The 57,671-nt window shown below is 71.3% G+C and carries 12 protein-coding genes (2 of these 12 only partly in view); 8 read left to right on the top strand and 4 right to left on the bottom strand.

What is annotated here, in order from left to right:
• Positions 1–276, top strand: partial view of a hypothetical protein gene (locus tag J8403_RS03055; protein ID WP_246586296.1) — the 3' portion only. It extends 27 nt beyond the left edge of the window; only the last 276 of its 303 coding nucleotides appear in the window; its start codon lies off the left edge, out of view; it ends in the stop codon at positions 274–276.
• 70 nt (positions 277–346) lie between these two features.
• Here the strand turns inward: J8403_RS03055 and J8403_RS03050 are convergent, their stop codons facing one another.
• From J8403_RS03050 to J8403_RS03035, 4 genes are all read right to left on the bottom strand, one after another.
• Entirely contained in the window at positions 347–988 is a 642-nt protein-coding gene (locus J8403_RS03050; protein ID WP_211121726.1) for a hypothetical protein, read from the bottom strand.
• Positions 989–5,617: a phage tail protein gene (locus tag J8403_RS03045; RefSeq protein WP_211121725.1), complete on the bottom strand. Its 4,629-nt coding sequence runs from the start codon at positions 5,615–5,617 to the stop codon at positions 989–991.
• 146 nt (positions 5,618–5,763) lie between these two features.
• Positions 5,764–6,435 carry a TetR/AcrR family transcriptional regulator gene (locus J8403_RS03040; RefSeq protein ID WP_211121724.1) on the bottom strand — a complete coding sequence of 224 codons (672 nt, stop codon included), beginning with the start codon at positions 6,433–6,435 and terminating at the stop codon, positions 5,764–5,766.
• A gap of 80 nt (positions 6,436–6,515) precedes the next feature.
• Positions 6,516–7,730 (bottom strand): cytochrome P450, encoded by a 1,215-nt coding sequence (locus J8403_RS03035; protein ID WP_211121723.1) that lies wholly within the window; start codon positions 7,728–7,730, stop codon positions 6,516–6,518.
• Between the two features lie 472 nt (positions 7,731–8,202).
• On the opposite strand from J8403_RS03035, the gene J8403_RS03030 reads away from it, so the two are divergent.
• From J8403_RS03030 to J8403_RS03000, 7 genes are all read left to right on the top strand, one after another.
• Complete coding sequence (locus J8403_RS03030) at positions 8,203–9,297, top strand: cytochrome P450 (protein WP_246585660.1); 1,095 nt, start codon at positions 8,203–8,205, stop codon at positions 9,295–9,297.
• Positions 9,298–9,376: 79 nt separating this feature from the next.
• Complete coding sequence (locus J8403_RS03025; RefSeq protein WP_093467512.1) at positions 9,377–9,583, top strand: ferredoxin; 207 nt, start codon at positions 9,377–9,379, stop codon at positions 9,581–9,583.
• A gap of 256 nt (positions 9,584–9,839) precedes the next feature.
• A complete protein-coding gene (locus tag J8403_RS03020) occupies positions 9,840–21,674 on the top strand; it encodes a type I polyketide synthase (protein ID WP_211121721.1) in 11,835 nt (3,944 codons plus the stop codon).
• 91 nt (positions 21,675–21,765) lie between these two features.
• On the top strand, positions 21,766–32,145 hold the full coding sequence (locus J8403_RS03015) for a type I polyketide synthase (RefSeq protein ID WP_425519879.1): 10,380 nt from the start codon (positions 21,766–21,768) through the stop codon (positions 32,143–32,145).
• A gap of 82 nt (positions 32,146–32,227) precedes the next feature.
• Positions 32,228–42,358: a type I polyketide synthase gene (locus tag J8403_RS03010; protein WP_211121719.1), complete on the top strand. Its 10,131-nt coding sequence runs from the start codon at positions 32,228–32,230 to the stop codon at positions 42,356–42,358.
• Positions 42,359–42,383: 25 nt separating this feature from the next.
• Positions 42,384–56,624: a type I polyketide synthase gene (locus tag J8403_RS03005; RefSeq protein WP_211121718.1), complete on the top strand. Its 14,241-nt coding sequence runs from the start codon at positions 42,384–42,386 to the stop codon at positions 56,622–56,624.
• 76 nt (positions 56,625–56,700) lie between these two features.
• Positions 56,701–57,671: the 5' portion of a type I polyketide synthase gene (locus tag J8403_RS03000; protein ID WP_211121717.1), read on the top strand. Its footprint extends 23,869 nt past the window's final position; 971 of the gene's 24,840 nt are visible here — the first part of the coding sequence; its start codon is at positions 56,701–56,703; its stop codon lies beyond the right edge, outside the window.

Genomic DNA, 57,671 nt, shown 5'->3' with positions numbered 1-57,671 from the left:
CTGCACAGGCTCCTGGCCCCGGTCCCGCCGGCCCGCACCCAGGAGACGGCGACGGCCACCCGCCAGGCGCCGGCGCCGGCTCCGGTGCCGGTGCCGGTGAGCAACGCGACGATGGCCCACAGCATGCACGCGCTGGCCAAGATGTCACCGCCCGCTGCCCAGGACCAGCTCGGCAACGCGGCCACAACCAAAGCGGCCGCGCAGGCGGCGGCCCCGGGTGTACGGCTGTTCTTCGTACCCGTGAAGTCGCCTTGGGAGGACGCCCCGACTCGGTGAGACCGTAATCGGCTCCACGGCGCTTCGCGCCGTGCGCCGCACACCTGCTGGACCCCCGCTCGACGGCGCCTCACTCGTACGACGTGACCTCGTTCCGGAGCCTGTCGATCCGTTCGAGAATCGCGCGAGCGCCGTCCAGATGCTCCTCCTGTACGGCGCCGATGCCCCAGCCGTCTTGCTCGTCGTACTGCCGCTCCAGCTCGCGCAGGTCCTCGGCCTGGAAGTCCCGAAGGATCGCCAGCAGCGAGTCACCCCGCCGCGTCACCTCATCGCGGTGGGTGGCCGTCCCTGGGACACTTAGGACAGTTGTCCGCCGCTCCTGGAGCTCGGAGAGCCGGTAGCAGAGCACGGGCAGCTCCTCCATCGGCGCCTCGTCGTCCACGGGCAGATGGAGGAGGGGCAGCAGATCGGGATCGAGGGCGAAGAGGCGGCGCTCGACCGGGTCCAGTGAGGTCGGCTCGGGGTGCGGTCCTCCTCGCTCCAAGGGGAAGGCCAGGCTCCACGGTTGGTTGGTGGTCATCAGCCCCAAATGCCAGGGGCCGTCCTCGGCGAGGGCGAAAAACTCCCGGGGCAGGTCGACGGCGTAGCACTCGCGCAGGACCTGGCGGGCGCTCAGGCCGGTCTCGAACAGGGCACGCGCCAGCCGGACCATCGAGGCGTAGTCATCGCGCGACGCCTCGGCCCGCAGCTGTGGGAGCGTATCGTCGTCCACTTACCCCGTCCCCTTCGCTTGGCTTTTCCGCTCGGCCTTCTCCGCCCGGATCTCCTGCGTCAGCTTGTTCAGTTTTCTCCAGGTGCGCTTGAGGTCGGACGCCGTCAGCGCGCCGATGATCTCATGCGCGACGCTTTCCACCAGACCCATGGCGTCGTGGGTACGCTGTGCGTCAGGAATGCTGCCCCCCGCCTGAAGAAGCCTTTTTCGCGCGTCCTTGAGCAGGGTCTTTACCGCGTCTACGTGCTCTTGGATGCCTGGATCCTCCATGGTCAGTTCCGGCGCGTCGGTCAGCAATCTGATGACGGCCTCGACGTGCCGGAAGACTCGGGAGACCGTCGTCTGCTCGGGTCGGCCCAGCCCGGGGACCATTCCTCCGGTGAGTTCCAGGGTGATGGTGTAGGCGTTCGCCATGGACTGGGCCTGCTTGATGACCGGGTTCGCCGGGTGCTGACTGTCCTCGATGCTCTTCTCGGACACCTCGAACCCGCGGTCGGTGCCCAGCCGCGGATCCGAGGGGATCGCCGCGCTCGGCGCATACACCATCGAGAAGGCGCCGCCGAGAAGCCGCCGCGCCCAGTTCCTGAATCGGCGGCCCTCACCGCCGCCGACCCCATAGGGTCGGCGGTCTCTGGCTGTGGCCTGCTGGAGCCGCTGGAAGATGTCGTACACGCGCTTCTCGTCACGTGCGTCCCAGAGCTTGATGAGCGTGTTCGGCTCGGCGGGGTACAGCGCCTGTGGTACGTGCAGGCCGAAGGCGGCCCGGATCGCCCGGTCGATCTCGTTGGCCAGTTGGGTCAACTGGACCGTACGGGGACTGGCGTTCGAGCCCCAGTCGAAACCCTCGAAGTGATAGCCGCCAGTGATCATCGTCGCATCGCCCGCGATGTCCCGGAGGATCGCGTCGTACTCGGCGAGCAAACCCTTCCCCCCGAGGGTCCGCAGACCGCCGTCGGCGTCCTGGCTCAAGCCGTAGACCTGCCGGTTCACCTGCGCGAGGAGACTCTTCGCCCGATTGACGTGGGAGACGAAGATATGTCCACGGACGAGCCCGTAGGGAATGGCCTTGGTCGCCCTGTCCCGCAGGCCTTCGTCCTCGGCGGTCCGCGCGGCCTTCTGCTGGTCGGGGGAAGCGGCGAGTGCCACGTAGGCCTTGCGTACCTTGCTGAAGGCGACCTTCTTGCCGGTCTCGGTGTCGACCCAGGTAGGGGTCCACAGGAAGCCGAATGCGAGCATGCGCAACTCGTTCGGGGCCGCGATGCTGTGGACCGCTTTCCGGACCGGCTCGGCGCCGCGCTTGGGGGTGGCCGCTGGGTCGAGGGGTTCAGCGGCGTTGACGCCGATGATGACGGCCGTCCTCGCTGCGGCCACCTGCTGCTCCGTCGATCCCGCCCACGCGTCGGTGAGATACCGGGCGGCGATCTGCGGGTTGCCGGCCACCTCGCTCGGGATCGCGGCCATGGTGATGACGAAGCCCGCCGGGTGCGGTTCCTTCATGGGGTGAGGGATGGGGAGCAGCCGGTCGACCGGGTTGCCCACGGGGATGATTTCGATGGCCGCTGCTGAGGTCGCCCCGGCGATCTTGTAGCGGAAGCCGAGATTCTCCGGCTGGGTCTCCGCCTCCGGATTGATGGCGACCTCGATGCGGTAGTTCTCCTTGGTCACCTTCTTGAGCCGGATCCTGGTGAGGCGGTGCCGCCGCTTGATGGCCGGCAGCCCGCGCCGCACGGACTTGACCGTCGCCGACTCCTCGTTGAGCAGGCGCGTCGCGTCACGGATGGCGGCGTCGAGGGCGCGCTTCTTGGCCGCCTCGGTCCGCTTGTCCGGCCGCCTCTTCTTCGGGTCGCCCCTGCGCTTGGGCCGCCGCCGGTCGGGACGGCGCCGCTGGTCCGGGCGCTTCCGCCGGCGCGGGCTGCCCGGCCGCTTCCGGTCCGGCCGTGGCTTGGGTTTCGGCTTGGGCTTCTTCTTGTCGAACCTCGGCTTGATCTTGGCCCACACCTTCTTCACCAGGCCCACGATCTTGTCGACCACCCAGTCCACGGCCCGGCCCACCGGCTTGGACATCGCCTGGACGATCCCCTTGACGCGGGAGGCGATCCCGCCCACGCCCAGGATCGCGGCGAGCACGCCCAGCAGGACCGGGATCGAGCGGGCCAAAGACTGTTCGATCAGGCCCGGGACGCCGCCGCTGCCGCCTCGCGCGATCGCGATGACCGCGTCGAGCACGGCGTTCACGAACTCGAAGATCTGGCGGGCCTGGGTGACGACGAACCGCACGATGTCGATGATCAGCTTCACCGCCCGCACGAACGCGGACGCGGGGTTGAGCAGCGAGATCACCCACATGATCCCGGCGACGACGATCGTCGGCGTGACATAGGCGATGACCTTGTCCAGGAGGTCCTTCTTCAGGTCGCCCACGCGCGTCTTGAGGTCGTCCCACATCCCGGCGACGCCCCGCTTGCGGACCTCCGCGACCAGCGGCACCGCGGTCTCCGCAGCCGCGACCGCCGGCTCCATCTTCGGGACCTTGCGGACGATCCGGGAGCGGATGTTCTGCCAGGTCAGCCCGAGCAGGGAGGCGAGCATCTTCAGGACGCCCTGGGTGTCGAACTTCGCCGGCAATTCGATGCCCGCCTCGGCCGTCCTGCCGAGCAGCCAGGACAGGATGCCCTGCTGCAAATGGCGGCCGATGTTCCGCAGGAACTGCCGCAGACCGGCGCCGACGGCCGAGACCAGGTTGCGCAGGAAGCCGATCGGGTCTTTCAGGATCAGCATGACCGCCGACGCGGCCTTGGCGAGGACCGACAGCAGCAGCCGCTTCAGCTCCAGGATGGTGTTGATCACGGACTTCACCGCGTCCACGGCCTTGGCCACCAGGCCCTTGTTCTTCTCCTTCTCCGCGGCGATCTCGTCGTCGACGGACTTGAGCGCGTCGGTGTACTTGGTGGCCAGCGTGTCGACGAGCTGGGTGCCCTTGTCGTCCACGGACTGGGTGAGTTCATCGAACTTGTCGGTGAACTCGGCGGCCGCCTGCTGCCCGATGGACCGCAGGTCGGCCGGGAGTTTGCGGACCGCGGCCTGCAACTCGGCCCGGCCCCGCGCGATACGGTGCTTGGCCCGGTTCAGCTCCGTGCCGACGGTGTCGGCCACATCCGAGATCACCTGCCGCATCCGGCGGACGTAGTTGTCGCGGGCCTCCTCGAAGATCTTGTCGGCTTCGGCGGGCAGTCCGGCGAACTTGTCCCGCACCCAGCGCAGTTTGCCCGTCACACCCGAGTACCGGCGGTCCTTGTACTCGTCCATCTTCCGCTGGTGCTCGGCGGTGAACGCGTCCCGCGCCGCCTTCTCACCCCTGCCGAACTGGTCGTCGACCAGCTTGTCGAGGCCGTCGAGGATCGCCTCGACGTCCTTCTTCATCGTGTCGAAGACCCCTTGCAGCAGCGTCGTGACCTGGGCCCGCTTCTCCTCGTCCCGGCCCTTCGCACCGCCCTTGCCCCGGTCGACCTGCTGCCCGGTCCGCGCCCGCTGGGCGCCCATCGCGCCCATGGCGGCCGCGCCGAGCCGCTTCGCCTGCGCGGTGGCCGCGGTCAGCTCCTTCTTCTCGTGCCCGCGCATCCGGCCGGGGGCCGCCTCGGAGTGGCGCTCGGCGGCCTTCTTCTCGCTCAGCGCGTTCTTGAACGTGGGTTCGTTGGACTTCTGCAGCTGTGCCTCGGTGACCTGCGCCCCCGCCATCCGCCGCTTGAGTTGGGCGGGGCCCGCGGACAGGTCGGTGGCCGACGGCGGCAGTTCGTCCGGTACGGCGTTGGCCGGATTCGGCGTGCCCGGGGCCCCCGGGGGCCGGTCCGAGGTCAGGGGTACGACCTTCTTGGGGACGGCCGCCGAGGAGTCCGGCGGGGCGGCGGTCGTCGTGGCGATCTGCTCGGCCGAGTCCGCCTTGCCCTCGCCGACCTTGCCGTGCACCTCGGCCCGCACCTCGTCGGCCTTGCCGGAGTCGGCGAACTTGTCCGCCTCGTCGAGGTTCTTCGGCGCCTTCTCGGCGATCGCCTTCTCGACCGCCCTGATGAAGGCGTCCTTGTCGAAGTCCTTCGGCTTGGCCTCGTTCATCTTCTCGGCGTTGGCCGTCTTGCCCTGCGCCTCTTCGTCGTCCTTGGGCGGCCGGGCGGCATCCTGCGCGGCCCCGGCCTCCGTCCTCGGGGGTGGGTGCGAGCTCGCGACCGAGCGCTTCTTGCGGCCCACGTCCTTCTTCAGCGTCGCGAACTTCGGATCCGCGGCCGGGCCGGGCCGTGCTGCCGTCTCCGCTGCGGCGCCCGAGGCCGCGGGGGTTGCCTCCACCGCCTCCGCCGGGGCCGGTTCTGCCGTGGGCGGCTGCCGGGGGCCGGGCTCGGTACGGCCGGCCGCCGCGACCGCACCATTGCCGACCGTGTCCTGTCCGGCGGGCGGCAACCGGGCGGAGGAGTGCGGCAGCGCCGCCGGTCCGCGTCCGCCGGACAAGGCGGCCGTCACCGCCGCGTTGGACGGAGGGAACTGGGGCCGTACGGAGCCGTGTGCTTCCGGCCGTTCCTGGGTGGGGACGGGCACCGTCTTCGACACCCGGGGCCGCTGCGCGAGAGCCTTCGGCGGTGGCATCGGACGGAACCTCCCACGCGTGTCGGTGCCGAGAGGAACGTGGCGTCCCGCTGACACTCCCGCACGAAGGGTGGCAGCACGGGCGTGACGAGGCCGTCACCCCCGTGTTCTCACGGCGTCTCCCCGCGCGTGGGGAAGCCCCGCGGTCACCGGGGGCCGAGCAGGCCGGTGGTGAGTCCGCACAGCGCCTTGATCAGATCCTGGCCGAGCACCCGCCAGGATTCCTCCGCCGTGGCGGGGTCGATGCGGCCGTTCGCCAGGTCGTACTCCAGCTCGGCGAAGGCGTGCACGGAGAGCTGGCGCACCATGGTGCCGTGCCGGGCGCGCAGTTCGGGGCGGATGCCGTCCCGGCGGATGGCACCTATCTCGTCCAGCAGGCGCAGCGACGGCGTGTCCAGATGGTCCTGAAGGACGTAGTCGCGCAGCGCGGGCTCGACCAGGGCCTGCGCGAGGAAGCGGGCACACCATGTGGGAGTGCCCGCTTCGATGTGGTTCTCGACGTTCGGCAGGATCAGACAGCCGTAGTGCTCCTCCAGGGACACGGTCTCCCGCTCGCGCAGCGCCTCCACCATCACGATGCGGTGTTTCTCGACGAGTCGGGTGTGGTGCGACAGGATCGTCTCGATGAGCCGGTCCCGGCTCTCGAAGTGGTACTGCACCGCTGAGTTGTTGCGCTGGCCGGCCGCCTCGCTGATCTGCCGGACCGATACGTTCGCGAACCCGCGCTCGGCGTAGAGCCGTTCGGCGGTGCGCATCAGTTTGTCCCGCGCGAGCGCGGAGCGCGGAGAGGGCGGGGCGGCCGGTCCCGGAGGAGTCATCCCGCCAGGCTAACGGCACCGGTCGGGCAGGCCCCGGCCGTACGCACGGCGCCGCTCGCCCACCGCGCCGCCGTGGACCGTCACCAGGTGACCCACAGGTCCTCGAAGCCGCCCGCCGAGATCCCCTCGCGCACACGGAGGTCGTGCGGGGCGTCCCGCAGCCGCAGTGCGGGCAGCTGCCTGACGAAGGTGGCCAGACACACCTGGAGCTCCACCCGGGCCAGCGTCTGACCGACGCAGAAATGCGGTCCTGCCCCGAAGGCGACGTGCTGGGCGCTGTTCTCCCGGCGCGGATCGAAGCGGTCGGGGTCGGGGAACTTGCGCTCGTCCCGGTTGGCCGCGTGCAGATTGACGAACAGGGTGCTCCCGGCGCCCACCGGCACCCCACTGACCTCCGTGTCCTCGGTGATGAACCGGGGGATGCCCACCCCACCGAGGGCGTCCAGCCGCAGGGCCTCCTCCACCACGCCCGGTACCAGCCCGGGATCGGCGAGCAGGGTTTCGTAGCGCTCCCGCTCCGACAGCAGCATCGCCGTCATCTTGAGGATCATGTTGGAGGTGGTCTCGTGCCCCGCGAGCAGGAGACCGACCACGGTGGCGATGAGTTCGTCGTGGCTGAGCCGGCCGTCCTGGCTGTCGGTGATCTGGGTCAGCTCACTGAGCAGGTCATCGCCCGGCCGCGCCCGCTTGCGCTCGACGAGATCGGACGCGTAGGCACGGAACTCCGCCTGCGCCTCGTCCACTTCGGCCTGGGTGTAGCGCGTCAACGTCAGCAGCGTCTCCGACCAGCGCGCGAACGTGTCCTGGTCCTCGCTCGGCGCGCCCAGCAGCGCGCAGATGACCCGCACGGGAAGGGGGAGTGCCACCGCGGCGCGGAGATCCGCGGGTGACCCCTCGGCCACCATGGCGGCCACCAGCTCATCCGCCATCTCCTGGATGCGCGGGCGCCACGCTTCCATCTTCTTCACCGTGAACGCGCGGCTGAGCAGCCGTCGCCACCTCCGGTGTCCCGGGCCCTCCTTGATGTCCGCGTCACCCTGGGAGGGGCGGCTGAACGTCCCCCCGTCCTCGGTGGTCGACATGCGGGCAGCGCCCTCGCGATCCAGGTTGCGGCTGAACCGAGGGTCGGTCAGCAGGCCACGGACCTCCTCGTACCCGGTCAGCAGGCCGACCACGTCCCCACTGGGCATCCGTACGTGTGCCACTGGGCAGGTGGCCCGCGTCTCGGCCCACTCCCGCGGGGGCTCCAGCGCGTTCGGCTGCTCGAAGGGGTAGTCGGGGATGGCTTCCGTCATGGGGGGACTCCTCCGGTGTCGGGGACCTTTGATCACCGTAAGGCGGTCGTCTTATTAAGACAATCGCCTTAGGAGGGATGGCCGACATTCGACCCGGGCCGGTTGTGGTTGGACCGAGCACACCCGGGGAAGGGGGGTAGAGGGCGGTCGGGCCGCACGCTCAGACGGGGCGGCCGACGCGGTGAGTTCACCGACCCGCACGGGGTCAACAACTTTCGCCTTTGTCTAAGGAAATTTGCAGACGTTGTCTGCGGGAGCCTTTCGGTGCGCTGTCGGGTCGACGACGAAGCTAGCATCGACATCGAGCCAGCCGGTGTAGCCGCCGACGACCTCGATGCATGGATGTGAAATCGATGGAGGAGTCTTGGTCGACGCCCCGCACCCCACTGTGTCAATGCCCACCCAGCGGAGCTGCCCCTTCGATCCTCCGGACGGCTACACCCCCCTGCGCGAGCAGGAGCGGATAACGCGCATGAGTTACCCTGATGGGTCGCCCGGGTGGCTCATCACGCGGCACGCCGAAGCGAAGGAACTCCTCACTCATAAGAGCTTCAGCGCGCGCCAGGAAGGGATAATCTCTCCGGTTCCCACGGAACTGCAGTACGACGGCCGCGCGGCCGACCCCGGCGCCTTCGCGAAGACGGACGACCCGATCCACAGCCAGTACCGCAAGCTGGTCACCGGCTTTTTCACGGTCCGTCGTACGCGTCAGCTCGCCCCCATGATCGAGCGAATCGTGCACGAACAACTCGACGATCTGGAAAAGGCCGGGCCGGGCGCCGATCTTGTCGAGGTATTCACCGAATCGGTTCCCTCCCGGGTGATGTGCGAGATGATCGGCGTCCCCGAATCGGAGCGCAAGACCCTCCAGCGGCACGTGGAGACGCTCGGACGCCTCTCCTGCACCGTCCCCGAGGCGCTCGCCGCCGTGTCCGGGATGAGCGGATTCCTGTCCCGCTTCGTACCGGCCAGGATGGACGACCCCCGGGACGACCTCCTCGGTGATCTGATCCGCGGCGGGCAGCTCAACGAGCAGGAGCTCATGGGCATGGCCGCCACGCTGATCACCGGGGCCTTCGACACCACGGGCAACATGCTGGCCATGGGCGTCTTCACCCTGCTCGAGCACCCCGATCAGCTGGCCAGGCTCCGCGAGGACCCGGAGCTCATGGCGGGTGCCGTCGAGGAGCTCCTGCGCTTCCTGACCATCTCCCACCTCGGGGCCAGCCGGTGGGCGCTCGAGGACGTCGAGTTCGCCGGCCAGGCCATCAAGAAGGGCGAAGTGGTCACCGTCGCCCTCCCGGCCGTCAACCGCGACCCCGAGCGCTACAACAACCCTGACCAGCTCGACATCGGCCGCACGGACCACGGGCACCTGGCACTCGGCCACGGCGTGCACCAGTGCCTCGGCCAGCACCTCGCCCGCACCATCCTGCGCGTCGGCTACGAGGCCCTGTTCGACAGGTTCCCCACGCTGCGGCTGACGGTGCCGGGCGATGAGGTCCCGATGCGTGATGACTTCGTGCACTACGGCCCCAGGTCGCTTCCCGTCACCTGGGACGACTGAACGAGCCCGGAATCCTGAGCCGGCCACTCCGCGAGTGGCCGGCTCATCATCCCGAACGACAAGGTAGGACTGAGACCCGATGAGGATCACCGCCGACCGTGAGGTGTGCTGTGCGGCTGGCCAGTGCGCGCTGATCGCGCCTGACCTGTTCGACCAGAGCGACGAGGACGGCTCCGTCGTTCTGCTCGAAGCACAGCCCGACGCCGGACGGCTGGACACCCTGCGCGAGGTCGTATCCCGTTGCCCCACCGGTGCGATCCGCATCGAAGAAGACCCTGGCGCGTGAAAAAGACGGGTCGAACCGGAGCGCGAACAGCGGCGGAGAACGCACGGTGGCACGCGATACACGGCCGGTGAAACATTGGTGAAATCAAATCCCGCGAACATGCCCGGGAGCGTTAACCGAGCCTGCGCGGGTTTCTAGGGTTTCCCTTACGGGTGCGGGGCTAGTGTGGCCGGTGTCCGTCTGGCAAGGCGTGTTTTGAAAAATCTCAGGGCCGTTGCGCTCTCCAGCGAACGACGCGTTAAGTGTGGAGTTTCCGATGCCTGCTGCATCCAACCAGAACAAAGCTGTTGAAGCGCTGCGCAAGTCGTTCAAGGAAATCGAGCGGCTCAAGCGTCAGAACCGCCAGCTGATCAGTTCGGCAACTGAGCCCCTTGCCATCATCGGTATGGCCTGCCGATTTCCGGGTGGAGTGAATTCCCCCGAGGCACTGTGGCGTCTGGTCGCCGATGGAGCGGATGCGATCTCGCCCTTCCCCACAAACCGCGGCTGGGACGTGGAGGGGATCTACGACCCGGACCCGGAGCGTCCGGGTACCAGTTACGTTCGCGAAGGCGGCTTCCTCCACGACGCGGACCAATTCGACTCCGCGTTTTTCGGAATCTCACCCCGCGAGGCCCTCGCCATGGACCCCCAGCAGCGGCTGCTGCTGGAGACCTCGTGGGAGGTGTTCGAACGGGCGGGCATCGACCCCGCGTCACTGCGTGGCAGCCAGACGGGTGTCTTCACCGGTGCCATGCATACCACTTACGCGTCCGAGGCCGCGCAGATACCGGACGAGATCGAGCCGTACCTCCACAACGGCGCCACCACCAGCATCGCCTCGGGCCGTGTGTCCTACACCTTCGGTTTCGAAGGCCCCGCGCTGACCGTGGACACCGCCTGCTCATCGGCGCTGGTCGCCCTGCACCTGGCGGCCCAGGCGCTGCGTCAGGGCGAGTGCTCCATGGCGCTGGTCGGCGGTGCGACCGTCATGGTGAGCCCCAAGGGCTTCGTCACCTTCAGCCGCCAGCGCGGACTGGCCCCCGACGGCCGGTGCAAGGCGTTCGCCGACGGAGCCGACGGCACCACATGGTCCGAGGGCATCGGTGTGCTGCTGGTGGAGCGGCTGTCCGACGCGCGGCGCAACGGGCACCGGATACTCGCCGTGGTACGCGGCTCCGCCGTGAACCAGGACGGTGCGAGCAACGGTCTGACGGCCCCCAACGGCCCGTCACAGCGCCGCGTGATCCGGCAGGCCCTGGAGAACTGCGAGCTGAACCCCAGTCAGATCGACGTGGTCGAGGCGCACGGTACGGGGACGACGCTGGGCGACCCGATCGAGGCGCAGGCGCTGCTGGCGACATATGGCCAGGACCGGCCCGAGGGCCGGCCGCTGTGGCTCGGCTCGCTGAAGTCGAACCTCGGTCATACGCAGGCCGCCGCCGGTGTGGCCGGCGTCATCAAGATGGTGATGGCGATGCGGCATGGCGTCCTGCCGAAGACGCTGCATGTCGACGCCCCGTCGAGCCATGTGGACTGGTCCGAGGGCCAGGTCGAGCTGCTGACCGAGGCGAGGCCGTGGCCGGAGACCGGGGAGCCGCGCAGGGTGGGCGTGTCCTCGTTCGGCGTGAGCGGGACCAACGCGCATGTGATCCTGGAGCAGGCCCCGGAGGCCGAGGCCGAGGCGGAGGTTGCCGAGGAGCCCGCCGACGGTGGTGTCGCGGGTCCGGTGGCATGGGTGGTGTCGGGCAAGACCGACACCGCGCTGCGGGTGCAGGCCGGGCGGCTGCGGGAGTTCGTGGCGGAGCGCCCGGAGCTGGGCGCCGCCGATGTGGCGCTCTCGCTGGCGACGACCAGGTTCGCCTTCGAGCAGCGCGCCGTGGTGACCGGGACCAGCCGTGAGGAGCTCCTCGAGCGCCTGGACGCGGTGGCCGAGGGCGCGAAGCTCCCGGGTGTGGTCTGGGGAAAGGACGCCGAAACACCCGGTCGTTCGGTGTTCGTGTTCCCGGGGCAGGGTGCGCAGTGGGCGGGTATGGCGGTGGGGCTGCTCGAGTCCTCGCCGGTGTTCGCGGAGGCGATCGGTGAGTGTGAGGCGGCGCTGTCGGCTCATGTGGACTGGTCGCTGAGCGAGGTGCTGCGTGGGGTTGAGGGTGCTCCCGGTTTCGACCGGGTGGATGTCGTTCAGCCGGTGCTCTTCGCGGTGATGGTGTCGCTGGCGAAGTTGTGGCGTTCGGTGGGTGTGGAGCCGGATGCCGTGATGGGGCACAGCCAGGGTGAGATCGCGGCGGCCTGTGTGGCCGGTGCGCTCTCGCTGGAGGACGCCGCGAAGGTGGTGACCTTGCGGTCGCAGGCCATCGCGGCGGGCCTTGCGGGCCGTGGTGGCATGGTGTCGGTCGGGTTGCCGGTCGACGAGGTGAAGGAGCGTCTCGCCCGGTGGGGTGGCGCGATCTCGGTGGCGGCGGTGAACGGCCCGGGGTCGGTGGTGGTGTCCGGTGATCCGGGTGCGCTGGATGAGATGGTCGCGGAGCTGGAGGGTGAGGAGGTCCGTGTTCGCCGGGTTCCGGTGGACTACGCCTCGCACTCGGCCCATGTGGAGTCGATCCGCGAGGAGTTGCTGAAGGTCCTGGCGGATATCGCGCCGCGTTCCTCCGAGGTGCCGTTCTACTCGACGGTCTCCGGTGAGCTGGTGGACACCGCCGGTCTGGACGCGGAGTACTGGTACCGGAACCTGCGGCAGACCGTCGAGCTGGAGTCCACGACGCGCACCCTGCTCGATGAGGGCCACACCGTGTTCATCGAGGTGAGCCCGCATCCGGTGCTGACCCTGCCGGTGCAGCAGACGGTGGAGGCCGCCGAGGCGCGGGCCGTGGTCCTGGGGACTCTGCGGCGTGATGAGGGCGGAGCCGAGCGGTTCCTGACCTCCGCCGCCGAGCTGCATGTCAGCGGAGCGAGCGTCGACTGGCGGAAGGTGTTCGAAGGACACGGCGCCCGCCGCGTGGAGCTGCCGACCTACGCCTTCCAGCACGAGCGCTTCTGGCTCGACGCTCCCGCGGGCGTGGGCGATGTGGGTTCGGTGGGGTTGGGTTCGCTGGGGCATCCGTTGCTGGGTGCGGTGATGTCGCTGGCGAGTGGCGGCGGGGTGCTGCTGAGCGGGCGGCTGTCCTTGGCCACGCACGGGTGGCTGGCGGATCACGCCGTCCATGGGGTGATGCTGCTCCCGGGGACGGCCTTCGTCGAGCTGGTGGTATCGGCGGGCGATCAGGTCGGGGCCGGTCGCGTTGAGGAACTGGTCCTGGAGGCGCCGCTGATCGTGCCCGAGAAGGGTGGCGTACACCTTCAGGTCGAGGTGGGGGAGGCGGACGCTTCCGGTTTCCGTGAGGTGAGTGTGTTCTCGCGGGAGGAAGCGGAGGGCGAGGGCGCCGCATGGGTGCGGCATGCCCATGGTGTGGTCGGTTCGGCCGCGCCCGTCTCCGGCACGCCGTTCGACTTCGGTGTGTGGCCTCCGGCGGGGGCCGAGCCGGTCGATGTGTCGGGCGAGTATGCGCGGGCCGCGGAGAACGGGCTGGAGTACGGGCCGGTCTTCCAGGGGCTGAAGCACGCGTGGCGGCGTGACGGGGAGGTGTTCGCGGAGGTCGAGCTCCCCGAGGCGGAGCGGGACCGGGCGGGTCAGTTCGGTCTGCACCCGGCGCTGTTCGACGCGGCGTTGCACGCGATGGGTGTGAGCGAGAGTCTGACGGGTGATTCGGGCAGTCGGCTGCCGTTCTCATGGCGCGGGTTCGCCCTGGAGGCGGTGGGTGCGACCTCGCTGCGGGTACGGCTGGCGTCGGCGGGTGCCGGGTCGGATGCGGTGTCGGTGCTGGTGGGCGATGAGTCCGGGCGGGTGGTGGCGTCGGTCGAGTCGCTGGTGTTGCGTCCGGTCGACGCGGATCAGCTGAAGGCCGCGAGCGGTGCGGCGCGGGAGGCGCTGTTCCGGGTCGAGTGGGTGGACGCGCCCGGGGCCGTCGTGTCGGGGGGTGAGGCCACACCGCGGGCAGAGGTCATGCGGGTGGTCTCCGATGGTGCGGATGTGGTGGGTGAGGCGTACGGGCATGTGCTCGAGGTCCTGGAGCGGGCGCAGGGGTGGTTGGCGGATGAGGACCGTGCGGGTGAGCGGTTGGTGGTGGTGACCCGGGGCGCCGTCGATACGGGCGATGGTGTGACGGACATGGCGGGGGCCGCGGTGTGGGGTCTTGTGCGGTCCGCGCAGGCGGAGAACCCCGGGCGTCTGGTGCTGGTGGACACCGATGACCTGGACGGCGTCGATGGTCTTCTGCCTGGGGTGCTGGCCCTGGGTGAGGAGCAGGTGGTGGTGCGGTCGGGTGCGGTGCGGGTGCCGCGTCTGGGCCGGGTGCAGGCGGTGGCTGTTCCGGAGTCGGGTGGGTTCGGTTCGGGTGCGGTGCTGGTGACGGGTGGCACGGGTGTGCTGGGCGGCCTGGTGGCGCGGCATCTGGTGGCCCGGCACGGTGTCGGGAAGCTGGTGTTGCTGTCCCGTCGTGGTGCGGAGGCCGAGGGCGCGGCCGAATTGCGGGCCGAACTGGAGGCCGCCGGTGCCGAGGTGGTCATCGCGGCGTGTGATGCCGCGGACCGTGCGGCTCTGGCCGGGGTGTTGTCGGGGTTGCCGGAGGGCTTTGGTCTGAGTGGTGTGGTGCATGCGGCGGGTGTGCTCGATGACGGGCTGCTGACGTCGCTGACCCGTGAGCGGGTTGAGCCGGTGTTGCGGGCGAAGGTGGACGCGGCGTGGAATCTGCATGAGCTGACGGCGGGGATGGACCTGTCGGCGTTCGTGCTGTTCTCCTCGGCCACCGGTGTGCTGGGTGGTGCGGGGCAGAGCAACTACGCGGCGGCGAATGTGTTCCTGGACGGTCTGGCGTCCTGGCGCCGGGCCCAGGGACTGCCGGGCGTGTCGATGGCCTGGGGCCTGTGGGCCGAGGCCAGCGGCATGACCGGACACCTTGGCGAGGACGACATCCAGCGGATATCCCGTTCGGGCGTGGTGCCACTGGCCACGGACGACGGCCTTGAGCTCTTCGACGCCGCTCTGGTGTCGGACGCGGTGGTCCCCGTGCTCTTCCGGCTGGACATCCCGGCGCTGCGTGCGCAGGGCGCCGAACTCCCCGCCCTCTTCCGCAACGTCGTACCCGGCATGACCGTCCGGCGTGCCGCGGGCGCCGGAGACACGGACGTGGACGACGTCGCCGCCCGACTGCGGCGGCGGCTGGTCGGCATGTCCGAGGCGGATCAGGAGCAGTTCCTGCTCCAAGAGCTGATCCGGGTCCAGGTGGCCGCCGCCCTGGGACATGCCACGTCGGACACCGTCGAGGTGGGACGGCCCTTCAAGGAACTGGGCTTCGACTCCCTCACCGCCGTGGAATTGCGGAACCGTCTGAGCGCGGAAACAGGTCTGCGCCTCCCGGCGACGCTCGTCTTCGACTACCCGAACCCGACGGTCCTTGCGGGCCATCTGCGCTCGGAGATCCTCGGGTCCCAGGGCACGGCCACCGCGGCGGCGGGCGGACCGTCCGACGTCCGGTCCGGTACCGACGACGACCCGATCGCGATCGTGGCCATGAGCTGCCGCTTCCCCGGCGGTGTGCAGACACCCGAGGAGCTGTGGCAGCTGGTGATGGCGGGCACCGATGCCACGTCGTCACTCCCGTCCAACCGTGGCTGGGACCTCGAGTCGACGTACGACCCGGACCCCTCGCGCGAGGGCACGTACTACGCCCGTAACGGTGGCTTCCTCTACGACGCCGACCAGTTCGACCCGGAGTTCTTCGGGATCTCGCCGCGTGAGGCGCTGTCCATGGACCCGCAGCAGCGGCTGCTGCTGGAGACCTCGTGGGAGGCGTTCGAGCGGGCCGGTATCGCCCCCGAGACGGCGCGGGGGAGCCGGACCGGCGTCTTCGTCGGCGTTGTGTACAACGACTACGGCACCCGTCTGCAAGGGCACTCTCCCGAAGGCATCGAGGGCTACCTCGGCATCGGCAGCGCGGGCAGCGTGGCCTCCGGCCGTGTCTCCTACACCCTGGGTCTCGAGGGCCCTGCCGTGACGGTGGACACCGCGTGCTCCTCCTCGCTGGTCGCGCTGCACCTGGCGGTCCAGGCGCTGCGCCAGGGCGAGTGCGACATGGCGCTGGCCGGTGGTGCGACCGTGATGTCCACACAGCTCGGGCTGGTGGACTTCAGCCGTCAGCGCGCGCTGTCCGTGGACGGCAAGTGCAAGGCGTTCAGCGATGGCGCCGACGGTTTCGGATTCGCCGAGGGCGTCGGGCTGCTGCTGGTGGAGCGGCTGTCGGACGCCCGGCGCAACGGGCACGAGGTGCTGGCCCTCGTCCGGGGTACGGCGACCAACCAGGACGGTGCGTCCAACGGCCTGACCGCCCCGAACGGCCCGTCTCAGCAGCGGGTGATCCGCGCCGCGCTGGCGAACGCCCGGCTGTCGGCCACCGAGGTGGACGCGGTCGAGGCACATGGCACCGGCACCAAGCTGGGCGATCCCATCGAGGCCCAGGCCGTGCTGGCCACCTACGGCCAGGACCGGCCTGCCGACCAGCCGCTGTGGCTCGGCTCGGTGAAGTCGAACATCGGCCATGCGCAGGCGGCCGCCGGTGTGGCCGGTGTCATCAAGATGGTGATGGCAATGCGGCACGGCGCACTGCCCAAGTCGCTGCACATCGATGAGCCGTCGCCGCATGTGGACTGGTCCGCCGGCGGCGTGAGCCTGCTGACGGACGCCATGCCCTGGCCGGAGACGGGACGGCCGCGGCGCGCGGGAGTCTCCTCCTTCGGGATGAGCGGCACCAACGCCCACGCCGTGCTGGAACAGGCTCCGTCGGACGACGCCCCCAGCACCGCCGCCGAGGACGAGGCCCCGGCCGCGGAACTGCCCGAGGTCACACCGTGGGTGATCTCCGGACGGTCGGACAGCGCGGTCGAGGCCCAGGCGGAGCGGCTGCTGACCCAGGTGCGTGAGCGCCGGGAGGTCTCGCCCGCCGATATCGGGCTGTCGTTGGCGACCACGCGCAGTGTGTTCGAACACCGCGCGGTGGTGCTGGCGGGCGACGGCGACGGCCTTCTGAGCGGCCTGGGGGCGCTGGCCGAGGGGAACGCGGCACCCGGTGTGGTACGGGGGACAGCCGGCGCCCGCGACCAAGCGGTGCTCGTCTTCCCTGGTCAGGGATCGCAGTGGGTGGGGATGGCGGCAGGGCTGCTGGAGACTTCCCCGGTGTTCGCGGAGCGGATCGGCGAGTGTGCGGCGGCGTTGGCGCCGTATGTGGACTGGCCGCTCGCGGACGTGCTGCGGGGTGGGGAAGGCAGCGCGGAGGCGCTGGAGCGGGTGGATGTGGTGCAGCCGGTGCTGTGGGCGGTGATGGTGTCGCTGGCGGAGCTGTGGCGCTCCTACGGTGTCGAGCCCGCCGCCGTGATCGGCCATTCGCAGGGTGAGATCGCGGCGGCGTGTGTGGCGGGTGCGCTGTCGCTGGAGGACGCCGCGAAGGTGGTGGCCCTGCGCAGCCAGGCGCTGCGTGCGCTGTCCGGGCGCGGGGGCATGGTGTCGGTGTCGCTGCCCGTGGATTCGGTGCGGGAGCGCCTCGAGGCGTGGGGTGAGCGGCTGTCGGTGGCGGCGGTGAACGGGCCCTCGGCGGTCGTGGTCTCCGGCGACGCCGACGCGCTGGACGAGCTGATGGGCGTATGCGAGGGCGACGGGATCCGGGCGCGCCGCGTCCCCGTGGACTACGCGTCCCACTGCGCTCATGTCGAAGCCATCGAGGACGAGCTTCGGCAGCTCCTCGCGGGAATCGCCCCGCGCTCGTCGTCGGTGCCGTTCTATTCGACGGTGACCGGCGGGGTGCTGGACACCACGGAGATGGACGCCGGCTACTGGTACCGCAACCTGCGGCAGACCGTGCGCTTCGACGAGACCGTCCGTGTTCTGCTGACCGACGGCTTCCAGGTGTTCATCGAGGCCAGCGCCCACCCAGTCCTGACGATGGGGGTGGAGCAGACCGCGGAGGACCACGGCGCCCGGGTGACGGCTGTCGGTTCGCTGCGCCGTGACGAAGGCGGCCTGCAGCGGTTCATGACCTCCCTGGCCGAGGCGTATGTCGGCGGAGCATCTGTCGACTGGGCGGGTCTCTTCGCCGGAACGGCGGCCAGGCGCGTCGATCTGCCGACGTATGCCTTCCAGCGTGCGCGCTACTGGCTGGATCCCGAGGCGGACGGCGCCGGTGATGTGTCGTCGGCGGGACTGGACGCGGCGGGGCATCCGCTGCTGGGTGCCGCTGTGCCGCTGCCCGACTCCGACGGTTTCCTGCTGACCGGCCGGCTGTCGCTGCGTACGCATCCCTGGCTGGCCGACCACGCGGTGCTGGGCCGGGTCATCCTGCCGGGTACGGCGTTTGTCGAGTTGGCGTCGCGGGCCGGTGACGCGGTGGGTTGCGACCGGTTGGAGGAGCTGACGCTGGAGGCGCCTTTGGTGCTGCCCGAGGAGGGGGCGGTCCAGGTGCAGCTGGTGGTGAGTGGCCCCGGGCAGGGCGCGGAGCGCGAGCTCAGTGTGTACTCCCGTCGTGGCGACGGTCCGGACGCGCCGTGGACGTGCCATGCGAAGGGCGTGCTGGCCGTGGCCTCCGCCGCCGACGGGGCGGCGGGTCCGGTGGACCTGAGCGCATGGCCGCCGGCGGGAGCGGAGGCGGTCGAGACCGCGGGCTTCTATGAGGAGGTGGCGGCCACCGGACTGGCGTATGGACCGGTGTTCCGGGGGCTGCGTGCCGTCTGGCGCAAGGGCGATGAGGTCTTCGCGGAGGTGGCGCTGCCGGAGGAGTCGCGGGCGGAGGCGGCCCGGTTCGGGCTGCATCCCGCGCTGCTCGACACGGCGCTGCACGCCTGGCTGGTGTCCGCTGCCGCCGAGGGCGAGGGGAGCTCGGGCGGGATCCGGCTGCCGTTCGTGTGGAGCGGTGTGTCGCTGTACGCCACCGGCGCCACCTCGCTGCGGGTACGGCTGGCCCGCACGGGCGCCGATGGGATGTCGGTGCTGGTCGCGGACGCCGCCGGTACGCCGGTGGCATCGGCGGAGGCGCTGGTCACCCGGCCGGTGTCGGAAGCGCAGCTGGCGTCGTCCGCCGAGGACACCGAGTCGCTGTACCGGGTGGAGTGGGTCGCGGCGCCCACCACCGCCCCGGTCCCCGAGACCGACCGGTGTGCCGTGGCCGGGCCCGATGTCTTCGGCCTGGCCCGGGGGTTGAAGGCGGCCGACGGGTCGGTGGAGGAGCATGCCGACCTGGCCGCTCTCGCGGCCCATGTGGGGTCGGGCGCCCCGCTGCCGAACCTGGTGTTCGTGACCGTCTCCTCCGCCCCCGGTGAGGACGTCGTTCCGGCGACGCGGGCGGTGGCCCACCAGACCCTGGACATGGTGCGGGCATGGCTGACGGAGGACCGGTTCGCCGATGCGCGGCTGGTGCTCGTGACCCGCGGCGCGATGGCGACCGAGGACGGCGTGGACCCGCGTGACCTGGCGGCGGCTCCGGTGTGGGGGCTGGTGCGGTCGGCGCAGGCCGAGAACCCGGACCGGTTCGTCCTGCTGGATGTGGACGGCGGCGAGCAGTCGCTGGCCCTGGTGCACCAGGCGGTGTCCACCGGGGAACCGCAGCTGGCGGTGCGCGGCGCGGAGATGCTGGTCCCACGTCTGGCCTCCGGTGCCGCGGCGGGTGTGCTGACGCCGCCGGCCGGTACGGAGGCGTGGCGGCTGGAGGCGTCCGGCGCGGGCACGCTGGAGGGGCTGGCGCTGGCCACGGCCGCGGACGCCACCGCGGAACTCGGCGAGCACGAGGTGCGGGTCGCGGTGCGCGCCACGGGCCTGAACTTCCGCGATGTCCTGATCTCCCTGGGCATGTACCCGGGCGAGGCGCTGATGGGCGGCGAGGGGGCCGGTGTGGTCGTGGCCACTGGTCCCGGTGTGACCTCCCTGGCCGTCGGCGACCGGGTGATGGGGCTGTGGGAGGGCGGTTTCGGGCCGCTGGCCGTCGTGGATCACCGCACGCTGGTGCGGATTCCGGACGGGTGGTCCTTCACCGAGGCCGCCTCCGTCCCGGTGGTGTTCGTGACGGCTCTGTACGCGTTGCGGGAGCTGGCGGGTCTCCGGCGTGGTGAGTCGCTGCTGGTCCATGCCGCCGCCGGTGGTGTCGGGATCGCGGCGGTGCAGCTGGCGCGGGCCTGGGACTGCGAGGTGTTCGCGACCGCCAGCGAGGCCAAGTGGGATGTCCTGCGCGGTCTCGGCCTGGACGAGGCGCATATCTCCTCGTCGCGGACGCTGGAGTTCGAGGAGCGGTTCAAGGCCACCTCGGGCGGTCGCGGTGTGGATGTGGTCCTGGACTCCCTGGCCGGTGAGTTCGTGGACGCCTCGCTGCGGCTGCTGGGCGAGGGCGGGCGGTTCATCGAGATGGGCAAGACGGATGTGCGGTCGGCCGATGAGGTGGCCGCGGCGCATCCGGGCGTGCTGTACCGGGCGTTCGACCTGGCGGAGGCGGGCCCCGAGCGCATCGGGGACATGCTCGCCGAGATCGTGGCCCTGTTCGAGCGAGGTGAACTGCGGCCGCTGCCCACCCGGGTGTGGGATGTGCGCAGGTCCCCCGAGGCGTTCCGGTTCATGAGCCAGGCCCGCCATGTGGGCAAGCTGGTGCTGAGTGTTCCGGCCGCGCTGGACCCGGAGGGCACGGTGCTGATCACCGGTGCCGGAGGTGTCCTGGGCGGGCTGGTCGCACGGCATCTGGTGGCCGAGCACGGGATACGCCGGCTGCTGCTGGTCAGCCGCCGTGGCCGCGCCGCCGAGAGCATGGCGGCGCTCGAGACGGAGCTGACCGCCCTGGGGGCCTCGGTCGACGTGGCCGCCTGCGACGTCGCCGACCGCGACGCGCTGGCCGAGCTGCTGGCGGGGCTGCCCGACGACGGGCACGGCCTGACCGGTGTGGTCCATGCCGCGGGCCTCCTGGACGACGGCACGGTGACCTCACTGACACCGGAGCGGCTGGACGCGGTGCTGCGCGCCAAGGTCGACGGGGCGTGGCATCTGCATGAGCTGACGCGCCGCTTCGATGTGGCCATGTTCGCCCTGTTCTCCTCGGCCGCCGGTGTCCTGGGGTCCGCGGGCCAGGCGAACTACGCCGCCGCCAACACGTTCCTGGACGGACTGGCGCAGCGGCGCCGGGCGATGGGTCTGCCGGGAGTGTCGCTGGCCTGGGGCATGTGGGCCGAGCGCAGCGGGATGACCGGACATCTCGCCGAGGCGGATCTGTCGCGGATGACGCGCGGCGGACTGGTGCCGTTCTCCTCCGAGGAGGGGCTGGGGCTGTTCGACACGGCCGGGCGGCTGGCCGAGGGCCTCGTGGTGCCCGCGCGGCTCGACCTCGGCCACCTGGCGGCCACCGCCGACACCACCCCCGTGCCCCCCTTGCTGGGCGGACTCGTACGACGGCCCGCCGTGTCCCGGCGGGCCTCGGCCCAGGACGACTCCGGTGCGCGGGAGGCGCCGCTGGCGCGGCGTCTTGCCGGGCTCGGCCAGGGGGAGCGGCAGCGGACGCTGCTGCGGCTGGTCCAGGAACACGCCGCCACCGTCCTCGGGCACGGGTCGGCGTCGGCGGTGGACACCGATCGTGGCTTCCTGGAGCTGGGCTTCGACTCGCTCACCGCGGTCGAGCTGCGCAACCGGCTGAACGCGGCCACCGGGCTGCGGCTGCCCGCGACGCTCATCTTCGACTACCCGACCCCCGCGGCGCTGGCCGCACAGCTGAACGCGGAGATCGCCCCCCTGGCGGCGGACGAACCATCGGACGTGGCCGCCGAACTCGACCGGCTGGAAGCGGCGTTGCTCGGCACGGGCGCGGCGGCCGACGACGACACCCGGGCGATGGTCGCCAGCCGGTTGAAGCGTCTTCTGTCCCACTGGGACGGCGGCCGTGGCGGCCCGGCGCCGGATGGTCCGGCCACCGAATCCGGCGATGCCCAGGACGTCGCCGAACACCTGGAGACGGCGGAGGCCGACGAGCTCTTCGCCTTCATCGACCAGGAGTTCGGGACGTCGTGATCCGACCAGCGGCCGCCACCACGGCGCATCCACGAACCCACACCACCTGCCCGCCGACCACCCCGCTCCCGAAGCGCGACCCCGAGAGGTTCTGATGTCGGAACAAGAAAAGCTGCTCGGCTACCTCCGGCGGGTGACGGCTGATCTGCACCAGGCGCGGCAGCGTCTGCAGGATGTGGAGTCGGCGGCCCGTGAGCCGATCGCGATCGTCGGGATGAGCTGCCGCTTCCCCGGCGGGGTGGGTTCTCCCGAGGAGTTCTGGCAGCTGCTGAGCGGCGCCGAGGACGCCATCACGCCGTTCCCCGAGGACCGTGGCTGGGACCTCGACTCGCTCTATGACGCGGACCCTGACCGGTCGGGAACCTCCTATACGCGCGAGGGGGGATTCCTGTACGACATCGGCGACTTCGACGCCGACTTCTTCGGGATCTCGCCACGCGAGGCGATGGCGATGGATCCGCAGCAGCGGTTGCTGCTGGAGACGTCGTGGGAGGCCATCGAGCGGGCGGGGATCGACCCGGTCTCGCTGCGGGGCAGCCGGTCCGGGGTCTTCTTCGGGGCGGTGGCCCCCGACTATGGGCCGCGGGTGCACGAGGCGCCGGACGGTGTCGAGGGTCATCTGGTGACCGGCAGCGCGATCAGCGTGGTGTCCGGGCGGGTGGCCTACACGCTCGGGCTGGAGGGCCCCGCGGTGACGGTGGACACCGCGTGCTCGTCGTCGCTGGTGGCCCTGCATCTGGCGGTGCAGGCGCTGCGTCAGGGGGAGTGCTCCTTCGCCCTGGCCGGCGGTGTGAGCGTGATGGCCACGCCGGGTACGTTCGTCGGTTTCAGCCGGCAGCGCGGGCTCGCACTGGACGGCCGGTGCAAGCCCTTCTCGGCGGCGGCCGATGGTTTCGGGGCGGCCGAGGGTGCCGGGATGCTGTTCCTGGAGCGGCTCTCCGACGCCCGGCGAAACGGGCATCCGGTGCTGGCGGTTGTCCGGGGGACGGCGACGAACCAGGATGGCGCGAGCAGTGCGCTGTCCGCCCCCAACGGCCCGTCGCAGCAGCGGGTGATCCGCCAGGCGCTGGCCAACGCCGGGCTCACGGCCGGGCAGGTCGACGCCGTGGAGGCCCACGGGACCGGTACGAAGCTGGGCGATCCGATCGAGGCGCAGGCGCTGCTGGCCACCTATGGCCGTGAGCGCACCACGGGTGATCCGCTGCTGCTGGGGTCGGTCAAGTCCAACATCGGCCATACACAGGCGGCCGCCGGCGTGGCCGGTGTGATGAAGATGGTGCTGGCGATGCGGCATGGTGTGCTGCCGCGCACCCTGCACATCGACGAGCCGTCGCCGCATGTGGACTGGTCGACGGGCACGGTCGAGCTTCTCACCGAGGCCGCCGCATGGCCCGAGGGCGAGGAGCCGCGCCGGGCCGGGGTGTCCTCCTTCGGCATCAGCGGGACCAACGCCCACGCCATCATCGAGCAGGCACCGGCACCGTCCGCCACACCCGAGGTGACGAGTGACGACGCCGCCGAGGCGGCTTCCGGCTCCGAGGAGGCGGCAGAGCCCCGGACGACGGCGCTGCCGCTCATCCCCTGGCTGTTGTCGAGCAAGTCCGAGGCGGCGCTGCGCGCCCAGGCCAGGCGGCTGCTGGACCATGTGGAACAGCACCCGGAGATGGCGGCCGGGGACATCGGGCTGTCGCTTGCCACGACCCGGACCGCCTTTGACCATCGTGCGGTGGTGCTGGCCCAGGATCGTACGCAGGCCGTCCGGGCCCTGACCGACCATCTCGCGGGTGGCGGCGCCCCGGGGCTGGTCGAAGGCGTCGCCAGGCGCAGTGCCGGAGTCGTGTTCGTCTTTCCCGGTCAGGGGTCGCAGTGGGTGGGGATGGCGGCGGGGCTGCTGGACGCCTCGCCGGTGTTCGCCCGGCGGATCGAGGAGTGTGCCGCGGCGCTGGCGCCGTTCGTGGACTGGTCGCTGGTGGAGGTGTTGCGCGGCGGTGAGGGCGCCGCGGAGGCGCTGGAGCGGGTGGATGTGGTGCAGCCGGTGCTGTGGGCGGTGATGGTGTCGCTGGCGGAGCTGTGGCGCTCCTACGGTGTCGAGCCCGCCGCCGTGATCGGCCATTCGCAGGGTGAGATCGCGGCGGCGTGTGTGGCGGGTGCGCTGTCGCTGGAGGACGCCGCGAAGGTGGTGGCCCTGCGCAGCCAGGCACTGCCCGTGCTGTCCGGGCGCGGGGGCATGGTGTCGGTGTCGCTGCCCGTGGACGCGGTGCGGGAGCGCCTCGGGGCATGGGGTGAGCGGCTGTCGGTGGCGGCGGTGAACGGGCCCTCGGCGGTCGTGGTCTCCGGCGATGCCGACGCGCTGGAGGAGCTGCTGACGGCGTGTGAGGCGGAGGAGGTCCGGGCGCGCCGTATCCCCGTGGACTACGCCTCGCACTCCGCCCACGTCGAAAGCCTTGAAGAGGAGATCCGGCGCACTCTGGCCGGCATCGCTCCGCGGTCCTCCTCGGTGCCCTTCTACTCGACGGTGACCGGCGGGGTGCTGGACACCACGGAGATGGACGCCGGCTACTGGTACCGCAATCTGCGCGGGACCGTGCGTTTCGACGAGACCGTACGGGTGCTCCTGGACGAAGGCTTCCAGACGTTCGTGGAGGCCAGCGCGCATCCGGTGCTGACCGTGGGCATCGAGCAGACGGCCGAGGACCACGGCACCCCCGTGGCCGCCGTCGGCTCGCTGCGCCGTGACGAAGGCGGTCTGGAACGGTTCCTGACCTCCCTGGCCGCGGCCCACGTCGGCGGTATCGCCGTGGACTGGCGGACGGTGTTCGCCGGGACCGGGGCCCGCCCCGTCGAGCTGCCCACCTACGCCTTCCAGCGCCAGCGGTACTGGCTGGACGCCACCTCGGCCGCCGAGGTGGCCGCCGCCGGTGGCGGCTCGAGCGCGGACGCGGTGGATGTGCGCTTCTGGGAGGCGGTGGAGCGTGAGGATTTGGAGGCGCTGGTCCGCACCCTGGAGGTGGAGGACGAGGAGCAGCAGTCGTCGTTGACGGCGTTGCTTCCGGCGCTGTCGTCCTGGCGCCGTCAGCGGCGTGAGCAGAACAAGGTGGACGGCTGGCGTTACCAGGCGGTCTGGAAGCCCCTGGCATCCGCGTCCGAGACCACGCTCTCGGGCACCTGGCTGGTGGCCGTTCCGGAAGCCTGTGGTGACGACGCGTTGGTCGCCGCAGTGCTGGACGGGCTGGCCGGGCGCGGTGCGCATGTGGTGCGGATGGCCGCCGGGGCGGCGGATGACCGTGAGGTGATGGCGGAGCGGCTGCGCGGGGCCCTCGATGGCGTCGAGCCGTCGGCCGTGGCGGGGGTGTTCTCGCTGCTGGGGCTGGACGAGTCGGGGCATGCGACGTTCGGTGTGGTCCCGGCCGGGCTGGCGGCGACGGTGGCGCTCGTTCAGGCGCTGGGCGACGCGGATGTGGTGGCTCCGCTGTGGTGCGGCACCCGGGGTGCGGTGTCGGTGGGCCGCTCCGACCGGCTGGTGAGCCCGGCGCAGTCCATGCTGTGGGGCCTGGGCCGGACCCTGGAGGCGGAGTACCCCCAGCGCTGGGGCGGCGTCGTCGACCTGCCCGAGACCATCGACACCCGCGCGGTGGCCCGGCTGGCCGGAGTGCTGGCGGGCACGGAGGGCGAGGACCAGGTCGCGGTGCGCGGCTCCGGTGTCTTCGCCAAGCGGCTGGCGCGGGCATCCGCGCCTGATGCCACGACCGCCGATGGCTGGCGGCCGAGTGGTTCGGTGCTGGTGACCGGTGGTACGGGTGCGCTGGGCGGTCACGTCGCCCGCTGGCTGGCGCGTACGGGCGCCGAGCACCTCGTCCTGACGAGCCGCAGTGGTATGGAGGCCGAGGGCGCCGCCGAGTTGAAGGCGGAGCTGGAAGGGCTCGGGCCCCGGGTGACGGTGGCGGCGTGTGACGCCGCGGACCGTGCGGCGCTGGCCGGGGTGCTGGACGCGATTCCGTCGGAGTTCCCGCTGACCGCCGTGGTGCATACGGCCGGTGTGCTGGACGACGGTGTCGTGGACGCCCTGACGGTGGAGCGGGCGGCCGGGGTGCTGCGTCCGAAGGTGGACGCCACGCGGAATCTCCATGAGCTGACCGCCGGGATGGAGCTGTCGGCGTTCGTGCTGTTCTCCTCGGCGGCGGCCACGTTGGGCAACCCGGGTCAGGGGAGCTACGCCGCGGGCAACGCCTACCTCGACGCGCTGGCGGCCCAGCGGCGTGCGGACGGGCTTCCGGCCACCTCCATCGCCTGGGGTGCCTGGGCCGGAGGCGGCCTCGTCACGGACGAGGTCGGCGAGCGGATGAGCCGCTCGGGGATCCAGGCCATGGACCCCGAGCTGGCGATTTCGGCGCTGCAGCAGGCACTGGACCACGACGAGACGTTCCTCGCGGTCGCGGACATCGACTGGGCACGCTTCGAAGCGGACTCCGCCGACACTCCCCTCTTCCGCCAGCTGCGGAACGTGCCGAGCGCGGCCACGGGGAAGCAGCTCACGGCGGGCAGTTCCGCCCCCGGGCGGGCGGAACTCCACGACCGGCTGGAAGCCATGCCCCGGGAGAAGCGCGAAGGAGCGCTGCGGGACCTGGTGCGTGCCCAGGCCGCCGACGTCCTCGCGCACGACAGCGCGGACGCGGTCGCGTCGGACCGTGCCTTCCGTGACCTCGGCTTCGACTCGCTGACCGCCGTCGAACTGCGCAACCGGATCGGCGCGGCGACCGGGCTGCGGCTGCCGGTCAGCCTGGTCTTCGACTACCCCACGCCCGCGGTGCTCGCACGGTTCCTGCACGGCGAGATGTTCGGCACCGAGGAAGGCGGCGCCGCCGAGACGACGCCGACCCGATCGGACTCGTTCGACGAGCCCATCGCGATCGTGGCGATGAGCTGCCGGTTCCCGGGCGGGGTGCGGACCCCCGAGCAGCTGTGGGACGTGGTGAACGCCGGAGTCGACACCATCTCCGGGTTCCCCGACGACCGAGGCTGGGACCTCGAGGGGCTGTACGACCCCGACCCCGACAAGCCGGGCAAGACCTACGCCCTCACCGGCGGATTCCTCGACAACATCACCGACTTCGACCCGGACTTCTTCGGGATCAACCCGCGCGAGGCCCTGGCCATGGACCCGCAGCAGCGGCTGCTGCTGGAGACGTCCTGGGAGGCGTTCGAGCGCGCCGGCATCGACCCGGCGGCGTTGCGCGGCAGCCAGGCGGGCGTCTTCATCGGCTCGAACTACCAGGACTACAGCGGCCGGGCCATCAGCGCGCCGGACGGTGTGCAGGGCTACCTCGGACTCGGCAGCGCGTCGAGCGTCGCCTCCGGACGCCTCTCCTACACCTTCGGTTTCGAGGGCCCGGCCGTGACGGTGGACACCGCGTGCTCCTCGTCGCTGGTCGCCCTGCACCTGGCCGCGCAGTCGCTGCGCCAGGGCGAGTGCGACATGGCGCTGGCCGGCGGTGTGACGATCATGGCCACCCCGGGCACGTTCGTCGAGTTCAGCTCCCAGCGGGTGCTGTCGCCGGACGGGCGGTGCAAGGCGTTCTCCGCCGAGGCCGATGGCACGGGCTGGTCCGAGGGCGTGGGCCTGCTGCTGGTGGAGCGGCTGTCGGACGCCCGGCGCAACGGCCACCAGGTGCTGGCCGTCGTCCGGGGTTCGGCGATCAACCAGGACGGCGCGTCCAACGGACTGACGGCGCCCAACGGCCCGTCGCAGCAGCGGGTGATCGGCAAGGCGCTGGAGAGCGCGGGCCTGACGGCCGCCGACGTGGACGCGGTGGAAGCCCATGGCACGGGCACCTCGCTGGGTGACCCGATCGAGGCGCAGGCGCTGCTGGCCACCTACGGCCAGGGGCGGCCGGAGGACGAGCCGCTGTGGCTGGGCTCCATCAAGTCGAACATCGGGCACACCCAGGCGGCGGCCGGTGTGGCCGGGGTCATCAAGATGGTGATGGCCATGCGGGAGGGCGTGCTGCCGAAGACGCTCCACGCGGACGAGCCCTCGCCGCACGTCGACTGGACCAGCGGCGCCGTGTCCCTCCTGACCGAGGCGACCCCGTGGCCGGAGACGGACCGCCCGCGCCGGGCGGCCGTGTCGTCCTTCGGGATCAGCGGCACCAACGCGCACACCATCATCGAGGCGGCCGACCCCGCGGAGGCACCGTCACAGGAGACCGGTGGCGAGGCCGCCGGTGCGCCGGCCGGCATCACGGTCGTTCCCTGGCTGCTCTCCGGCGGAAGCCCCGACGCGTTGTGCGCCCAGGCCGCGCGGCTGCGCGAGTTCGAGGGTGTGGCCACCGCGCACGCCGACGACCTCGCCGACATCGGCTATTCGCTGGCGACGACCCGTTCCGCCCTGCCCTACCGCGCGGTGGTGGTCGCCGAGGAGCCGGCCCAGTTCCGGTCCGGACTCGACGCGCTGGCGGAGGGCAGGAACGCGGCCACGCTGATCCAGGGCGTGGCGCGGGCCGAGCACAAGACGGCGTTCCTGTTCTCGGGCCAGGGTGCGCAGCGCCTGGGCATGGGGCGGGAGTTGTACGAGGCCTTCCCGGTGTTCGCCCAGGCGCTGGACGAGGTGTGCGCGCATCTCGATGTGCTGCTCGACCGTCCCCTCACCGAGGTGATGTTCGCGGCCGAGGGCAGCGCGGATGCCGACCTGCTGAACCAGACGGCGTTCACCCAGCCCGCGCTGTTCGCCATCGAGGTGGCGCTCTTCCGGCTGTTGGAGCACTGGGGCATCACCCCGGATGTGCTGATCGGCCACTCCATCGGCGAGATCGCCGCCGCACATGTGGCGGGGGTGTTCTCGCTGGAGGACGCGTGCGCGCTGGTGGCCGCCCGCGGCCGGCTGATGCAGTCCATGCCCGAGGGCGGCGCGATGGTGGCCGTCCAGGCGCCCGAGGAGGAGATCGCCGCGTCGCTGGCCGGTCGTGAGGCCGAGGTGAGCATCGCCGCCGTCAACGGCCCGACCGCCGTGGTCATCGCGGGCGATGAGGCCGCGGTGCTGGAGATCGCCGGACAGTGGGAGCGAGCGGGCCGTAAGACGCGCCGCCTGCGGGTCAGCCACGCCTTCCACTCCCCGCGGATGGACGGGGTGCTCGGCGACTTCCGCAAGGTCGTCGAGGGCCTGTCGTTCGCTCCTCCGGCCCTCTCCCTGGTCTCCAACGTCACCGGCACGGCGGCGGACACCGATGAGGTGTGCTCGCCGGAGTACTGGGTGCGCCATGTGCGGGAGGCGGTGCGGTTCGCGGACGGCGTACGGACCCTGGAGAAGCTGGGCGTCACCTCGTTCGTGGAGGTGGGCCCGGACGGTGTGCTCACCGCGATGGCCCAGGACTGCCTGACGGCCGAGGAGTCCGACGGCGGGCTCGCTCCCTCCCTCGTGTCCGTGCTGCGCAAGGACCGGCCCGAGATCCAGTCGCTGACCATGGCACTGGCCGAACTCCACGTCCACGGCACCACGGTGCGGTGGGACGCGGTGTTCGCCGGGCGTGGCGCCCGGCGGGTGGAGCTGCCCACCTACGCCTTCCAGCGGCAGCGCTACTGGCTCGAGACGGCGCCGGCCACCGGCGGGGACGTGACCTCGGCCGGGCTGGACTCGCCCGACCACCCGCTCCTCGGCGCCGCCGTCGCCCTGGCCGACACCGACACCTACCTGTTCACCGGCCGTCTGTCCGTCGCCACCCAGCCGTGGCTGGCCGACCACGTCTTCGCGGAGACCGTGCTCTTCCCGGGCACGGCCTTCGTGGAAGTGGCCCTGCGCGCGGCGGAGCAGGTGGGTTACGAGCGGCTGGACGAGCTGACCATCGAGACACCGCTGATCCTGCCCGCACGGGGCGCGGCCCAGATCCAGCTCACCGTGGGCGAGCCGGACGAGTCCGGAGCCCGTTCGCTCAACCTGTACTCCCGGTCCGAGGACGCCCAGCCGGACGACCCCTGGACACGCCATACGACCGGCCTGCTCACCAGGGACCCGTCCACCACGGCGGCGGAGTCCGTGGCCGCCGACTTCGCCGTATGGCCGCCCGCGGAGGCGAAGCCGATCGACGTGGACGGTCTCTACGACCGCTTCATCGACGTGGGCTTCGCCTACGGACCGGCCTTCCAGGGGCTGCGAGCCGCCTGGCGCCGCGGTGACGAGATCTTCGCCGAGATCGACCTGCCCGAGACCCAGGAGGCCGAGGCCGCGCGGTACGGCCTGCACCCGGCACTGCTCGACGCCTCGCTGCACACCGTCGCGTTCAACCCCACCGGCACCGACGGCAGCACCCTGCCGTTCTCGTGGAACGGGGTGACCCTCCACGCCGGTGGCGCGTCCGCGCTGCGCGTACGGCTCGCGAGCGCCGGCGGGGACACCGTCTCCCTGCACGCCACCGACACCTCCGGCGCACTCGTCGTCGCGGTCGACTCCCTCGTCCTGCGGCCCGTGGCCCCGGAGCAGGTGAACGCCGCCCGGCCGTACGAGTCGCTGTACCAGGTCGAGTGGACGCCCGTGGACACCTCCCGCGCCCCGGAGCCGAACGGCGTGGCGGCCGGGCGCTGGGCCCTCGTCGGACCCGACCTGGCCGAGGTGGCCGGTGTCCTCGGAACGGCCGATGGCACCGTGGACACCTACCCGGACCTCGCGGCCCTGGCCCGGGCCGTCGATGCGGGCGCCACCGCGCCCGACGTCGTCCTGGCCCCCACCGTGTCCGGCACCCACCGGACGCAGGACCTGGCGGAGGCGGTCCGGGAAACCGGCCACCGCGCCCTCGACCTGCTCAAGAACTGGCTGGCCGACGACCGCTTCGGAGCCTCCCGGCTGGTGTTCCTCACCCGGGGAGCCATCGCCGCCGGCGAGGACACCGATGTGGCCGACCCCGCCGCCGCGGCCGTCTGGGGCCTGGTGCGCTCGGCCCAGTCCGAGAACCCCGACCGGTTCGTCCTGGCCGACCTGGACGACCAGGACGGCTCACGCCGGATCCTCCCGGCGGCGCTCACCACCGATGAGCCGCAGATCGTGGTCCGCGGCGGCACGGTCCTGGCCGGCAGGCTGGCCCGGGTCCCGGCGCCCGGCGACGACGCCGAGCGGGACACGGCCACGACCGGCATCACCTGGGACCCGCAGGGCACCGTCCTGGTCACCGGAGCGGCCTCCGGCCTCGGCGGGCTGGTCGCCCGGCACCTCGTCGGCGAGCACGGTGTGCGCAACCTCGTGCTGGCCAGCCGCCGCGGCCTCGCCGCGGACGGCGCGGCCGAACTGCGCACGGAGCTGGCGGACCTCGGCGCCCACGCCACGGTCGCCGCCTGCGACACCGCCGACCGCGACGCCCTCGCCGGACTCCTGGCCTCCCTGCCGGACGAGCACCCGCTCACCGCCGTGGTGCACACCGCCGGCGTACTGGACGACGGCGTCGTCGAGGCGCTCACTCCCGAGCGCGTCGACCGCGTGCTGCGGCCCAAGGTCGACGCGGTGCTCAACCTGCATGAGCTGACCGCCGGCCTCGACCTGTCCGCGTTCGTGCTCTTCTCCTCGCTCTCCGGGACGCTCGGCGGCCCCGGCCAGGCCAACTACGCCGCCGCCAACGCCTTCCTGGACGCCTTCGCGTACCGGCGCCGGGCCGAGGGCCTGCCCGCCCAGTCACTCGCCTGGGGTCTGTGGGAGGAGCGCAGCGGCATGACCGGCCAGCTGGACGAGGCCAACAGGCGGCGCATCGCCCGGGACGGCGTGGTCCCGATGGCCTCCGAGGAGGCACTGGCCCTGTTCGACACCTCGTGCGGCATCGACGCGGCCACCCTCGTCCCGGCGCGGCTCGACGCCTCGGCGTGGCGAGCCCAGGACGGGCCGGTCCCGGCCCTGCTGCGGGGCATCATCCGGACCACGGCCCGCCGCGGCCCCGCGAAGACGTCCACGGGCGGTTCCGGCGCCGGCTCCGCCGAACTGCGCCGCCGTATCGGCTCGCTGGACCCGGCCGGGCGGCAGCAGGCGCTCCTCGAGCTGGTGACCGAGCACGCGGCCATGGCGCTGGGCCACGACAACCCCCGCATGATCGCCCCGGACCGCGGATTCCTCGACCTCGGCTTCGACTCGCTGACCGCGGTCGGACTCCGCAACCAGCTGGGCACGGTGACCGGCCTTCGGCTGCCCGCCACGCTGCTCTTCGACTACACGACCTCCCGGGCGCTGGCCGGATACCTGGCCGAAGAGCTCGTCGACGCGGGGACGGACGGATCGGTGGTGCTGCCGGTCCTGTCGGAGCTGGAGAAGCTGGAGAGCTCCTTCGCCGAGGTGGTGGCGGACGAGGCCGCCAGGGAACGCCTCACCGCACGCCTGCAGCAGGTCCTGGCGAAGCTGGGCGCGCAGCAGACACAGACAACCAACGGTGGGGTCGCTGCCGCCGACAGGTTCGAGTCGGCGACCGACGACGAGATCTTTGACTTCCTCGACGAGGAGCTCTCGTGACGTGGACGTCCCCGTCCCCAGAAGTCGCCGGCCGAAGGCTTTCCACCCCTGTCCGGGGTTCTCAGAGGAGTGACAAGAAGCGGTGAGTGAGACCAAACTGCGCGACTACCTCAAGCGCGCCACGGCCAGCCTGCACGAGACCCGTGAAGAGCTGAGGGAGCTCAAGGACAGGGACCGGGAACCCATCGCGATCGTCGGCATGGGGTGCAGGTATCCCGGTGGGGTCGAGACGCCGGAAGACCTGTGGGAACTGGTCGCCTCGGGCACCGACGCCGTCTCCGCCTTCCCCGTGGACCGGGGATGGGACGAGGACCTGTACGACCCGGACCCGGAGAAGCCCGGCAAGAGCTACACGCGTGAGGGCGGGTTCCTGCACGACGCGAACGGCTTCGACGCCTCGTTCTTCGGCATGAGTCCGCGCGAGGCGCTGGCGACCGATCCGCAGCAGCGGCTGCTGCTGGAGACCTCGTGGGAGGCGCTGGAGCGGGCGGGCATCGCTCCGGCGTCCATGCGCGGCAGCCGTACCGGCGTCTTTGTCGGCGTGATGTACAACGACTACGGCTCCCGCATCCACGCGATACCGGAGGGTCTCGAAGGCCACCTGGGCAACGGCAGCGCCGGAAGCATCGCGTCCGGCCGCATCTCCTACACCTTCGGCTTCGAGGGCCCCGCGGTGACCGTGGACACCGCGTGCTCCTCGTCGCTGGTGGCGCTGCACCTGGCCATGCAGGCGCTCCGCAAGGGCGACTGCTCGCTGGCGCTGGCCGGCGGCGTGGCCATGATGGCCACTCCAGAGGTGTTCATCGAGTTCAGCCGGTTGCGCGGACTCGCCGTGGACGGACGCTGCAAGTCGTTCTCCAACACGGCCGACGGCACCTCATGGGCCGAGGGCGCCGGTGTGCTGCTGCTGGAGCGGCTGTCCGACGCCGAGCGCAACGGGCACCAGGTGCTGGCCGTGGTACGGGGCGCCGCCGTCAACCAGGACGGCGCGAGCAGCCGGTTGACCGCGCCGAACGGTCCCTCGCAGCAGCGGGTGATCCGCGACGCACTGCGGAACGCGGGCCTGTCGGCGGCCGAGGTGGACGCGGTGGAGGCACACGGCACGGGTACGACGCTGGGCGACCCGATCGAGGCGCAGGCGCTGCTGGCCACCTACGGCAAGGAGCGTCCCGGGGCGGACCGGCCGTTGTGGCTGGGTTCGTTGAAGTCGAACATGGGGCACACGCAGGCGGCCGCCGGTGTGGGTGGCGTCATCAAAATGGTGATGGCCATGCGGCACGGTGTGCTGCCGAAGACCCTGCATGTCGAAGAGCCGTCGGAGCATGTGGACTGGTCGGCGGGGGCGGTGTCGCTGCTGACCGAGCCGACCCCGTGGCCGGCGACGGGGGAGCCGCGCAGGGTCGGTGTGTCCTCGTTCGGAGTGAGCGGGACGAACGCGCATGTGATCCTGGAGCAGGCCCCGGAGGCCGAGGCGGCCGAGACCGCCGTCACCGAGGGCGTTGACGGCCCGGTGGCCTGGGTGGTCTCCGGGCGCGGTGCGGAGGGATTGCGGGCGCAGGCCGGGCGGCTGCGGGACTTCGTGGCGGAGCGCCCGGAGTACGGTGCGGCCGACGTCGCGCTGTCGTTGGTGAAGACCCGGTCGGTGCTGGAGCACCGAGCGGTGGTGGTGGGCGGCGACCGGCAGGAATTGCTGGCGGGCCTCGGCGCGGTGGCGGAGAAGTCCGCACATCCGGGCGTGGTGGTGGGCGAAAGCGCGACCCCCGGCCGCTCCGTCTTCGTCTTTCCCGGCCAGGGGGCCCAGTGGGTGGGCATGGCGGTCGGGCTGATCGAGTCCTCGCCGGTGTTCGCGGAGGCGATGGCCGAGTGTGAGGCCGCGTTGGCGCCTCATGTGGACTGGTCGCTGACCGAGGTGCTGCGCGGCGCCGACGGTGCCCCCGGCTATGACCGGGAGGACGTCGTTCAGCCGGTGCTGTTCGCGGTCATGGTGTCGCTGGCGAGGCTGTGGCGTTCGGTGGGTGTGCTGCCGGACGCGGTGATGGGGCACAGCCAGGGCGAGATCGCCGCGGCCTGCGTGGCGGGTGCGCTCTCGCTGGAGGACGCGGCCAAGGTGGTGGCACTGCGGTCGCGGGTGATCGCGGCGCGTCTGGCCGGCCGTGGTGGACTGGTGTCGATCGGACTGCCGATCGACCAGGTGCGGGAGCGGATCGCCGCATGGAACGGCGCGGTGTCCGTGGCCGCGGTCAACGGGCCGGGTTCGGTGGTGGTGGCGGGCGATGCGAAGGCGCTGGACGAGCTGTTCGCGGCGTTCGACGGCGAGGAGGTCCGGCTCCGCCGGGTCGCCATCGACTACGCGTCGCACTCCGTCCTGGTGGAGGAGGTCCGTGAGGAGCTGCTGAAGGTCCTGGCGGACATCTCGCCGCGCTCCTCGGAGGTGCCGTTCTACTCCACGGTGACCGGTGAGCCCATGGACACGGCCGGTCTGGACGCGGAGTACTGGTACCGGAACCTGCGGCAGACCGTCGAGCTGGAGACCACCACCCGCAGGCTGATCGCCGACGGGCATTCGGCGTTCGTCGAGGTGAGCCCCCATCCCGTGCTGCGGCTGCCGGTGCAGCAGACCGTCGAGGCCGCTGAGGCGGAGGCCGTGGTCCTCGGCACGCTGCGGCGTGACGACGGCGGACTCCAGCGCTTCCTGACCTCTGCCGCCGAGCTGTTCACCCATGGCGTCCAGGTGGATTGGGCCGCCGCGCTGGAGGAGCGCGGTGGCCGGCGGGTCGAACTGCCGACCTATGCCTTCCAGCGCGACCGCTACTGGCTCGAAGCGCCCGCGGGTGTGGGCGATGTGGGTTCGGTCGGCCTGGGTTCGCTGGGCCACCCGTTGCTGGGCGCGGTGGTGTCGCTGGCGAGCGGCGGCGGGGTGCTGCTGAGCGGACGGCTGTCGTTGGCCACGCATGGCTGGCTGGCGGACCATGCCGTGCACGGCGTCGTGCTGCTGCCGGGAACCGCGTTCGTGGAGTTGGCGGTGCAGGCGGGCGACCAGGTCGGCTGCGGCCGGGTCGAGGAACTGATCCTGGAAGCGCCGCTGATCGTGCCCGAGAAGGGCGGAGTGCGCCTTCAGGTCGAGGTGGGAGAGGCGGACGCGTCCGGCTACCGCGAGGTGAGCGTGTTCTCGCGGGATGAGACGGAGGGAGAGACCACGGCATGGGTATGTCATGCCCGCGGGGCCCTCGCGCCGGTCCAGGCCACCGACGAGACCTTCTTCGACTTCGGGGCGTGGCCTCCGGCGGCGGCACAGGCCGCGGAGGTGTCGGAGCATTATGTGCGGGCCGCGGAGAACGGGTTGGAGTACGGCCCGGTCTTCCAGGGGCTCAAGCGTGCGTGGCGCCGTGGCGACGAGGTGTTCGCCGAGGTGTCGCTACCGGAGGCGGAGCGGGACCGGGCGGGTCAGTTCGGCCTGCACCCGGCGCTGTTCGACGCGGCGTTGCACGCGATGGGGGTGAGTGAGGCTCTCGCCGACGGTTCGGGCAGTCTGCTGCCGTTCTCCTGGCGGGGATTCTCACTCGGGGCGGTCGGCGCCTCCTCGCTGCGGGTGAGGCTGGCTCCGGCGACCCAGGGCAACTCGGGTGCGGTGTCGGTCGTGGTGGGGGACGAGTCCGGGCGTGTGGTGGCGTCGGTGGACTCCTTGACGTTGCGGCCGGTCGAGGCCGGTCAACTGAGGGCTGTGGGCGGTGCGGCCCGGGACGCGCTGTTCCGGCTGGAGTGGGTGCCCGCGCCTGCGGTGGATCGGGCGGAGCCCGTGCCGGAGGCGGAGGTCGTGCGCGTGGTCTCCAGCGGCGCGGACGTGGTGGGCGAGGTGTATGGGGAGGTGCTTGAGGCCTTCGACCGGGTGAGGTCGTGGGTGGCCGGCCAGGGGCCCGTTGACGGCCAGTTGGTCCTGGTGACCCGGGGCGCCGTCGACGTGGGTGACGGCGCTGGTGTGCGGGATCTGGCCGGGGCCGCGGTGTGGGGTCTGGTGCGGTCCGCGCAGGCGGAGAACCCCGGGCGTCTGGTGCTGGTGGACACCGATGACCTGGACGGAGTGGCTGGTGTTCTTCCCGGGCTGCTGGCTCGGGGTGAGGAGCAGCTGGTGGTGCGGTCGGGCGCGGTGCGGGTGCCGCGTCTGGGCCGGGTGCTGCCCTCGGGTGAGGCTCCGGAGGCCGGTGGGTTCGGCTCGGGTGCCGTCCTGATCACCGGTGGTACGGGTGTCCTCGGTGGTGTGGTGGCGCGGCATCTGGTGGCCCGGCACGGTGTCGGGAAGCTGGTGCTGATGTCCCGCCGTGGTGCGGAGGCCGAGGGTGCCGCGGAGCTGCGGGCCGGGTTGGAGGCCGCGGGCGCCGAGGTGGTGATCGCGGCGTGTGATGCCGCGGACCGTGCGGCTCTGGCCGGGGTGTTGTCGGGGTTGCCGGAGGGGTTTGGTCTGAGTGGTGTGGTGCATGCGGCGGGTGTGCTCGACGATGGGCTGCTCACGTCGCTGACCCGTGAGCGGGTTGAGCCGGTGTTGCGGGCGAAGGTGGACGCGGCGTGGAATCTGCATGAGCTGACGGCGGGGATGGACCTGTCGGCGTTCGTGCTGTTCTCCTCGGCCACCGGTGTGCTGGGCGGCGCGGGGCAGAGCAACTATGCCGCGGCGAATGTGTTCCTGGACGGTCTGGCGTCCTGGCGCCGGGCCCAGGGGCTGCCGGGCGTGTCGATGGCGTGGAGTCTGTGGGCCGAGGCCAGCGGCATGACCGGACACCTCGGCGAGGAAGACCTGCGCCGGGTGTCGCGTTCGGGTCTGGTGCCGCTCTCCTCCGAGGAGGGGCTCGAACTCTTCGATGCCGCGCTGGCGTCGGACGAAAGCGTGCCGGTTCCGCTGCGGCTGGACATCCCCACCCTGCGTGCGCAGGGCGCCGAACTCCCCGCCCTCTTCCGCAATGTCGTGCCCAACGTGACGACACGCCGTACCGCGCGGTCGGAGCAGAGCGGAAGTCTCCCCGACGAACTGCGCCGCCGCCTCGCGGGGCTGTCGCGGACGTCGCAGGACGAGACGCTGTTGGAGCTGGTCCGCGTTCAGACCGCGGCCGCCCTCGGACACGCCACGCCCGAAACGGTGAACACACGGCAGCCCTTCAAGGAACTCGGCTTCGACTCACTGATGGCCGTCGATCTGAGGAATCGGCTCACCGCCGAGACCGGCCTGCGACTCTCCGCCACGCTGGTCTTCGACTATCCGACCCCGATGGCACTCGTCGGCCACCTGCGCGACGAAATCCTGGGCACCGACGGCGCCGCCATCTCGGCGGGCGCGGGCGTGGTGGCCGCGGCGGGCACACCGGTGGACAGCGACCCCATCGTGATCGTGAGCATGAGCTGCCGTCTCCCGGGCGGGGTCCGGACCCCGGAGGAACTGTGGCAGTTGGTGATGTCCGGCACGGACGCGGTGTCCGAGTTCCCGTCCAACCGCGGCTGGGACCTTGAGGGGATGTACGACCCGGACCCCGACCGGGAGGGCACGTACTACGTCCGCAACAGCGGATTCCTCCATGACGCCGACCAGTTCGACCCGGCGTTCTTCGGGATCTCGCCGCGTGAGGCGCTCTCCATGGACCCGCAGCAGCGACTGCTGCTGGAGACCTCGTGGGAGGCGTTCGAGCGGGCGGGCATCGATCCCGTGGCCAATCGGGGCAGCCGCTCCGGCGTCTTCGTCGGCGTCATGTACAACGACTACGCCACCCGTCTGCAGGGGAACCCCCCGGAGGGCTTCGAAGGCTCCCTCGGCACCGGCAGCGCGGGCAGCGTCGCGTCCGGCCGCATCTCGTACACCTTCGGACTCGAAGGGCCGGCGGTGACGGTGGACACCGCGTGCTCCTCCTCGCTGGTGGCGCTGCACCTGGCGGCGCAGGCGCTGCGCCAGGGCGAGTGCGACCTGGCACTGGCCGGCGGCGTCACGGTGATGTCGTCGCCGAATGTGTTCGTCGAGTTCAGCCGGCAGCGGGGACTCTCTCCCGACGGCCGGTGCAAGCCGTTCGCGGAAGCGGCGGACGGCACGGGCTGGTCCGAGGGTGCGGGCATGCTGCTCCTGGAACGCCTGTCGGACGCCCGGCGCAATGGCCACCCGGTGCTGGCGGTGGTCCGTGGCTCGGCCGTCAACCAGGACGGTGCGAGCAACGGCCTGACGGCGCCGAACGGCCCGTCGCAGCAGCGCGTGATCCGCCAGGCGCTGGCCAGCGCTCAGCTGCCGGCGGCCGACGTGGACGTCGTGGAGGCGCACGGGACCGGTACGCCGTTGGGCGACCCGATCGAGGCACAGGCCGTGCTGGCGACGTACGGGCAGGGGCGGCCCGAGGGGCAGCCGCTGCTGCTGGGCGCGTTGAAGTCGAACCTCGGTCATACGCAGGCCGCCGCCGGCGTCGCCGGTGTCATCAAGATGGTGATGGCGATGCGGCACGGAGTGGTGCCGAAGACGCTGCACATCGATGAGCCGTCGAAGGAGGTGGACTGGTCGGCGGGCGAGGTGCGACTGCTGACCGAGACCGCCGAGTGGCCGGAGACCGGACATCCGCGTCGGGCCGCCGTCTCCTCGTTCGGCGTGAGCGGGACCAACGCGCACACCATTCTGGAGCAGGCTCCGGAGGACGAGGCGGCCGAGGCCGCCGACGCCGAGGTGGCCGAGGGGCCGGTGGCCTGGGCGGTGTCGGGCCGCAGCCCGGCCGGTCTGCAGGCACAGGCCGGGCGGTTGCGGGAGTTCGTGGCGGCCCGCCCGGAGCTGGGCCTTTCGGATGTGGCGCTGTCGCTGGCGACGACCAGGTCCCCGTTTGAGCACCGTGGGGTGGTGACGGGTGCTGACCGTGAGGAGCTCCTGGCGCGGCTGGGTGCGCTGGCCGCGGACGAGGCTGCCGCTGGTGTGACGCGCGGTGTGGCCGATCTGCGGGGCCGTTCGGTGTTCGTGTTCCCCGGCCAGGGTGCCCAGTGGATGGGGATGGCGGTGGGCCTGCTCGAGAGTTCGCCGGTGTTCGCGGAGGCGATCGGTGCGTGTGAGTCGGCGTTGTCGGCTCATGTGGACTGGTCGTTGACGGATGTGCTGCGCGGCGTCGAGGGCGCTCCTGGTTTCGACCGGGTGGATGTGGTTCAGCCGGTGCTGTTCGCGGTGATGGTGTCGTTGGCGAAGTTGTGGCGTTCGGTGGGTGTGGAGCCGGATGCGGTGATGGGGCACAGCCAGGGTGAGATCGCCGCGGCCTGCGTGGCCGGTGCGCTGTCGCTGGAGGACGCCGCGAAGGTGGTGGCGTTGCGGTCGCAGGCGATCGCGGCGGGCCTTGCGGGTCGTGGTGGCATGGTGTCGGTCGGGCTTCCGGTCGACCAGGTCAAGGAGCGGATCGCCGCCTGGGACGGCGGAATATCCGTCGCCGCGGTCAACGGCCCCGGCTCGGTCGTGGTCTCCGGTGATCCGGGTGCGCTGGATGAGATGGTGGCGCAGCTGGAGGGTGAGGAGATCCGTGTTCGCCGGGTTCCGGTGGACTACGCCTCGCACTCGGCCCATGTGGAGGCGATCCACGAGGAGTTGCTGAGGGTCCTGGCGGACATTCAGCCGCGTTCGTCGGAGGTGCCGTTCTACTCCACGGTCTCCGGTGAGCTGGTGGACACCGCTGGTCTGGATGCCGAGTACTGGTACCGCAACCTGCGGCAGACCGTCGAGCTGGAGGCCACCACCCGCACCCTGCTCGGCAGCGGGCACGGCGTGTTCATCGAGGCGAGCCCGCATCCCGTCCTCATGCTGCCGTTGCAGCAGACCGTGGAGGCCGCCGAGGCGCGGGCCGTGGTCGTCGGCACCCTGCGGCGCGACGAGGGCGGCCTGGAGCAGTTCCTGACCTCCGCCGCCGAGTTGTACGTCAGCGGGGTCGGTGTCGACTGGCCGACGGTGTTCGCCGGACAGGGCGCCCGTCGGGTCGACCTGCCCACCTACGCCTTCCAGCGTCAGCGGTACTGGCTGGACGCGCCGGTCGGTGAGGTGCCCGCCGGCGGCGAGGGGCTGGGCGCGGACGCGGTGGACACCCGGTTCTGGGAAGCCGTGGAGCGCGAGGACCTGGAGGCGCTGGTCCGCACCCTGGAGGTGGACGACGCGGAGCAGCAGTCGTCCCTGACCGCGTTGCTTCCGGCGCTGTCGTCGTGGCGTCGTCAGTGGCGTGAGCGGAGCACGGTCGACGGCTGGCGCCACAGCGTGGTCTGGAAGTCCGTGGAGTCCGCCGCTGAGGCCACGCTCACCGGCACGTGGCTGGTCGCCGTTCCCAAGGTCTGTGGTGACGACGCCTTGCTCGCCTCCGTGGTCGATGGTTTGGCCGGGCGCGGCGCGCAGGTGGTGCGCGTGGTCGTCGACGCGGCCGATGGCCGTGAGGTGATGACGGAGCGGCTGCGTGGGGCGCTTGACGAGACGGGAGTGGATCCGTCGGGTGTGGCGGGCGTGTTCTCGCTGCTCGGGCTGGACGAGTCGGCCCACGGATCGTTCGAGGTGGTCCCGGCCGGGCTGGCGGCGACGGTGGCGCTGGTCCAGGGGCTGGGCGACGCCGGGGTGGTGGCCCCGCTGTGGTGCGGGACGCGGGGTGCGGTCTCCGTGGGACGTTCCGACCGGCTGGTGAGCCCGACACAGGCGATGGTCTGGGGGCTGGGGCGGATCGTCGGAGTGGAGTATCCCCAGCGCTGGGGCGGTGTCGTGGACCTGCCCGAGACCATCGACAGCCGTGCGGTGGTCCGGCTGGCCGGAGTGCTGACCGGTGCGGAGTACGAGGACCAGGTCGCGGTGCGCGGCTCGGGGGTCTTCGTCAAGCGGCTGGTGCGGGCTTGGGCGCCTGACAACACGGCCACGGATGGCTGGCGGCCGAGTGGTTCGGTGCTGGTGACCGGTGGTACGGGTGCGCTGGGCGGCCATGTGGCGCGGTGGTTGGCGCGTACGGGTGCCGAGCATCTGGTGCTGACCAGCCGTCGTGGGATGGAGGCCGAGGGCGCCGCCGAGTTGAAGGCGGAGCTGGAGGAGCTCGGTGCCCGGGTGACGGTGGCGGCGTGTGACACGGCCGACCGTGCGGAGCTGGCCGGGCTGTTGGACGCGATTCCGTCGGAGTTCCCGCTGACCGCCGTGGTCCATTCGGCGGGTGTGCTGGACGACGGTGTGATCGACGCCCTGACGGTGGAGCGGGCGGCCGGGGTGCTGCGTCCGAAGGTGGACGCGGCGCGGAATCTGCATGAGCTGACCGCCGGGATGGAGCTGTCGGCGTTCGTGCTGTTCTCCTCGGCGGCGGGCACGACCGGCGGTCCGGGGCAGGGGAGCTACGCGGCGGGCAACGCGTTCCTGGACGCGCTGGCGGCCCAGCGGCGGGCCGACGGGCTTCCGGCGGTCTCCATCGCCTGGGGCGCCTGGGCCGGCAGCGGCATGGTCATCGACGGCGACCTCGAAGGGCACATGGAGCGGGGCGGCGTGGCCCCGATGGACCCCGACTTGGCGATCTCCGCACTCCAGCGCGCGCTCGACCTGGACGAGCCCTTCGTCCTGGTGGCCGACGCCGCATGGGACCGCCTCGGCGAAGAGCTCGGTGGCACCCGGCCGACCCCCATGCTGAGCGAGCTGACCAAGCCGCGGCGGTCGAACGTGTCGTCGACGTCCGCAGACCCGGAGCCGGCCGAATCGGCCGCGGCGGAGCTGCGCGCGAGTCTGGAGGGGCTGTCCTCGGCGAAACGTCAGCGCTCCCTGCGCAAGCTGGTCCGGCAGCACGTCGCCGCGGTCCTGGTGCACGCGACCCCCGACGCCATCGAGAGCAATCAGTCGTTCAGGGAACTCGGCTTCGACTCGCTGACAGCCGTGCAGCTCCGCAACCGGCTGGGCGCGATCACCGGCCTGGAGTTGCCGACCACGTTGGCGTTCGACTTCCCGAACCTCACCGTATTGGCCGAGCATTTGGAGACGAATATGTTTCCGCAGGCCAGTGGCGCTGAGCAGAACGACCCCGAAGAAGACCGAATTCGCGAGGCCTTGGCCTCAATTCCGCTCGCGCGTTTCCGTGAGGCCGGACTGATGGACGCCCTGCTGGAACTCGCCCACATCTCGGAGAGCGGTTCTGAGCCGGTGCCCCAAGAAGAAATGAACAGCGCTGTCGACGAGATGGATGTCGACGACCTCGTCCAGAGGGCACTGGGCGGCGCAGACCTTTGATGTTCGTGGAAGTGTGGAGCTACTGATGGCTACGTCCTCCGAAAGAGTTGTCGAAGCGCTGCGCGCTTCTCTGCGGGAAAACGACCGCCTCAAGCTACAGAACCAGCGCCTGATGGCGGCGTCGCGGGAGCCCATCGCCATTGTGGGGATGAGCTGTCGCTTTCCCGGGGGCGTCAGCACCCCGGAGCAGCTGTGGCGACTCGTCGCGGATGGCGTCGACGCCATCTCCGGATTCCCGACCAATCGCGGCTGGGACCTCGAGGGGCTCTACCACCCGGACCCGGACAATCCTGGGACGAGCTACACCCGAGAGGGTGGCTTCATCTACGATGCCGACGAATTCGACCCGCAGTTCTTCGGAATTTCTCCTCGTGAGGCCGTGGCGACCGATCCGCAGCAGCGGCTGGTGCTGGAGGCGTCATGGGAGGCGTTCGAGCGAACCGGGATCGACCCCGTGTCCCTGCGCGGCCGGCCGGTCGGGGTTTTCGTCGGTACCAACGGTCAGGACTACTCGACTCATCTCTATGAGGTGGGGGGTGAACTCGAGGGCTATCTGACCGGTGGCGCGGCCAGCGTGGTGTCGGGGCGTATCTCCTACACCTTCGGTCTCGAGGGACCCGCGGTGACGGTGGACACGGCGTGTTCGTCGTCGCTGGTGGCGCTGCACATGGCCATGCAGGCGCTGCGCCAGGGCGAGTGTGAGCTGGCGCTGGCCGGTGGTGTGTCGGTGATGGCGTCGCCGGGGTCGTTCGTGGAGTTCAGCCGTCAGCGCGGGCTGGCGGCCGACGGCCGGTGCAAGCCCTTCGCGGACGCCGCGGACGGTACGGGCTGGGCCGAAGGCGTGGGCATGCTGCTGGTGGAGCGGCTGTCGGACGCGCGGAAGAACGGCCATCCGGTGCTGGCGGTGGTGCGGGGCAGCGCGATCAACCAGGACGGTGCGTCCAATGGTCTGACGGCGCCCAACGGTCCGGCGCAGCAGCGGGTGATCCGTCAGGCGCTGGCCAGTGCCGGGCTGTCGGCGTCCGAGGTGGACGCGGTGGAGGCGCACGGTACGGGCACGACATTGGGTGACCCGATCGAGGCGCAGGCGCTGCTGGCGACGTATGGCCAGGAGCGGCCTGCGGACAGCCCGCTGTGGCTGGGGGCCATCAAGTCGAACATCGGTCATACGCAGGCGGCGGCGGGTGTGGCCGGTGTGATCAAGATGGTGATGGCGATGCGCCACGGTGTGCTGCCGAAGGTGCTGCACGTGGATGAGCCGTCGCGGCAGGTGGACTGGTCGGCGGGTGAGGTGCGGCTGCTGACCGAGGCCACCGCGTGGCCGGAGACGGACCGGCCGCGCCGGGCCGGTATCTCCTCGTTCGGGGTGAGTGGCACCAACGCGCACACCATCATCGAGCAGGCCCCGGAAGCCGACCGTGATGGGCAGCCCGAGGCGACCGCTCCCAAGGCGGACGCGGCGAAGCGGCTCGCCGTCCTGCCATGGCTGGTGTCCGCCAAGAGTGCTGAGGCGCTCGCCGCCCAGGCGGGCCGACTCCACGCCCACTTCAGTGCCCACTCGGAGCTGACACCGGCGGACATCGGATTCTCTCTCGCCACGACCCGCTCGGCTTTCGACCACCGCGCGGCCCTGGTCGCCGCGGACCGGGACGAGCTCCTGCGTGGCCTGGAGGCTCTGTCCACCGGCGAGAACGCGGCTCAGGTGGTCCAGGGCACGACCCGGATCGAGGACACGCTCGCGTTCTTGTTCTCGGGTCAGGGCGCGCAGCGCCTGGGCATGGGGCGGGAGTTGTACGAGGCGTTCCCGGTGTTCGCCCGTGCGCTGGACGAGGTGTGCGCGCAGCTCGATGTGCTGCTCGACCGTCCGCTCACCGAGGTGATGTTCGCGGCCGAAGGCACCGCGGATGCCGAACTGCTGAACCAGACGGCGTTCACTCAGCCCGCGCTGTTCGCCATCGAGGTGGCGCTGTTCCGGCTGCTGGAGCACTTCGGTGTGACCCCGGATGTGGTGATCGGCCACTCCATCGGTGAGATCGCGGCCGCGCATGTGGCCGGGGTCTTCTCCCTGGAGGACGCGTGCACCCTGGTGGCCGCCCGTGGCCGTCTGATGCAGGCCCTTCCCGAGGGTGGGGCGATGGTCGCGATCCAGGCGTCGGAGGAGGAGATTGCTCCGTCGCTGGCCGGTCGTGAGGCCGAGCTGAGCATTGCCGCCGTCAACGGCCCCACGGCCGTGGTGATCGCGGGCGATGAGGCAGCGGCGCTGGAGATCGCGGGACACTGGGCGGAGCAGGGCCGCAAGACCCGTCGGCTGACGGTCAGCCACGCCTTCCACTCGCCCCGCATGGACGCCATGCTGGACGACTTCCGTAAGGTCGTCGAGGGGCTGTCGTTCGCCCCGCCCACCATCGACCTCGTCTCCAACGTCACCGGCAGGATGGCCTCGGAGACCGAGGTGTGCTCGCCGGAGTACTGGGTGCGTCATGTGCGGGAAGCCGTGCGCTTCCTGGACGGCGTGCGGACGCTCGAGGGACAGGGCGTGACCACCTTCCTGGAGGTGGGACCCGACGGCGTGCTCTCGGCGATGACACAGGACTCCCTGACGGGACCGGGCGAGCCTGCCTCGGCGCCCGTGATCGTGCCGGTGCTGCGCAAGGACCGCTCGGAGGCCGTGGCCCTGACCACCGCGCTGGCACGGCTGCACGTTCACGGCTCCGCTGTCGAGTGGACCTCGGTCTTCGACGGTCTCGAGGCCCGCAGGATCGACCTGCCGACGTATGCCTTCCAGCGCCGGCGCTACTGGGTCGAGAAGTCCGTCGATGCGGCCGGTGCCGATGCCGGAATCCGTCGCGAGGTGGATGCGCGGTTCTGGCAGGCCGTCGAGCGTGAGGATCTCGAATCGCTCGCGAAGGAGCTGGACTTCGACGACGAGGCGTCGTTGCGTGCGGTGCTGCCGGCGCTGTCGGCGTATCACCGCAGCAGCCGTGACCGGTCGACGATCGATGGCTGGCGTTATCGGGTGTCGTGGAAGCCGGTTCCGGACGTGGCCGAGGGGTCGTTGTCGGGGTCGTGGCTGGTGGTGGTTCCGGCGTCCCGTGTCGAGGATGAGCTGGTGGCGGGGGTTGCCGCGGGGCTTGAGCGGCATGGTGCGGGTGTGGTGTCGCTGGTGGTGGATGAGCGCGACCTGGACGCGAAGGTGCTGGCGGGGCGGCTGCGTGAGGCGGTCGCGGAGCTGCCCGAGCTGGGTGGCGTCCTGTCGCTGCTTGCCCTGGACGAGGAGCCCTGCCCGGGGCACGCCGCGCTCTCCGGTGGCTTCGCCGCCACGTTGACGCTGGCGCAGGCGATGGTCGAGGCGGAGGTGCCGGCTCGGCTGTGGTGCGGTACGCGTGGTGCGGTGTCGGTGGGGCGTTGGGATGCTCTGGCCGGTGCGGTGCAGTCGCAGGTGTGGGGTCTGGGCCGGGTGGTGGGGCTGGAGCACTCGGCGGTGTGGGGTGGTCTGGTCGATCTGCCCGAGGCGCTGGATGAGCGTGGTGTGGCGCGGTTGGCCGGTGTGCTGGCGGCCGGGGATGGCGAGGACCAGGTCGCGGTGCGTGGTTCGGGTGTGTTCGCCAGGCGTCTGGTGCGGGCTGACGCGGGTGAGGGGGCCGAGCGGCCGTGGCGGGCGCGTGGCACGGTGCTGGTGACCGGCGGCACGGGCGCCCTGGGCGGGCAGGTGGCCCGCTGGCTGGCGCGCAGTGGTGCCGAGCATGTGATGCTGACCAGCCGCCGTGGCGCCGACGCGCCGGGCGCGGGCGAGCTGCGCGAGGAGTTGGAGGCGCTGGGCGCCCGGGTGACCGTGGCGGCGTGTGATGTGGCCGACCGTGCGCAGGTGGCCGCTGTGCTGGATGCCGTTCCGGAGGAGTTTCCGCTCCGTGCGGTGTTCCATGCGGCGGGTGTGGAGCAGTCGGCCGAGCTTGCGGAGATGAGTCTGGCGGATGCCGCGGCGGTGGTGTCCGGGAAGGCCGCGGGCGCCGCGCATCTGGATGAGCTGCTGGGTGACCGGGAGCTGGACGCGTTCGTGGTGTTCTCGTCGATCGCCGGTGTGTGGGGCAGTGGTGGCCAGGCCGCGTACAGCGCCGCCAACGCCTACCTGGACGCGTTGGTGGAGGACCGCCGTGCGCGGGGTCTGGCCGGTACGGCCGTTGCCTGGGGCCCCTGGGCCGACAGCGGCATGGCGACATCGGAGGGCATGGAGCGCGAGCTCGCCCGCCGCGGCCTGCTCGTCATGGCTCCGGAGCTGGCCCTTGCCGCACTGCGGGGTGCGCTCGCGGGCGACGACGGTGCGGTGACGGTCGCCGACATGGACTGGGAGCGGTTCGCCCCCGCGTTCACCCTGGAGCGGCCGAGCCCGCTCATCGGCGACCTCCCCGAGGTCGAAAAGGTACTCCGATCCGGCGGCGGGTCCGGCCAGTCGGAAGCCGCGGCGGGTCTGCGGGAGCGGCTGACCGGGCTGACCGAGGCCGAGATCGACCGCACCCTGCTCAACCTGGTACGTGGCCATGTGGCCGCGGTCCTCGGATTCACCGGTGGGGAGACGGTCGAGCCCGAGCGCGCGTTCAAGGAGCTGGGCTTCGAATCGCTCACGGCGGTGGAGTTCCGCAACCGGCTGGTGGCGGAGACCGGGTTGGAGCTGCCGACGACGCTGGTCTTCGACTACCCCAACGCGTCGATCCTGGCGGACCATCTGCGGGCCGAGGTGCTCGGGACGCGAGGCGCGGTGGCCGCGCCGGTGGCGGTGGCGGCCCCGGTCGACGACGATCCGATCGCGATCGTCGGGATGAGCTGCCGCTTCCCGGGGGGTGTGCGCAGCCCGGAGGATCTGTGGAACCTCGTGGCCGGCGGCGGCGACGCGATCTCCGACTTCCCGTCCAACCGTGGATGGGACGTGGACGGGATGTACCACCCCGACCCCGACCACTCGGGCACGTTCTACTCGCGTGAGGGCGGTTTCCTGCACGACGCGGGTGAGTTCGACGCGGCGTTCTTCGGCATCTCGCCGCGGGAGGCACTCGCCATCGATCCCCAGCAGCGGCTGCTGCTGGAGACGTCCTGGGAGGCGTTCGAGCGCGCCGGAATCGCTCCCACGTCCGTCCGCGGCAACCAGATCGGCGTGTTCGTGGGCGCTGCCACCTCGGGGTACGGGGCCGGTGCCAACGAGTCGGCGGAGGACCTGGAAGGGCAGATACTGACCGGCAACGCGACCTCGGTCGTGTCCGGTCGAATCTCCTACACCTTGGGCCTCGAGGGGCCCGCCTTGACGGTGGACTCGGCGTGTTCGTCGTCGCTGGTCGCCCTGCACCAGGCCGCGCAGTCGCTGCGTCAGGGCGAGTGCTCCATGGCGCTCGCCGGCGGTGTGACCGTGCTGGCCACGCCGGCGGCCTTTGTGGAGTTCAGCCGTCAGCGCGGTCTGGCGCCCGACGGCCGGTGCAAGCCGTTCGCGGATGCCGCGGACGGCACGGGCTGGTCCGAGGGTGTGGGCATGCTGCTCGTGGAGCGGCTGTCCGACGCCGAGCGCAACGGCCACCAGGTGCTGGCGATCGTGCGTGGCTCCGCCGTCAACCAGGACGGTGCGTCCAACGGTCTGACGGCGCCCAACGGCCCCTCACAGCAGCGGGTCATCCGGCAGGCGCTGGCGAACGCCCGCCTGTCGGCCGCCGAGGTGGACACGGTGGAGGCACACGGCACCGGTACGACGCTGGGTGACCCCATCGAGGCGCAGGCGCTGCTCGCGACCTACGGCCAGGAGCGGCCGGAGGGCCGCCCGCTGTGGCTGGGCGCGCTGAAGTCGAACATCGGGCACACCCAGGCCGCCGCCGGTGTCGGCGGGATCATCAAGATGGTCATGGCGATGCGCCACGGTGTGCTGCCGAAGGTGCTGCATGTGGATGAGCCGTCGCGGCAGGTGGACTGGTCGGCGGGTGAGGTGCGGCTGCTGACGGAGGCCACCGAGTGGCCCGAGACCGGTCAGCCGCGCCGGGCGGGTATCTCCGCCTTCGGTGTGAGCGGTACGAACGCGCACACCATCATCGAGCAGGCCCCGGTGTACGACCAGGCGGTGCCGGACGAGGACCCCGCCGAGGACCACGGCGTCCTTCCCTGGGCGCTCTCCGGCCGAAGCCCGGAAGCCCTGCGCGCCCAGGCCGAGCGGCTGCGGTCGCATCTGATGGCGCACACCGAACTGGGCACGCTGGATGTGGCCTACTCCTTGGTGGCGACACGCTCGGCCCTCGAACACCGTGCGGTGGTCACGGCCGCGGACCGTGCGGAACTGGTGCGCGGGCTCGAGGCTGTCGCGGCCGGTGAGGCTGCCCCGGGAGTGATGCGGTCCGTCGCGCGTACGTCGGGTTCGACGGCGTTCCTGTTCTCGGGTCAGGGCGCGCAGCGCCTGGGCATGGGCCGGGAGTTGTACGAGGCCTTCCCGGTGTTCGCCCTTGCCCTGGACGAGGTGTGTGCGCATCTGGACGTGCTGCTGGACCGTCCGCTGAAGGATGTGATGTTCGCGGCGGAGGGGAGTGCGGACGCCGGGCTGCTGGATCAGACGGCGTTCACCCAGCCCGCGTTGTTCGCGGTCGAGGTGGCGTTGTTCCGGCTGCTGTCGGCGTGGGGCATCACCCCGGATGTGGTGATCGGTCACTCCATCGGTGAGATCGCGGCCGCGCATGTGGCGGGGGTCTTCTCGCTGGAGGACGCGTGCACGCTGGTGGCCGCCCGTGGCCGCCTGATGCAGGCGCTGCCCGAGGGTGGCGCGATGGTGGCCATCGAGGCGTCGGAGGAGGAGGTCGCTCCGTCGCTGGCCGGTCGTGAGGCCGAGGTGAGCATCGCCGCCGTCAACGGCCCGACCTCCGTCGTCATCGCCGGTGACGAGGAAGCGACGCTGGAGATCGCCGGACAGTGGTCGGAGCAGGGCCGTAAGACCCGCCGCCTGCGGGTCAGCCACGCGTTCCACTCGCCCCGTATGAACGCCATGCTCGGCGACTTCCGCAAGGTCGTCGAGGGGCTGTCGTTCGCCCCGCCCGCCATCGCGCTGGTCTCCAACGTGACGGGTAAGTCGGCGGGTGCCGATGAGGTGTGCTCGCCGGAGTACTGGGTCCGGCATGTGCGGGAGGCCGTGCGGTTCGCGGACGGCGCACGGGCACTGGAGGCGCAGGGCGTGACCAGCTTCGTGGAGGTGGGCCCCGATGGCGTGCTCTCGGCGATGGCGCGCGAGTGCCTGACGACGGAGGAGGCATCGGCCGCGGTCGTCGTGCCGGTGCTGCGCAAGGACCGCCCCGAGGCCCAGGCGCTGACGACGGCGCTGGCCGAACTCCACGTGCACGGCACCACCGTCGACTGGGAACAGCTCTTCGCCGGACGCGGCGCGCGGAAGGTCGAGCTGCCCACCTATGCCTTCCAGCGACAGCGCTACTGGCTGGAGGACACGGGCGGGGCGGCAGGCGGCTCGGCCGCTGCCGACAGCGTGGACGCCCGGTTCTGGGAAGCCGTTGAGCGCGAGGATCTGGAGGCGCTGGCCGAGGCGCTGGACGTCGACGGCAAGGGCCCGCTCGGCGAGCTGATGCCGGCGCTGTCGTCCTACCGTCGGCAGCAGCGTGACCGGGCCACGGTCGACGGCTGGCGTTACCGCGTCTCCTGGAAGCCGGCCCCGGACGTGGCCACCGTCTCTCTCTCGGGGACCTGGCTGCTGGTGGTGCCCGCCGGACTGGCGGACGGCGAGGTCACCGCGTCGATCCGGCAGGGGTTCGAGAAGCACGGCGCCCGGGTCGTGCCGGTGGTGGTGGCCGCGGACACGGACACGGACGGGCTCGCCCGGGCACTGCTCGGCGCACTCGACGGCGAGTCCGAGGTCGGTGTGATGTCGCTGCTCGCTCTGGACGAGGAGCCGTGCGCCGGGGAGCCGGTGGTCGCGGCGGGCCTCGCACTGACGCTGCGGTTGGTGCAGGCCCTGGCGGGGCTGGAGGTGGGCGTTCGGCTGTGGTGCGCGTCTCGGGGCGCGGTCTCGGTGGGGCGTTCGGACCGGCTCACCAGCCCGGTGCAGGCGGAGGTGTGGGGCCTCGGCCGGGTCGCGGCCCTGGAGCACCCCCGGATCTGGGGTGGTCTGGTGGATCTGCCCGAGGTGCTCGACGAGCGCGCCGTGGGGCGGCTGGCCGGTGTGCTGTCCGCCGAGGGCGCCGAGGACCAGGCGGCGGTGCGGGGCTCCGGAGTGTTCGTCCGGCGGTTGGGACGTGTCGTGCCGTCGGGCGGCGAGGCCTGGCGGCCGAGCGGCTCGGTGCTGGTGACCGGCGGTACGGGGGCGCTGGGCGCGCATGTGGCCCGGTGGGCGGTGGCCGAGGGCGCGGAGCACGTCGTCCTCACCAGCCGCCGCGGTCCGGCGGCCGACGGTGCGCCCGAGCTCAAGGCCGAACTCGAGGCCATGGGTGCGCTGGTCTCGGTGGTCGCCTGTGATGTCGCGGATCGTGAAGCGCTCGCCGAGGTGCTGGCGGGGATCCCCGAGCGGTTCCCCCTGCGCGGTGTGGTGCACGCGGCCGGTGTGCTGGACGACGGCGTGCTGGACGGGCTGTCCGTCGACCGGGTCGCCGGGGTGCTCGGCGCGAAGGTGGCGGGCGCGGAGCGGTTGCACGAGCTGACCGCACATCTGGATCTCGACGCCTTCGTGCTGTTCTCGTCGTTCGCCGGTGTCGTCGGCGGTGCCGGACAGGGGGCCTACGCGGCGGCGAACGCCTACCTGGACGCGCTCGCGGTGCTGCGTCGCGGTGCCGGACTCGCCGGCACGGCCGTCGCCTGGGGGCCGTGGGCCGAAGCCGGTATGGCCGTGGAGGGCCGTGCCGGGGAACGGGTGCGCGGTGGTGTGGTGGCCGCGATGGACCCGGCGCTGGCCGTGGCGGCGCTCGGCTGGGCCGTCGGCCATGACGAGGCTTCGCTTGTCGTGGCCGACGTCGACTGGGAGCGCCTGGCCTCGGCGCATGCCGCGTCCGGCGGCGGCGCTCTCATCAGCGACATCCCCGAAGCCCTCAGGCACCTGACCGCGGTCAACGACGGTGCCCAGGCGGAAGCGGCCACCTTCACCGAGAAGCTCGCCGGGCTGTCGGCGGCCGAGCGGAACCGGGCCGTGCTGGAACTGGTACGGGGGCACGCGGCCGCCGTACTCGGCCATGCGTCGGCGGAGTCCGTCGAGCCCGGCCGGGCCTTCCGCGACCTCGGGTTCGACTCCCTCACGGCGGTCGAGCTGCGCAACCGGCTGGACATCGCGACGGGGCTGCGCCTCCCGGCCACGCTGGTCTTCGACTATCCGAGCGCCGCCGAACTGGCCGACTACCTGGACGCCGAGGCGTTCGGCACCGCCCAGCCGGCCGTGGCCGCCGCCGAGCCGACGGCCGTTGCCGTGGCCCATGACCCGATCGCGATCGTCGCGATGAGCTGCCACTTCCCCGGGGATGTCCACACACCGGAGGACCTGTGGCGGCTGGTCGCCGAGGGCGGCGACGCCATCGCCGGGTTCCCCGCCGACCGCGGTTGGGACCTCGACGGGCTGTACGACCCCGACCCCGAGCGGCTCGGCACGTCCTACGCACGCGAGGGCGGCTTCCTCTACGGCGCCCCGGAGTTCGACGCGGGGTTCTTCGGGATCTCGCCGCGCGAGGCGCTCTCCATGGACCCGCAGCAGCGGCTGCTGCTGGAGACCTCGTGGGAGGCGTTCGAGCGAGCCGGTATCGCTCCGGAGGCGCTGCGGGGTGCCCGGGCGGGTGTGTTCGTCGGAACGAACGGCCAGGACTACACGGGGCTGTGGGCGGACGCGCAAGGTGACCTCGAGGGCCACCTGGGCACGGGCAGTGCGGCCAGCGTGGTGTCGGGACGCATTTCCTACACCTTCGGTCTCGAGGGACCCGCGGTGACGGTGGACACCGCTTGCTCGTCGTCGCTGGTGGCGCTGCACATGGCCATGCAGGCGCTGCGCCAGGGCGAGTGCGACCTGGCGCTGGCCGGTGGTGTGTCGGTGATGTCGACGCCGGGTGCGTTCGTGGAGTTCAGCCGTCAGCGCGGACTCGCTTCCGACGGTCGGTGCAAGCCGTTCTCCGACGGGGCGGATGGCACGGGCTGGGGCGAGGGCGTGGGCATGCTGCTCGTGGAGCGTCTTTCGGACGCCCGCCGCAACGGTCACCCGGTGCTGGCCGTGGTCCGGGGCTCGGCCATCAACCAGGACGGTGCGTCCAACGGTCTGACGGCGCCGAACGGTCCGTCGCAGCAGCGGGTGATCCGTCAGGCCCTGGCCAGCGCCGGGCTGTCGGCGTCCGAGGTGGACGCGGTGGAGGCGCACGGCACGGGCACCTCGCTGGGTGACCCGATCGAGGCGCAGGCGCTGCTGGCCACCTATGGGCAGGGCCGGCCGGAGGGAAGCCCGCTGTGGCTGGGCGCCATCAAGTCGAACATCGGTCATACGCAGGCGGCGGCGGGTGTGGCCGGTGTGATCAAGATGGTGATGGCGATGCGCCACGGTGTGCTGCCGAAGGTGCTGCACGTGGACGAGCCGTCGCGGCAGGTGGACTGGTCGGCGGGGGAGGTGCGGCTGCTGACCGAGGCCACCGCGTGGCCGGAGACGGACCGGCCGCGCCGGGCCGGTATCTCCTCGTTCGGACTGAGCGGAACCAACGCGCACACCATCATCGAGCAGGCCCCCGCTGTGGAGGAGCCCGCGGCCTCGGACACCGTGGCCCCCGGCGTGGTCGGGCCGGCCGTGGTGCCGTGGCTGGTCTCCGGGAAGAGCCGGGAGGCGCTGCGGGCGCAGGCCGCGCGACTGCACGCGCATGTGGCGGCCGAGGCCGACCTCGACACGCTGGACGTCGGGTACTCGCTGGCGACTCGCTCGGTGTTCGAGCACCGGGCCGTGCTGGTCGGCGAGGACCGCGAGGCCCTGCTGCGCGGTCTCGAGGAGATGGCTCAGGGCGGAATCGGCTCAGTCGTCCAGGGACAGGCCGTGACGGGTGGCAGGACGGCGTTCTTGTTCTCGGGCCAGGGTGCGCAGCGCCTCGGCATGGGGCGGGAGTTGTACGACGGCTTCCCGGTGTTCGCCCGTGCGCTGGACGAGGTGTGTGCGCATCTGGATGTGGTGCTCGACCGTCCGCTGCGGGAGGTGATGTTCGCGGCCGAGGGCAGTGCGGATGCCGAGCTGTTGCACCAGACGGCGTTCACCCAGCCCGCGCTGTTCGCCATCGAGGTGGCGCTGTTCCGGCTGCTGGAGCACTGGGGGGTCACCCCGGATGTGCTGATCGGCCACTCCATCGGTGAGGTCGCGGCCGCGCATGTGGCCGGGGTGTTCTCGCTGGAGGACGCGTGCACGCTGATCGCGGCCCGTGGCCGTCTGATGCAGGCGCTGCCTGAAGGTGGCGCCATGGTGGCCATCCAGGCGACCGAAGAGGAGGTCGCCGGCTCACTCTCCGGCCGCGAGCACGAGATGAGCATCGCCGCGGTCAACGGTCCGTCGGCCGTGGTGGTCTCGGGCCATGCACACGCGGTGCGGGAAGTCGCGGGTGTCTGGGAGGCGAGGGGTCGAAAGACTAAGGGTTTGCGGGTCTCTCATGCGTTTCACTCTTGCCTTATGGACACTATGTTGGACGCGTTCGGCCAGGTGGTCCGCGAGCTCTCCTTCGAGCCGCCGACCATGACGCTGGTGTCCAATGTCACTGGTGGGCCGGTTTCCGAGACAGAGGTGTGCTCACCCGACTACTGGGTGAGGCATGTGCGTGAGGCGGTGCGGTTCGCGGATGGGGTACGTGCGCTTAAGGCGTTGGGTGTGACCAGGTTCCTTGAGGTGGGTCCCGATGGTGTGCTCACGGCGATGGCCCAGGATTGCCTGGCGGAAGGGATGGACGACACCCCCGGAACGGTTCTCGTTCCAGTGCTGCGCAAGGACCGTTCCGAGGCGCGTGCGTTGACGACGGCGCTGGCCGAACTCCACGTCAGCGGTGTCTCGTTGGACTGGGAGGCGGTCTTCGCCGGTCGTGGCGCACGCCAGGTCGAGCTGCCGACGTATGCCTTCCAGCGCGAGCGTTTCTGGCCCGAGGTGTCCATGGCCCTGGGGAGCCGGGACGCGGCGGCCGCGGACTCGGTGGACGCGCGGTTCTGGGAGGCGGTCGAGCGCGAGGATCTCCAGGCGCTGGCCCAGGCGCTCGACATCGACGGCGAGGCCCCGCTGAGTCAGGTGCTGCCGGCGCTGTCGGCGTATCACCGCAGCAGCCGTGATCAGTCGACGATTGACGGCTGGCGTTATCGGGTGTCGTGGAAGCCGGTTCCGGACGTGGCCGAGGGGTCGTTGTCGGGGTCGTGGCTGGTGGTGGTTCCGGCGTCCCGTGCCGAGGATGAGCTGGTGGCGGGGGTTGCCGCGGGGCTTGAGCGGCATGGTGCGGGTGTGGTGTCGCTGGTGGTGGATGAGCGCGACCTGGATGCGAAGGTGCTGGCGGGGCGGCTGCGTGAGGCGGTCGCGGAGCAACTGCCCGAGCTGGGTGGCGTCCTGTCGCTGGTGGCCTTGGACGAGGAGCCCTGCCCCGGGTATCCGGCGCTGTCGGGTGGTTCCGCACTGAGCCTGACGCTGGCGCAGGCGATGGTCGAGGCGGAGGTTCCGGCTCGGCTGTGGTGCGGTACGCGTGGTGCGGTGTCGGTGGGGCGTTGGGATGCTCTGGCCGGTGCCGTGCAGTCGCAGGTGTGGGGTCTGGGCCGGGTGGTGGGGCTGGAGCACTCGGCGGTGTGGGGTGGTCTGGTCGATCTTCCCGAGGCGCTGGATGAGCGTGGTGCGGCGCGGTTGGCCGGTGTGCTGGCGGCCGGGGACGGCGAGGACCAGGTCGCGGTGCGTGGTTCGGGTGTGTTCGCCAGGCGTCTGGTGCGGGCCGATTCCGGTGAGGGAGCGGAGCGGCCGTGGCGGGCGCGTGGCACGGTGCTGGTGACCGGTGGCACCGGCGCGCTGGGCGGTCGGGTGGCGCGCTGGGCGGTGCGCAGTGGTGCCGAGCATGTGGTGCTGACCAGCCGCCGTGGCGCCGAGGCGCCGGGCGCGGCGGAGTTGCGCGAGGAGCTGGAGGCGCTGGGCGCCCGGGTGACCGTGGCGGCGTGTGATGTGACCGATCGGGAGGCAGTGGCCGGTGTTCTCGCATCCGTTCCGGAGGAGTTCCCGCTCCGTGCGGTGTTCCATGCGGCGGGTGTGGAGCAGGCGGCCGAGCTTCAGGGAATGAGCCTGGCGGACGCGGCGGCGGTGGTGTCCGGGAAGGCCGCGGGCGCCGCGTGCCTGGATGAGCTGCTGGGTGACCGGGAGCTGGACGCGTTCGTGGTGTTCTCGTCGATCGCCGGTGTGTGGGGCAGTGGTGGCCAGGCGGCGTACGGCGCGGCCAATGCCCATCTGGACGCGTTGGTGGAGGACCGCCGTGCGCGGGGTCTGGCCGGTACGGCCGTGGCCTGGGGCCCCTGGGCCGACAGCGGCATGGCGGCCGGAAGCGGAGGCGAACAGCTGGCGCGTCGCGGCCTGATCAGCATGGCGCCCGACCTGGCGATCGCCGCCCTGCAGGGCGCGATCGTGGGTGACGACGGTGTGGTGACGGTCGCGGACATGGACTGGGAGCGGTTCGCCCCCGCGTTCACGATGGGGCGGCCGAGCCCGCTCATCGGCGAGCTGCCCGAGGTCGTATCTGCTCTGGAACAGGCCCGTGCCGCCGAAGAGAGCCACGCGGAGGCCGGATCGCGGTTGCGGGAACGGCTCTCCGCACTGGCCCCCGGCGAGCGGGAGCGCGCCGTGCTGGATCTGGTGCGCGGTCACGCGGCCGCGGTACTCGGTTTCTCGGGAATGGAAGGCGTCGAATCGGACCGGGCGTTCAAGGAATTGGGCTTCGACTCGCTCACGGCGGTAGAATTCCGCAACCGACTCAACGCGGATACCGGGCTGCGGCTGTCCACCACGCTGGTCTTCGATTATCCGAACTCAAGGGCACTCGCGGAACATGTGCGAGCGGGTGTCCTCCCCGACGAAGGGACATCCTCCACTCCGCTGATCGCGGATCTGGAACGACTTGAGGCAACACTCTCCACGGCTGAGCCGGACAATGCCGAGCGGTCGGCCATCGCGACCCGACTCCAAGTGCTTCTCGCCAAGTTGAACGGTGGTGAAGCCGGAGCGGCGAACGCCGAAAGCGTCACCCAGCGGCTTGACGCGGCATCCGATGACGATCTCTTCGACTTCATCGAAAATGAGCTCAGTTAAGTGCGGTCCCGGGGCACATCTCTCTCCGGCCCTTCCACTCTTCAGTCTTCTTTGACTCGTTATAGGCAAGGTTTCCATGGTGAACGAAGATAGGCTCCGGGACTATCTCAAGCGGGTGACGGCTGATCTGCACCAGGCGCGTCAACGCCTGCGTGAGTTGGAGGCAGGAGAGACCGACCCCATCGCGATCGTGGCGATGAGCTGCCGTTTTCCGGGTGGGGTGGGGAGCCCGGAGGACCTGTGGCAACTGGTGGCCGGCGGTAGCGACGCCATTTCCGAGTTCCCGTCCAACCGTGGGTGGGACGTGGACGGGATGTATGACCCGGACCCCGACCACTCGGGCACCTTCTATTCCCGCGAGGGTGGTTTCCTGCACGACGCGGGCGAGTTCGACGCCGGCTTCTTCGGGATTTCGCCGCGTGAGGCACTTGCCATGGACCCGCAGCAGCGGTTGCTGCTGGAGACCTCATGGGAGGCATTCGAGCGTGCGGGCATCGCTCCGGGGTCGGTGAAGGGCCGTCGGGGCGGTGTCTTCGTCGGCGCCTCGACCTCCGGCTACGGGGCCGATGTCGATGAATTCCCGGAGGAAATCGAAGGCCATTTGCTGACGGGCACATCGGCTTCCGTCGTATCCGGCCGTATCGCGTACACCTTCGGTCTCGAAGGCCCCGCGGTGACGGTGGACACGGCATGTTCCTCTTCGCTGGTGGCGCTCCATCTCGCGGTACAGGCGCTGCGTCAGGGCGAATGTGACCTGGCGCTGGCCGGTGGTGTGACGGTGATGTCGACCCCGAGCGCCTTTGTGGAATTCAGCCGTCAGCGCGGTCTGGCGCCCGATGGCCGGTGCAAGCCGTTCGCGGATGCCGCGGATGGCACCGGCTGGTCCGAGGGCGTGGGCATGCTGCTGGTGGAGCGGCTGTCGGACGCGCGGAAGAACGGCCACCCGGTGCTGGCCGTCGTGCGCGGCTCGGCCGTCAACCAGGATGGTGCGTCCAACGGTCTGACGGCGCCGAACGGTCCGTCGCAGCAGCGGGTCATCCGGGACGC

Source organism: Streptomyces yatensis (genome assembly GCF_018069625.1).
Lineage (GTDB): Bacteria > Actinomycetota > Actinomycetes > Streptomycetales > Streptomycetaceae > Streptomyces > Streptomyces yatensis.
The sequence above is the reverse complement of the archived record's forward strand: the minus strand, read 5'-3'. Positions and strand labels throughout refer to the sequence as shown.

What these genes read in the sequence shown, in the direction of transcription:
- J8403_RS03025 (WP_093467512.1), top strand. Translation starts at nt 9,377, where the DNA reads ATGAGGATCACCGCCGACCGTGAGGTGTGCTGTGCGGCTGGCCAGTGC.
- J8403_RS03040 (WP_211121724.1), bottom strand. Translation starts at nt 6,435, where the DNA reads ATGACTCCTCCGGGACCGGCCGCCCCGCCCTCTCCGCGCTCCGCGCTC.
- J8403_RS03035 (WP_211121723.1), bottom strand. Translation starts at nt 7,730, where the DNA reads ATGACGGAAGCCATCCCCGACTACCCCTTCGAGCAGCCGAACGCGCTG.
- J8403_RS03020 (WP_211121721.1), top strand. Translation starts at nt 9,840, where the DNA reads ATGCCTGCTGCATCCAACCAGAACAAAGCTGTTGAAGCGCTGCGCAAG.
- J8403_RS03030 (WP_246585660.1), top strand. Translation starts at nt 8,203, where the DNA reads ATGAGTTACCCTGATGGGTCGCCCGGGTGGCTCATCACGCGGCACGCC.
- J8403_RS03005 (WP_211121718.1), top strand. Translation starts at nt 42,384, where the DNA reads ATGGCTACGTCCTCCGAAAGAGTTGTCGAAGCGCTGCGCGCTTCTCTG.
- J8403_RS03045 (WP_211121725.1), bottom strand. Translation starts at nt 5,617, where the DNA reads ATGCCACCGCCGAAGGCTCTCGCGCAGCGGCCCCGGGTGTCGAAGACG.